The sequence below is a fragment of the Microvirga sp. CF3016 genome, assembly GCF_036314085.1.
In the GTDB taxonomy this organism is placed as follows: Bacteria; Pseudomonadota; Alphaproteobacteria; order Rhizobiales; family Beijerinckiaceae; genus Microvirga.
In genome coordinates this window covers 1-56,408 of record NZ_JAYGGM010000017.1, presented here as the reverse complement: position 1 = coordinate 56,408, position 56,408 = coordinate 1, and the positions used below count along the sequence as shown (strand labels likewise).

Below are 56,408 nucleotides of genomic sequence, written 5' to 3'. Positions count from 1 at the left end.
AGCCTTCCATCTGGCGGATGAAGTCCTTGGATACCATGCGAACTCCTTCTCTCAAGCTCCAGCTAGCCTTACCGACAGGTGTCCGCCCCGATGGCACAGGCGGGTTTCCTGCCCTATGCTCAAGGCTAAATCTTGAGTGCACTTTGAAGTTCCAGCAAGGGGATCGGCTTGCACATCCACGCGATCTTGCATGGATGACGGGAGCATCGTCGATGCGGAAGGCCAGTCGCCTTCCCGGCAGGATGCGCTAGAAGAGAGCCTGCGCGGAAACATCGGATAAGGAGATCACCGGGAATGCGCTTTGCCTTCGCCGGAATTGATTTTCTCGGAGATGTTTTCGAGACGTTGCTCGCCCAGGGCTGGGAGCCGGTCAAACTCTTCAGCCGGCCCTGCGATGGCATCTACGATTTCAACGATGCGACGGTCGCCCGCGCCCGCGCCATGAAGCTGCCCATCCAGATGTCGCGGATCCTGCCTGCCGACTTGGCGGGGCTGAGAGCCTCCCGTTGCGAGGCCCTGGTGGTGGCGGGGTATCCTTGGCTGATCACGGGTTGGGAGCGCCACCTGTCCTATGCCATCAATTTCCACCCGTCCCCTCTGCCCATAGGACGGGGGCCCTACCCGCTCTTCCAGGCCATCCTCGACGGTTTTCCCGAATGGGGCGTGACCGCCCACATGCTCGAGCCTGCCTTCGATACGGGCGCGATCGTGGCCCAGAAGCGGTTTCCCTTAAGCGGCACGGACACGCACGATACCCTGCTCGCCAAGTGCCAGATCGCGGCCAAGGAAATAGCCCTGCAACTGGCCGACGATCTCCCCAGGCTCTGCGCCGAGGCAACACCCCAGGGGGCTGGGACCTACTGGCCCCGCATCACGCAGGCCCAGCGGACCGTCGACTGGACAGGAGGGATCCGGGACGTGCTGCGCACCATCCGGGCCTTCGGCTCGATCGAAGCCTTCGCCCAAATCGATTCCCGCTACGTCTATGTGTGGGAAGCCGCCGGCTGGGAGGAGCCGCACCGCTACCGGCCGGGAACTCTCGTCCACAGGCACCGCAGGCACATGGTCGTTGCCGCACGCGACGGCTTCGTCCAGGTCACGGGCTGGAGCCCCTATGCTCCTGGGCCGGCAAGAGGAAAGTAAATCCCTCCCCGGGGCAACGGCTTTAGCGTCGGCGCTTCACCATCTTCCAGGCCTGGCGAAGGATGAGGAGGTTTCTGATCAGCTTGAACATAGGGATCTCCTTGAAAGGGCTCTTACCTTTCAAGGATGGTCGCCGCCCAAGGGTTCCAACCGGACGGGCTCGGCCGAGCAACCGACGCTTGGCTCAGGCCAGGGGAGCATCCACGGTGCAGACGATGCCAGTGGGACGAAACGCGATGCGAGCATTCCCATTGAGTTCCTGGGACAGGCTCCGCTCGATCAGCCGGGAGCCGAAGCCCCGACGGCTCGGCGCCTGAACCGGCGGGCCTCCGCTCTCCTCCCAGCGCAGATGAAGGCGGGAAACGGGTGGGGCGGCTTCGACGTCCCAGGTGATCCTGATCTCCCCCGTGGGGTTCGCGAGCGCGCCGTATTTCACGGCGTTGGTGGCAAGCTCCTGAAGGGCCATGGCAAGCGCCAGCGCCATGCGCGGCGGCAAGCGGATCTCGGGCCCGCTCAGATGCAGGCGATTCTCGCCTTGGCTCGCGTAAGGAGCAACCGCCTGGGCGACGATCTCCCTGAGTTCGGCACCTTCCCAGCTCTCTCGCGTCAGCACGTCGTGAGCACGAGCCAAAGCGATCAAGCGTCCTTCCAGGGCATCCTTGGCTTCACGCGTGCTGGGAGCATTGCGAAGGGTCTGAGAAGCGATTGATTGAACGGTGGCCAGGGTGTTCTTGACCCGGTGGTTCAGCTCGTGGATCAGCAGGGTGCGTTGCTCTTCCGCCTGCCTGCGGTCCGTGATGTCGCGCTGGATCCCCCAGAGCCGCTTCAGCTGACCGTCTTCGACGATCCCGGTCATGCTGTTCTCGAAGTACTTCTGGCTCCCGGCGGCGTCCCGCTCGACGGATTCGACGCCTGCCATGCTGTAGCCTGAGCGAATGACCTCAGTGAGGAACGCCCGTGCCTCCGGACTGGCGGACGGCAGCGGGAACTCGAGCGTCCTGCCGATCAGATCCTCGGCCCGTGCGAGACCGTACATTGCTGCCATCGCATCATTGCACTCGACGAAGCGCCCGTTGCGGTAAGCGAGCTCAACCTGCTCCTCCACCGGCAGGGAGATGTCGAGGGGAGGATCGAACTCCAGAAGCCAGATGCCCTCCGAACTGTGTGCGATGAAGGTGCGATAGCGCTCCTCGCTCTGGCGCAGGGCTGCCTCCGCGTCTTTTTCTGCCGTCACATCCCATTGTGCGCCCAGAGAACGAACGAAACGCCCGTTGGCGTCACGGATGAGCTTCGTCCGGGCGGTGATCCAGCGCATCCCGCCCGTGTCGGCGCGGAAGATCCGGAATTCATAGTCGAGCTGGCGACGGGCAGGATCGGCGACGGCGATCCGCGTTTCCGCCTCGATCCGGGGTCGGTCCTCCGGATGCACGAGGGCCAGCCAATCCTCATACGAGAAGAAGCCTGAGAGATTTTCAGGCAATCCGTACAGTTCCAGGTACTCCGGCGACGCAATGGCCTTGTTGGTTCTCCGGTCGAACTCGAAGCTGCCGATCCTCGCAGCCTCCTGAACCTGCCGGAGACGCTCCTCGCTCTCGCCGCGCGCCACCTCGGCCGACTTACGTTCTGTGATGTCGTCGAAGAGAACCGCGACGTGACGATGCTCCGGATCGCCGATCCGATAGGCGAAAACCTCGTACCAGCGACCCAGGGGGCCCGCCTCATGCTCGAAGCGCACCGGCTCCCCGGTCAGGGCGACGCGACCGTAGATCTCGAACCAGTAATCCTCATGCTGCGGGCGGAGGGAGCGCATGCTTTTGCCCACGACGTCATGCAGGCTGGTCTGTGTCGCGAAAACAGGATTGGTCTCGACGAAGATGTAATCCACCGGGCGGTTCTGCTCATCGAAGATCATTTCGACGATGCAGAAGCCCTGGTCGAGGGCCTCGAAGAGAGCGCGATAGCGCATCCCGGTCTCGCGGAGCGTCGCCTCCTTGCTGTCGCGCAGGGCGCCCTCGGTGAGGATCTGGTTCGTCGTTTCCGTCGCGGCGCAATAGAAACCGGCGATGCCGCCCGTCTCGTTCCGGATCGGCGTCCAGGAGAAGGTGAACCAGCTCATGGGCCGACCGGCGCGGCCTGCCAAGGCAATCGGGCGGTCGACAAAATGCTGCGCCTCGCCGGCCATCGTGGCGGCGATGATCGGTTGGTATTCGTCCCAGATTTCGGGCCACACCCTTTCGTAGGGCTTCCCCAGGGCCGCCGGGTGCTTGGTGCCGAGGATCGGCACATAACTGTCGTTGTAGAGCGACGTACACTCTGCTCCCCAGCCGATATAGGCCGGCTGCTGGGAGGCGAGCATGAGATCGACAAGGGTCCGGAGGCTTTGCGGCCAAATCTCGATCGGCCCCAGGGGCGTGGCAGCCCAGTCGTAGGTTCGAATGCGCTCTCCCATCTCACCATCGATCGACGGCCAGTGGGAGCGTTCAGAAACCTGAGGGGCGACCGCCTCTCGGCGCTTTGAATGCTGGGGAGGCATCCCTTCCAAAGCGCCTTCGGTCATGGGATCGGTGCCTCAAGGCGAATGCCCGGTATGGTGCCGATTGGACAGGAGCGCACCCGATGAGCCATCCCTGAGGCCAAGAAAAAGGCTGATCTGGTCGGGCTTGCAGACATCCCCTGCCTCGTGGCTCGCCGCGGTTGGTCGCGATGCAATCCGGCAAATAAGGCCGATGGGAATGTGATCAAGGGACAGACGGATTCCTTGTCGGACAAGCGTTGCTGCAGCGGCAATCCTGTTGCAGGACAAGAGTTCCAGCCGTACAGGGAACCAATCTTCCTCTGCGGCATTGTTCCATCACGAAGGCCAATGCCCCCAGGTCTTCGAGACCCTCAAAGCCCTTCACCGCCCCCGTGAAGGGCTTTTTCTTTGACCTAACGGAAATCCCGCGGCCCAGCTGAAACCGTCTGCTGTCCGGATCATTGCCTATCCGGAGGCTACCTGTTGGCCTTCAGGACCGGGAGGCCTCCTCATCTGTCGGCGACGGCGGGTGGGGAGGCCTTTCTGCGCTGTCCACAGGTTTTCAAAGCGTGTGGTAATGCCGCTCCTGATAAACCAAGGCCGGCTTCTGCTCGCCGAGGCGGATGCGGACGACTTCACCGATGATGACATGGTGGGTCGCGACCACCCGCGCGTCGCTGATGCGGCAGTCGAAGGATACGAGGCTCGTTCCCAGGACAGGTGAGCCCGTCGCGAGCGTCTCCCAGTCCCCATAAGCGAAGCGGTCTTGGCCCTGGATCCCGGTGCGCCCCGAGAACACGGCCGCCAGATCGCGGTCGGCGGCGCTCAGGACGTTCACGCAGAAGACCCGGTTGGCCAAAAGCGCCTGGGCGGAGCGGGCCGCCGTGTTGACGCAGACCAGCAGCGACGCCGGGCTGTCGGTGACGGTGGTGACCGCCGTCGCCGTAAAGCCGGCGCGCCCGGCCGCGCCGTCGGTGGTGACCACGTGAACGGCGCCGGCAACGCGGCTCATCCCCTCGCGAAAGAGAACGGGATCGAGACCGGGGGCACCCTTGGCGGCTGGATTGGGAGTGGCTTGAGACTTCAACATTCTGATCCGGACGAGCCTCTTCCACTCTTTCAGGCAGAGCACAAGGCTGTACAGACCCATATGGCCCCTGGCCTTATCCTTTGGAAGCGGTAGGCAGAACGGGACTTGCCCAGTATTGCATCGACCCTTGCCGCTTATTCCATCATAAGGGGTAATAGGAAACTTAACAGAAAGTTGTCGAACGGAAATCCGTTTGCTAGAGACACCAGCATCTTACGTCAGGCTTGGCGTTGCTTAGGCATCGTGCTTTCCTGCGGTGTTTCCCAAGAATGACCCCGTTCCAGAGGGGCAAGGGTAGGACATGGAAATCTTTGTGCAGCAGCTCATCAATGGGCTGACTCTGGGGTCGATCTACGGCCTCATCGCCATCGGCTATACGATGGTCTTCGGTATCATCGGCATGGTGAACTTCGCCCACGGCGACGTCTTCATGCTCTCCGCTTTCATTTCGCTCATTTTCTTCCTGATCCTGACCACATGGCTCGGGATCTCGTCCGTCGCGCTGGCGCTCCTGATCGTGCTCGTGGTCGCGATGGCGCTCACCTCCCTGTGGGGCTGGGCCATCGAGCGGATCGCCTACCGCCCCCTGCGCGGCTCGTTCCGCCTGGCGCCGCTGATCTCGGCCATCGGCGTCTCGATCTTCCTGTCCAACTTCGTCCAGGTGGCGCAAGGAGCGCGCAACAAGCCGACCCCGCCGATGGTCCAGGACGTGATCGTCCTGTTCCAGGGGGCCAGCGGCTACAACGTCGCCCTCTCCTACAAGCAGGTCATCATCATGGTGGTGACCGCGGTGCTGCTGACGATCTTCTGGTATCTCGTCCAGAAGACCTCCCTGGGCCGTGCCCAGCGCGCCTGCGAGCAGGACCGCAAGATGGCCGCGCTGCTCGGCATCAACGTGGACCGGACGATTTCCCTGACCTTCGTCATCGGCGCCGCCCTCGCGTCGGTCGCCGGCACCATGTATCTGCTGTATTATGGCGTGGTGAGCTTCAACGACGGTTTCGTGCCTGGCGTGAAGGCCTTCACGGCAGCGGTCCTTGGCGGCATCGGCTCGCTCCCGGGAGCCGTTCTGGGCGGGCTGATCATCGGCCTCATCGAGACCTTCTGGTCGGCCTATTTCTCGATCGAGTACAAGGATGTGGCCGCGTTCTCGATCCTTGCCATCGTCCTGATCTTCATGCCCTCCGGTATCCTCGGACGGCCTGAGGTCGAGAAGGTCTAAGGAGCCTTAGCAGCCATGAACGCTCCTTCCATCACCACCGCGGGCCAAACCCAGGCCGTGACGCGGAAATTCGACCTGGGCGCGGCCCTCAAGGACTCCGTCAAAACCGCGCTCATCACCCTGGGTCTCTCGATCCCGATCCTGTCCTACAGGACCGATCAGGCCGGGGCCGATCTGTTCCTCACCCCGCGCTGGGGTCTGGTGGCGATCGTCTGCGCCATCGTGTTCGGCCTGCGCATGGTTCTCCACGCCTTCACGGCGTCGAAGGCCTATCGCCAGGCCACGCCCAGCGCGCACCAGGCGACGGAGGCGGTCCACGCGGAACCAAGCGCGTTCCAGCATGTTTCGAAGTTCGCCATTCCGTTCTTCCTCGGGGTGGCGGTCGCCTTCCCGTTCCTGATCTACCTGATCCAGGGCGGATTGAACGAGTCCCGCTACTGGGTCGATCTCGGCATCCTGATCCTCACCTACGTGATGCTCGGATGGGGCCTGAACATCGTGGTGGGCCTCGCCGGCCTGCTCGATCTGGGCTACGTGGCCTTCTACGCGGTCGGAGCCTATTCCTACGCCCTGCTCTCGACCACCTTCGGCCTGTCGTTCTGGATCTGCCTGCCGCTCGCCGGCATCCTGGCTGCCTTCTGGGGCATGATCCTCGGCTTCCCGGTGCTGCGCCTGCGCGGCGACTATCTGGCCATCGTGACGCTGGCCTTCGGTGAGATCATCCGCCTCGTCCTCATCAACTGGGTGGACCTGACCAATGGCGGCGCCGGCATCTCGTCGATCCCGCGCGCGACCTTCTTCGGCCTGCCCTTCACGGCGGGCGAAGGCGGGTTCGCGGCGACCTTCGGGCTCGAATTCAACGGCATGCACCGGATGATCTTCCTCTATTACCTGATCCTGGTGCTGGCGCTGATCACCAACTTCGTGACCATGCGCCTGCGCAAGCTGCCCGTGGGCCGCGCCTGGGAGGCCCTTCGCGAAGACGAGATCGCCTGTCGGTCGCTCGGCATCAACACCACCAACACTAAGCTGACGGCCTTTGCCATCGGGGCCATGTTCGGCGGCTTCGCCGGCTCGTTCTTCGCGGTCCGCCAGGGCTTCGTCTCCCCGGAGAGCTTCAACTTCCTGGAATCGGCGATCATCCTGGCCATCGTGGTGCTCGGCGGCATGGGCTCGCAGATCGGCGTGGCGATTGCCGCCATCGTGCTGGTCGGCGGCCCCGAGATCCTGCGCAACCTGACCTTCCTCCAATCGATCTTCGGTTCGGGATTCGACCCGAACGAGTACCGCCTGCTCCTCTTCGGCGTGGGCATGGTGGCCATGATGGTGTGGCGTCCGCGCGGCCTGATCTCGGAACGTGAACCCTCGGTGATCTTGAAAGAGCGCAAGGCCATTTCCGGCTCGCTCGTGAAGGAAGGACACGGCTAATGCGCTGGCTGCAGGATCCCATCCTCGACGTACAGCATCTCACGATGCGCTTCGGCGGCCTCGTGGCCGTCAACGACCTCTCCTTCAAGGCCGGGCGCGGCGACATCACCGCCCTCATCGGCCCCAACGGCGCAGGCAAGACCACGGTCTTCAACTGCATCACCGGCTTCTACAAGCCGACGGAAGGCATGGTCGCCCTGCGCAAGCCCGACGGCTCGCACCTGCTCCTGGAGCGGCTGCCGGGTTACGACATCAACTGGAAGGGCAAGGTCGCCCGTACCTTCCAGAACATCCGCCTGTTCTCCGGTATGACCGTGCTGGAGAACCTGTTGGTGGCCCAGCACAACCCGCTGATGATCGCCTCGGGCTTCACCTTCCTCGGTGTCCTCGGCATCGGCGGCTACCGCAAGGCCGAGAAGGAGGCAATCGAGAAGGCCAAGTTCTGGCTGGAGAAGGCTCGCCTGATCCACCGGGCCGACGACCCGGCCGGCGACCTGCCCTACGGTGATCAGCGCCGCCTGGAGATCGCCCGGGCCATGTGCACCGACCCGCTGCTGCTCTGCCTCGACGAGCCGGCGGCCGGCCTCAACCCGCGCGAGTCCCACGAACTCAACGAACTCCTCCTGTCGATCCGCAGGGATCAGGGCACCTCGATCCTGCTGATCGAGCACGACATGTCGGTGGTGATGGAGATTTCGGACCACGTGGTGGTGCTGGATTACGGCGTCAAGATTTCGGACGGCTCGCCTTCCGAGGTCAGGAACGACCCCAAGGTCATCGCCGCCTATCTCGGCGTGGCTGACGATGAGATCGAGAAGGTTGAAGCGGAGATCGGCGCATGAGCACCGCTGGAACGAACATCGCGATGCAAGGCCAGGCCTCACCTGCCCGCCAGCCGCTTCTGAGCGTCCGGGGCGTGAAGACCTTTTATGGCAATATCATCGCCCTCAAAGGCGTGGACATGGACGTCCATGAGGGCGAGATCGTCACCCTGATCGGCGCCAACGGGGCCGGCAAGTCGACCCTGATGATGACGATTTTCGGCAATCCGCGGGCTCGCGAAGGCAAGATCACCTATGCGGGTCAGGACATCACCAAGATGCCGACCCACGAGATCGCCCGCCTGTCGATCGCCCAGTCCCCCGAAGGCCGGCGCATCTTCCCGCGCATGACGGTGTTCGAGAACCTTCAGATGGGTGCGTCCATGAACAACATGGCGTATTTCGACCAGGATCTCGAACGGGTCTGCACCCTGTTCCCGCGCCTGAAGGAGCGCCTGCAGCAGCGCGGCGGCACCCTGTCGGGCGGCGAGCAGCAGATGCTGGCCATCGCCCGGGCGCTCATGAGCCGGCCGAAGCTCCTCCTCCTGGACGAGCCGTCGCTGGGCCTGGCGCCCCTGATCGTGAAGCAGATCTTCCAGATCATCAAAGAGCTGAACGAGAAGGACGGCATGACCGTCTTCCTCGTGGAGCAGAACGCCTACCACGCCCTCAAGCTGGCCCATCGCGGATATGTGATGGTGACGGGAAACATCACCATGAGCGGCTCGGGCAAGGAACTTCTCGAAAATCCGCAGGTTCGGGCAGCCTATCTCGAAGGGGGGCATCACTGATGCAGGGCATCCTCTACGAAGAGCCGTCGTTCTGGCTCTTCCTTCTCATCACCGTGATCATGGGCGGCTGGGCCGCCTGGATGACCGGGCGGGCCATCGCGCTGACCTGGCGGCCGTTCTGGACCCTGATCCTCTATCTGTTCATCCTCGGCGCGGCGGTGCGGTTCATCCACTTCGCCCTGTTCGAGGGGACGCTGCTGTCGGTCCACTACTATGCGATCGACACCATCGTGCTGCTGATCATCGGAGCACTGGGTTTCCAGTACCGCCGGGCCCGGATGATGACCACGCAATATCGCTGGCTCTACGAGCGGACCGGCCCGTTCTCCTGGCGGGAAAAGCCGTCTGCCGCCAAGGGCTAGCGCATCGTGCGGAAAGCTGGTTCCGGCTTTCCGTACCAAACGATGCGCTGCTTTAAAAAGGCGAAGCATCGGATTGATCCCAAAAGTGGTTTCCACTTTTGGGTCCGATGCTCCGGCTCAAAAGATTCCCAGGTGACATCCGCTCAAAAACCAGCATGATGTAACCTTGGATGACGGGTCTACCGTCAAACCGGCCCCACGAGGAAGAGGGGCCTATAAAACCACCCAGAGGAGTGACCTCATGAAAAAAATGCTGTTGACCGGCGTGGCGCTTGGTCTTGGCCTCGCCTTCTCCAGCGCTGCCAGCGCCCAGATCAAGATCGGCGTTGCTGGCCCCATCACCGGCCCGAACGCGGCTTTCGGCGCCCAGCTGAAGAACGGCGTCGAGCAGGCCGTCGAGGACATCAACGCGGCCGGTGGCATCAATGGCCAGAAGCTGCAGATCGTCGTCGGCGACGACGTGTCCGACCCCAAGCAGGGCGTGTCCGTGGCGAACAAGTTCGCCGCTGAAGGCGTGAAGTTCGTCGTCGGCCACTTCAACTCCGGCGTTTCGATCCCGGCCTCTCAGGTCTACGAGGAAGCCGGAATCGTCCAGATCACCCCGGCCTCGACAAACCCGCAGTTCACCGAGCGCGGCATGTGGAACACCTTCCGCACCTGCGGTCGCGACGACCAGCAGGGCGCCGTTGCCGGCGCCTACCTCGCCGACAAGTTCAAGGGCAAGAAGGTCGCCGTCGTCCACGACAAGACCCCCTACGGCAAGGGCCTCGCCGACGAGACCCAGAAGGCCATGAACTCCAAGGGCCTGAAGGAGGTCGTCTATGAAGGCGTGAACCCGGGCGAGAAGGACTACTCCGCTCTCGTGTCCAAGCTGAAGCAGGCCGGCGTCGACGTGGTCTACTTCGGCGGCCTCCACACGGAAGCCGGCCTCATCATCCGCCAGATGCGCGACCAGGGCCTCCAGGCTCCGATGATGTCGGGTGACGGCATCGTGTCGGCCGAGTTCGTCTCGATCGCCGGCCCCGGCGCCGACGGCACCCTGATGACCTTCTCGCCGGATCCGCGCAAGAACCCGAACGCGAAGGACGTGGTGGCCAAGTTCAAGGCCAAGAACTACGAGCCGGAAGCCTACACGCTCTACAGCTACGCGGCCGCCCAGATCCTGGCCGAAGCTGCCAAGCAGTCCGGCGGCACTGACGGCAAGAAGATTGCCGACGTGATGAAGTCGGGCAAGCCGTTCAAGACCGTCATCGGCGATATCTCCTACGACAAGAAGGGCGATATCACCCGTCCGGACTACATCATGTATGTCTGGAAGAAGGGTGCCGACGGCAAGATCGACTACACCGGCAACGAACTCGCCATGTAATCGACCGGCCTGAGAGCCGAACGATCAGACCCGCCCTGGCGACAGGGCGGGTTTTCTTATGGAAATCCTTGCCCGGGCTCCAGCCAAAATATACCCAGGGCCTTCGGCCTTCCATGGGTACAACTTGGACGTCATGGCCGGGCTTGTCCCGGCCATCTCGATCAGAAAAGAGCTGAGCCTCAAGTAATCGGGATCACCGGCACAAGGCCGGTGATGACTAAGGACGTGAGTTTCCGGCCAGCTTCTCAGGAGGTCCTTGACCATGCTCGCTCTCACCCTGTCCCTGCTCCAGGACACCTACGCCGTCTGCCGCTTCCCGTCCGGCACGCCGGTTGCGGCTCCCTCGTCGGGATCGTTTTCGCTTCTCGTCCAAGCGGCCGAGGAGACGACTCTCGTCTGCCCTCTCGCTCAAGCCCCGATCGGGGCCGAAATCGATGCGGGCTGGCGCTGCTTTCGCATCCTGCAGACGTTCGACTTCAGCATTCCGGGGATCCTGGCCTCCGTCCTGACCCCGCTGGCTCAGGCCGGCATCGGCATCTTCGCTACGTCCACGTTCAGTACCGACTACGTGCTGGTGAAGGCAGGCGACACGGAAAAGGCCGTGGCGGCGCTCCGGGCTGCGGGGCATGCGGTCGGGGATGAGGCCTGATCAGGCTCTTTCGATCCGGGCCGCGAAGCAGCCCCGCCGGGCGAAATGGGCGTCGATATGCGCCACCTGGGGATCGGCGAGGAACCGCTCGATCACCTGCAGCACCTCCGCGCCCTCGGCCACTTCGGCATCGACGATGAAGGCCTCGCCATCGTAGGCGCGCAGGGACAGGAGCCTGTCCCGCAGCATGGGTGCCAGTTCGCCCTGGTAGGTTCCGGTCTTTGCCGAACGGCTGACGAAGATCGGCCCGGCCGCGCGATAGGGCGACGTGAGGGTCGTCTGATGAGCGTGGTTGAGCAGCAGAAGCTCCTCGCCGACGGCGACCCGGGTCAGCGAGATCCGGCAGGGATAGGCATCGGCCTCGTCGGAATAGACGCGCTTGGCACCGATCGCCTCAAGGTCGCCATCGGCCATCTGAAACAAGGGTGCGAAGGGTTCGGGGTTCAGGCCGCGAATTTGGAAGGACATGAACGGTCTCCGTGTGAGACCTCCAGAATGGCAAGCCCTGCTCCGCTGAACGACCCGATTCCTGTGGGACTACCCCAAACGCCCGAGCACCGGGAACGTCTCGAGCAGCCAGAACGACATGGTGGTGATCCAGCCGGTGAGGAAGGCGATGCCGGTGAGGACGAGGAGCACGCCCATGATCTTCTCGACCATGGCGAAGCGGGAGTGCATGCGCTTCAGGAGCGCCACGAAGGGCTTCATGGCGAAGGCTGCGAGCAGGAAGGGAATGCCCAGTCCCGCCGAATAGGCGGCGAGCAGCAGCGCCCCATGGGAGACGCTGTCCTCCGATCCGGCCACGGTCAGGATCGCGGCCAGGACCGGGCCGATGCAGGGCGTCCAGCCGAACGCGAAGGCGAGGCCCATCACATAGGCGCCCCAGAGCCCCACAGGCTTGGCGACGTTGAACCGGGCCTCCCGGTAGAACAGCCCGATGCGGAACAGCCCGAGGAAATGCAGGCCCATGACGATGATGGCGATGCCCGCCACCGTGCTCAGGACATCGAGATACTGCCGGATGACCTGCCCCAGGGCCGAGGCCGTCGCACCGAGCAGCACGAAAACGGTCGAGAAGCCAGCCACGAACAGCAAGGCTGCCAGAACCGCGCGCTGACGCACGGCCCGGTCGTCGCCCGCGCTCAGGCGGTCGAAGGTGGTGCCTGCGAGGAACGACAGATAAGGCGGCACCAGCGGCAGGACGCAGGGACTTAAGAAACTGATGAGACCGCCGAGCGCCGCGGCCGGATAGGAAACACTGAGCATGGAAGCCTTCTATCCTGTCGCGCTCCCACGAGAAAGGCGGTGAAGGGCCCGTTCTCCAGCTTGTGAAGGCCGGTGATTTCCGGTTTGCTTCCTTCATGACACAGCGCCGCAATCTGATCACCGACATCGCCGGCCTCCGCATCGGCAATGCGCACGATGCGACTCTTGGGTCGGGCGTCACCGTCGCCCTTTTCGACGAGCCGACCGTCGTCTCGTGCGAGGTGATGGGCGGTGCACCCGGCACCCGGGAGACGGACCTGCTCCAGCCTGACAAGATGGTACCGGGCATTCACGGCGTGGTCCTCTCCGGCGGCTCGGCCTTCGGCCTCGATGCCGCGAGCGGTGTCCAGGCTTATCTGCGCCAGCAGGGAATCGGCTTCCCCGTCGGTCCCGCCAGGGTGCCCCTGGTGTCTCAGGCGGTCTGCTTCGACCTCAACAACGGCGGCAACAAGGATTGGGGTCTCTATCCGCCCTATCGCGAGCTGGGCTTCCAGGCCGCCGAGCAGGCCGGCCTGACATTCGACCTCGGCACCTCCGGGGGCGGTTATGGCGCCACGACCGCGAACCTGAAAGGTGGGCTTGGCTCCGCCAGTGCCACGACCTCCTCCGGTCACATGGTCGGCGCGCTTGTCATCGTGAACGCCATCGCCTCCGCGGTGATCGGAGACGGTCCACATTTCTGGGCCGGTGCCCTCGAAGAAGGCAATGAGTTCGGCGGGCACGGGCACCCTGGGCGCGTCGACCCGAAGCAGCGCCGGCTTATCTGGAAAGGCGGACCGCAGCCGGCCACCACCATCGCGCTCGTAGCGACGGATGCCGTTCTGACGAAGGCCCAGGCCAAGCGCCTGGCCATCGCATCCCATGCGGGCCTCGCCCGGGGCCTGCGTTTCTCGCACGCCCTGTTCGACGGCGACACGATCTTCGCCGCCGCCACGGGCCGCAAGCCCCTCCGGGACGAGGCGGCGGAGTTCACGGAGTTGACGGCGCTCGCCGCCGACTGCCTGACCCGCGCCATCGCGCGCGGCGTCTACGAGGCGACGGCCCTGCCCTATCCGGGCGCGCAGCCGGCTTGGCGGGACAGGTTCTCGCCCGCTTAGAACCGCTCCGCCCGATACGGCTTCGGATCGACCACCGGCGTCTCGCCCGTGATCATTTCGGCCAAGAGGCGGCCCGTGATTGGGCCGAGGGTCAGGCCGTGATGGGCGTGGCCGAAACCGAACCAGAGGTTCTTGTGCTTGGGTGCCGGGCCGATGATGGGCATCATGTCCGGCGTGCACGGGCGCATGCCCATCCAGGGCTCGGGATCGACCCGCTCGCCCAGAGGGAAGAACTCCCGGGCGATCGGCTCGGCGCGCTGCAGCTGGACCGGAGTCTTCGGCGCGTCGCGATTGGCGAACTCGGCGCCCGTAGTGAGGCGGACGCCCTTCGACATGGGCGCGAGGAAATAGCCGCGGTCGAAGTCCAGAGTCGGGCGGTTGAGCACCGCATTGCCCTCGGGCTTGTAATGCATGTGATAGCCGCGCTTGACCGCGAGCGGCAGATTGTACCCGAGCTTCGTCGTCACCACGTCCGCCCAGGCGCCGAGGGCGATGACGACGGCACCGGCCTCGACCGGCCCCTTCTCCGTCTGGACACGCCAGCCGGTCGGCGTTTCCTCGAGCGTCCTGGCATCGCCTGCTGCCAATTCGCCGCCCAGGCGCTCGAACAACCCGACATAACCCATGGTCAGCATGTGCGGGTCGGAAACCGAGGTCGGATCGGTCCAATGGATGCCACCCTTCGTCTCCACCTTGAGGTGCGGCTCGCGCTCCGCAACGGCCCTGGTGTCGAGCGCATCGAAGTTGACGCCGAAATCGCGCCGGACGTCCTCCGCATCCTTGAACTGCTCGTCCCGGCTCTTCTCGTCGCGGAAGACCTTCATCCAGCCCGTCGGGCGGATCAGTTGCGTGGAGCCGGATTCCTCCGCGAGCGCCATGTGCTCGGTGACGCTGCGCTCGATGAGGGGCGCATACATCCGGGCGATCGCCTTGTGCTGGGCGGGACGGGAATGCATCCAGTACTGCCACAGGAAGGGCGCGAGCTTCGGGATCGCCGCCCAATGGTAATGAGCGTCGATGGTGTTGTTCAGGGCATAGCGCAGCAGGGCGCCGAAATCGTGCGGGAAGCCGTAAGGGTAGACGCCTTCGCGCTGAATCAGGCCCGCATTGCCGAAGGAGGTCTCCTCGCCCGGCTTGCGCCTGTCGATCAGCAGGACCGAGCGTCCACGCTTCTGCAGATGGACGGCAATCGACACGCCGACGATGCCGGCCCCAAGAACAACCACATCCTTACGCATGAAGGCTCTGCCCCATTCAAAATCGCTCCCGCACTCGGGAAGCGAGTTCGTATCCTTGTGACGAGGCCATCATTACTCCCGTTGGCTCAAGGCCGTCCACGGATTTCCTGTCGCAAACGGACCTCTCCCCAGGCAAGTGGTCTTAGACTGGTTGATACCGGACGTTCGTGGCGCAATGCCCCGTTGCGACAGCGCATGGCTCGTGCTACCGCGCCGCCATGACACGCCCGCTTCTCATCGCCCCTTCCATCCTCGCCTCCGACTTCTCCAAGCTCGGAGAGGAAATCCGCGCCATCGACGCCGCCGGCGCCGACTGGATCCACATCGACGTGATGGACGGGCATTTCGTGCCCAACATCACCATCGGCCCCGATGTGGTGAAGGCGCTGCGTCCGCATACCTCGAAGCCCTTCGACGTCCATCTGATGATCGCTCCGGTCGATCCCTATCTCGAAGCCTTCGCCAAGGCCGGCGCGGACATCATCAGCATCCACGCCGAGGCGGGACCGCACCTGCACCGCTCGCTCCAGACGATCCGCAAGCTCGGCAAGAAGGCCGGCATCGTTCTCAATCCTGGCACCCATGAGGGCTCCATCGAGCCGGTGATCGACGAGGTCGACCTGATCCTGCTGATGACGGTCAATCCGGGCTTCGGCGGGCAGGCCTTCATCCCGTCCGTGTGCACCAAGCTGCGCCGCATCAAGGAGATGGTCGGGGACCGGAACATCGATATCGAGATGGACGGCGGCGTGACGGCCGAGACCGCGCCGCTGGTCGCCGAAGCCGGAGCCAACGTGTTGGTGGCCGGCTCCGCCACCTTCAAGGGCGGCCCCTCGGCCTATGGGACCAACATCGCGGACATTCGCGAGGCAGCCGCAAAGGTGCGGTAAATCCAGGAGCAATGGCAATGACACGAGGTTCAAAACGCTTCTCAACTGCCATTGGGCTTTTGCTGCTCCTGTCGCTCCCCACTCCACTTCAGGCGAAAGACCTGACCGAGGCCGATTGCAAATCCGAGTCCATGCAAGCGGATGTCCTGGCCGCAATGAATCAGAAGCCGGTCCTTAACCCTCCTTTGAAGGTTCAGACCATCAAGCTCGCTTATCTTGAAACGGGGCGGAAGCCTTATTTCTGCGCTTATTTTGCCTACGCAGACAATCCGGACGGCTACCTGTTTGCTGTCACTCCCTTGGCCCCACGCTCAGGTAAGCGACGCTTCCAATTTGAATTTCTCGATTGAATGGTTTGATTGGCAGACACCGCTCTTTTGGATAAGGAACGGGCACCAACAGGGGCCCCATCCTGGTCTTGGGGAGACCTGATCACTGCCTTTTGCCCCTAGGAGACATGTCGTGATCCCCCGTTACAGCCGTCCCGAGATGGTGGCCATCTGGTCGCCCGAAACCAAGTTCCGCATCTGGTTCGAGATCGAGGCCCATGCCACCACGGCGCTCGCCAATCTCGGCGTCGTGCCGAAGGAGGCGGCGGAAAAGGTCTGGGAGAAGGGCTCCAAGGCCACTTTCGACGTAGAGCGGATCGACGCCATCGAGCGTGAGGTCAAGCACGACGTCATCGCCTTTCTCACGCATCTCGCCGAGATCGTCGGTCCCGAGGCCCGCTTCGTGCACCAGGGCATGACCTCGTCCGACGTGCTCGACACCACCTTCAACGTGCAGCTCGCTCGCGCCACGGATCTGTTGCTGCGCGATCTCGACGAGCTCCTCGGCGCCATCAAGCGCCGAGCCCTCGAGCACAAGATGACGCCGACCATCGGCCGCTCCCACGGCATCCATGCGGAGCCCACCACGTTCGGGCTCAAGCTCGCCCAGGCCTATGCGGAATTCGAGCGCTGCAAGGTCCGGCTGATCGAGGCCCAGCGGGAGATTTCCACCTGCGCCATCTCCGGCGCCGTCGGTACCTTCGCCAATATCGACCCGAGCGTCGAGGAGTACGTGGCCGAGCAAATGGGGCTGCAGGTCGAGCCGGTCTCGACCCAGGTCATCCCGCGCGACCGGCACGCCATGTACTTCGCAACGCTCGGGGTCATTGCGTCATCCATCGAGCGGCTGGCCACGGAAGTCCGGCACCTGCAGAGAAGCGAGGTCCTGGAGGCGGAGGAGTTCTTCTCGGCGGGTCAGAAGGGCTCGTCCGCCATGCCGCACAAGCGCAATCCGGTTCTGACCGAGAACCTGACGGGCCTTGCCCGCATGGTCCGTGCCTATGCCATGCCGGCCATGGAGAACGTGGCTCTCTGGCACGAGCGGGACATCTCGCATTCCTCCGTCGAGCGCATGATCGGCCCTGACGCCACCGTGACCCTGGACTTCGCCCTGGCGCGGCTCACCAGCGTCATCGACAAGCTCGTGGTCTATCCGGAGAACATGCAGAAGAACCTGGACCGCCTCGGCGGCCTCGTCCACTCGCAACGGGTTCTCCTGGCCCTGACCCAGAAGGGCGCGTCCCGCGAGGACGCCTATCGGCTCGTGCAACGCAACGCCATGCCCGTGTGGCGCGGCGAAGGCGACTTCCTGACCCTCCTGAAGGCCGATGCCGACGTGACGAAGTATCTGTCAGGGGACGAGATCGAGACCTGCTTCGACCTCGGCTACCACTTCAAGCATGTGGATACGATCTTCACGCGGGTCTTCGGCGCAAGCGGCGCATAGCTTGGGGACTGGAAATATTTCCGCAATGAGCAAGAATCCCCAGTAGGGCATCGGACCCAAAAGTGGAATGCACTTTTGGGCTTGATTCCGATGCCTCTCTTGAAGAGCGCATCGTCCTGTGCGGAAAACCGGGGCCACTTTTCCGCCCGATGCGCCGGGAGATCAACGGCGCGGGGGGTCTTGCCATGCTGTCGGAGAAGCTTCTCGATCTTGCATTCACGCGGGCCGTAAAACACGGCACCCTGGAGATGACAACGGCCGGAGGACACCATTTCACCTTCGGCGATGGAACCGCCCCTCAGGTTTCGATCCGCTTCATGGACGCCGCGGCTCAAATGGCCATCTGCCTTCATCCGGAGCTGAAGCTCGGTGAATTGTTTGTGGATGGCCGCCTGATCATCGAGCAGGGCACCATCCTGGATCTGCTACAGCTCCTTCTCCAGGACACGCATGGGGAACTCGACGAGCTCCCTCTCCATCGCCTGCGCCGGATCCGCGCCAGGATGATGCGCAGGGCCGAGAACAATGCGGCCCGGTCCAAGCGCAACGTCGCCCACCATTACGACCTCGACGGCCGGCTCTATTCCCTCTTCCTCGACAGCGACCGCCAATACTCCTGCGCCTATTTCGACCATCCCGACATGAGCCTCGACGAGGCGCAGACGGCGAAGAAACGGCACATCGCGGCGAAGCTGATGGTCGATCCGGGCCATAGCGTCCTCGATATCGGCTCCGGCTGGGGTGGCATGGGGCTCTACCTGGCCCAGGTTGCCGGAGCAGGCCTGGTCAAGGGCATCACGCTCTCGGGGGAGCAGCTCGAGGTCTCACGCAAACGATCGGCCACAGCCTGCCTTCAGGACCGGGTGCAGTTCGAGCTTCAGGACTACCGCACCGCGTCGGGTTCGTTCGACCGGATTGTCTCAGTCGGCATGTTCGAGCATGTGGGCCTGCCTTCCTACGACGCTTATTTTCAGACCTGCCGGAGGCTCCTGAAGGAGGATGGGGTCATGCTCCTCCACACCATCGGACGCTCGGGCATGCCCTATCCGACCAATCCCTGGATCACCAAGTACATCTTCCCTGGCGGTCACCTGCCCGTCCTGTCGGAGGTGATGCCGGCAATCGAGCGCGCAGGGCTGGTGGTGACGGATGTCGAGATCCTGCGCCTGCACTACGCCTACACGCTCAAGGCCTGGCGCGAGCGTTTCATGGCCCACCGCGAGGAGGTCCTGCGCCTGTACGATGAGCGCTTCTGCCGGATGTGGGAATGCTACCTCGCCATGTCCGAGTCCGCCTTCCGGTGGCAGGATGCGGTGGTGTTTCAAATCCAGCTCGCCCGACGAAACGATGTGGTGCCCGTGACGCGCGACTACATCGCGGAGCGAGAGGCCGCCCTGAAGCAGGCGGAGCAGAACAGGGAGTTCAAGCGCAGCGCTTGAACCGGCCTGTGCGGGCCTTTATCTCGGAGGCATGAAAACCTCCGATTGCGACATCCTCATCGTTCCTGGCTACACGAATTCCGGCGAAGACCATTGGCAGAGCCGATGGGAGCGTCAGCTCTCGACCGCTTGGCGCGTCGAGCAGGAGAACTGGGACGCTCCCAACAGGGACGCCTGGGTGGAGCGGATCGTCCGCGACGTGCAACGGGCCGAGAAGCCCGTCGTGCTCGTCGGCCACAGCCTCGGCGTTCTCGCTGTTGCTCATGCGGCGCCGCAGCTCGCAGGCGGGAAGGCTCGCGGCGCCTTCCTGGTCAGCGTGCCGGATGTGGAGAGGCCCGACTTCATCCCGGCCATCGACCGTGCCTTCGCGCCGATCCCACGCGAGCCCTTCCCCTTCCCCTCCGTACTTGTCGCCAGTCGGACCGACCCGCATTGCGACTACGCGAAGGCGGAGGACATCGCCTATGCCTGGGGTGCAGCCATCGTCGATGCGGGAGATGCCGGCCATATCAACACAGAGAGCGGGCACGGCCCCTGGCCCGAGGGCCTGATGCGCTTCGCCGGATTCCTGAAGAGACTGTGAACACCTAGACGTTTCTACATGACGAAAAGTTCATGCGGCGGTCACCTGAGCGAGAGCGGGAGCGGAGCAATCTAGTCCTATCGCCATTACGGAGGATATCCGCATGAAGACCGTTGCCACTATCGCTCTTGCCGCTCTCCTGGCCGGCACAGGCACCTACGCCGTCGCGCAGCAGACGCCCGCTCCGAATGCGCCGGCGGCTTCGCAGGATCAGGGCCGGCAGGACCGCCGTCCCCGGATGAGCCAGGACGATTTCAACCGGCTCGTGGATGCCCGCGTCGCCTCGATCAAGGCCGGCCTGAAGCTCTCCGCCGATCAGGAGCGCCTCTGGGCTCCCGTCGAGACCACCATCCGCACCACGGCGGCCGATCGCTTCGCCCGCTTCGAGCAGCGTCCGACCCGGGAGCAGCGCCAGTCCCTGGACTTCATGCAGCGCCTCGAGCGGCGCAGCACCATGAGGACCGACGGTGCGCAACGCTCGGCTGCCGTTACCACGGCCCTGCGTCCTCTCTGGGACAGCTTCAGCGAAGACCAGAAGCGGATCGCACCGCGCCTCCTGCGTGAAGCGGTCGATGTGGACGGCCCACGCTGGAATGATCGCGGCGGGCGCCGCGGCCATGGACGGGATCATCACCGCATGGGCATGCACCAGGGTGGTCCCCACGGCCCCGTGCAGCAACAGTAACGCGAGACAGCAAAAAGGCCGCCCACTGGGCGGCCTTTTCGTTTTCCGGGATCGAATATTCGCGGATTAGCGCGAATAGAACTCGATCACCAGGTTCGGCTCCATCTGCACCGGGTACGGCACTTCCGACAGGGTCGGGATGCGCGTCACGCGGGCCGTCATCTTGGAGTGATCGACCTCGATGTAGTCCGGAACGTCACGCTCGGCGAGCTGGCTTGCCACGACGACGACCTCGAGCTGCTTCGACTTCTCGCGCACCTCGATCACATCGCCGGCCTTCACCTGATAGCTCGGGATGTTCACGCGACGGCCGTTGACCTTCACGTGACCGTGGTTGACGAACTGACGGGCGGCGAAGGGGGTCGCAACGAACTTGGCGCGGTACACGACCGCGTCGAGACGGCGCTCGAGCAGGCCGACCAGGTTCTCACCGGAATCGCCCTTCTGGCGGATCGCCTCCGCATAGTAGCGGCGGAACTGCTTCTCGGTGATGTTGGCGTAGTAGCCCTTGAGCTTCTGCTTGGCGCGCAGCTGCGTGCCGAAGTCAGACATCTTGCCCTTGCGGCGCTGGCCGTGCTGGCCGGGACCATATTCGCGGCGGTTCACAGGGCTCTTCGGGCGGCCCCAGATATTCTGACCCATACGGCGGTCAAGCTTGTGCTTGGCCTGAATGCGCTTCGACATCGCTGTTCCTCTTTGTTGTCGAATTTGCGAGGAACGCGCCCTCCTCTTCCCTTCATTCCCGAGAAGACCCAAGGGGCCGCCTCGAGGGACGGGACGACAGGCCGACCGAAGCCGGGCCACGGGAGCGTAAAAAGTTACGCGGCCCGTGAGGACCGCGTGAACGGACTGCTCATATGAGGACGGGGCGCAAAAGTCAAGAACGATCGCCGGTTCGAAAGCGAGCACGTGAAGGTTTAACCGCCTGCGGCTTCTCGTCCTAATCCAACATGACCCAGAGTTACATTTAATGTTATAAAATGACACAGTCTGAACATATTCATCCTCCTATTGAGAATGCGGTTCCACGCAGAAGCTAAACAATAAAGAGGACTACATGGCTTTCTCTCTTGAAGCTCAGATGGCAGAATTCTTCGACAATAGCGGTGGCGGTGGCATTTGGTACGGAGGGACTCAACCATCTACTGGCCCGATAACTGGCGGCAACAACGGGAATACTTCATCGGACAGCCCGAGAGCCGGGCGCGGAGGGTCCGAAGGATCGAGCGGAAACGCCAGTGGGCCGAATCCAGGCACCGGCACCGGTGGCAGCGGAGGATCCGACCAGCCGAGCGATGACTTCGATTGGACCTTCCTACCAGAGGGTTCCTGGGACATCATCGGTGACGGGCTTCCTGCTCCGTGGGCGCCGTGGACTTACGCGCACCGGGAACTTCCCTGCGTCAACATCAACGGCACCTGGTATCTGGTCACCGTCGACGGAGGTTACGAGCCCATCGATGCCCGCCTCCCTCTTGATGTCTTCGACGGCATTCAGATCATCAACCAGTCTCCGCTGCCGGGCAGCCCGGAACATGATGGCTCCGATCTGATCGTCCCTCTTCCGCCATATGGGGAAGAGACGGGCGAGACGGGAAGCCAAGGCAATCAGAAGGGCCATACCTCCCTCCAGGCCGAGTCGGCACCGTCGGCAGGCTCGGTGACGGTCAAAGACACGGGCAGCGGATCACCCCAGAACGGCGGAGTCGCGGCTGGCGACAAGCCCGTCAAGACCCAAGTCCTCGAGGGCACTCACCAGAACGACACGCTTAAGACCACCATCGGCGCCGACGGACAAGGTGCCGAACTGAAGGGCCTCGGCGGCAACGATTACCTCCATGGCACGGAGGGCGCAGACCGCATGGATGGCGGAGCCGGTGATGACTGGCTCAGTGGCGATTTCGGTCACGACATCCTGTCAGGCGGAGCCGGCCACGATACATTCCGGTTCAGCGCCAAGCTGAAAGCCAGCTCGAACGTGGATCAGATCCTAGACTTCAACACGTCGGAAGACACGGTTGAGCTCAGTCACGCCATCTTCAAAGCTCTGCCTCGTGTTGGGACACTCTCGTCCGACGCATTCGTAATCGGATCGGCAGCGCAGGACAAAAGCGACCGGGTTATCTACAGCCCCGGCACTGGCGAGCTGACCTATGATCCCGATGGAACCGGCACGCAGGCCGCCACCAAATTCGCAGTCCTCTCAGCACATCTGTCCTTGAGCGCGAGTGATTTCGTGGTGATTTGATCGCCGGAACGGTCTCAGATTTTGGTGCCCGCTGCGGTGAGTTCGCAGCAGCGGGCACCGACGTTCTCCCGATAAGTCTTGAGATTGAGCCAATCACCTGGCGAGGTCGCCGGAAGGTTCAGCCCACAAGCATCGGCATGTTCTCGATCGTCACCGCCGGCAGGCCCTTGTTCTGCAAGGCCTTGCGCAAGGCCACGCTCATCCCCGCACCGCTCGTGAACACGGCCACGGTTTCGTTCTCGTCGGCCTCGTGACCGGGAACAGGCTGGCCGATCAGCTGGGTCACCCGGCGGGCAATGGCCGGAGCCGGGTCGATCCAGGTCACGGGCCAGGGCGCCAAGGCGTGGAAGCGCGGGAGCAGCAGAGGGTAATGGGTGCAGCTTAAAGCCACCACGTCGGTTCTGCCGCCCGCATCCTCGACGAAGCAGGGCCGAAGCTCGTCCAGCAGGTCTTCGTCCGGGACGGGGCTGCCGGCAAGCTCGGCCTCGGCAATGCCCGCGAGGCGGCGCGAACCGACGAGGTTGACCTTGCATCCCGTCGCGTAGGTCTCGATGAGGTCGCGGGTATAGTCGCGCGCCACGGTGGCAGGGGTGGCGAGGACGGAGACATATCCCGTCCGCGTGGTCTGGGCTGCCGGCTTGATCGCCGGAACGGTACCGACGAAGGGGATGGAGAACCGTTCGCGCAGGTGGGGCAGCACCACGGTCGATGCCGTGTTGCAGGCCACTACCACAATGTCGGGGCTATGAAGAGCGATGAGCCGCCCCATCACGGCCACGACGCGCGCGACAATCGCTTCCTCGCCTAGGCGCCCGTAAGGAAATCCTGCATCGTCCGCTGCATAGACGTAGCGTGCATCGGGACGGGCCTTCAGCACCTCGGAGAAGACAGTGAGGCCGCCGAGGCCGGAATCGAAGATGAGGATGGTGGGAACAGGAGACGGCATGACAGCCGAGTTATAGGACGCCCCGGCCAGAAGATCGACACGCATGATTGACCCTTACGAACGCGACTTGGCGAGAAATTCTGACAATCCCTGCTTGGTTTCCGAAGGCGCCATGTTCAGCCTGCGGCGCGGACCCCGCTCCTCCTTGGTCTCCGGTCCCTCGCCTTTCGGCATCTGCGCCGAGAGGCGCTTGACGGGCCAGCCGTCGCTCCAGGTGCTCATGTCGACGAATTTCGGATCGCGCATGAGCGCGGCCGCGTCCTTGCCGGCGAAGGCCGCTTCGGACGCGATGTCGAAGGTCTTCCAGAAAGCGAGGAAATCGAGCGTGTCGGTTCCGTTGTTGCCGAGCTGCTGGGTCAGGATGGTCTGCGGCCCGCTGAGCGCCATGTCGGCGCTCCAGCGCCAGGTGTTCCTCTGCTTGGGATCGCGCGGCGGATCCGGCGGCAGCTTGATGGCGGAGGCATCGTAGTCGGCCTTGGGGGACCCAGGCGACGCAAGGGTCGCCGTCAGGGCCGGAAAGCCGTGATCGTCGGAGGAAGCCCGCATAAACAGCTTGCGGGTGGACGGAACGGCGCTGGCCTGCTGGAGGATCAGGCGGGAGGCGCGATCGCTCGGCAGGTAGTCCCTGTCGCCGCTCATGGCGATGATCAGGGTTGCCGGATCGATGGCGGAAAGATCCCGCAGGAGAATGCCCCGTTCCTTCTCGTTGGACGCGATGCCGCCCGGCATCAGGCCGAAGATCAGCTTCGGCGCCGGAACCTTGCCGGATGCCACCCCGGCCGCCAGGTTGAGAGCGATCGGCATGCCCGCCGAATGGCCGATGAAGGCGACCCGTTCCTTGTCGGGCTTGGCATTCGGATCGTCCGCCAGGGCCGCGAGTGCACCCTGGATCAGGTCTTCGGCGAGGTTCGAGGCATCGGCCGGACGGGAGCGGTTCACGTCTTGGAATCGGGGAAAGAGCACGAGGTGTCCCTTGCGGGCCAGATGCTCGATCCAGCCGCCGTAGAGGCCCGGATTCACCGCTCCCCAGGAATGCAGGAACACCACGACGGGACGCGGCCTCGCAGGCGCGTCGTTCCCATGAAAAACGAAGGTTCCGCTGCTCGCCGTGCCGACCGCCCTCTTCACGACTTCGCTCGTCTTGTAATCGCGCCCGCCAGGGCCCTGCGCAGGCTGCTGGGGCGGCGTAGCCGCAAGCGCCGATGATGCGGCCAACGAAGCACCAAGGAGCAGGACAGGCAGCGGTGAGCAGCGCATCGTCGTCTCGAACTCTTGTACGATCGGGCAGATAGCGCCCGATCGTTATAAAGCCACGATTTGCTTAAGGTTTTCTCAATCGTCTTCCTTCCGCAAGGGCACGAATCGCCCCACGCAGGGTCCGCACCTCCTGCTCGGTCATCTCAAGGCGGTGGAAGATGTCCCGCATATTGCGGGTCATGGTCGGCTTCTTGTCCTCGGGATAGAAGTTCACCGCATCGAGCTCGGCCTCGATGTAGTCGAAGAACGACGTCACCATGTCCCGCGGAGCCGGCGGCGATTGCCGGCCGCCCTCGAAGGGCAGCGCGCCGCCGGTGGCGAGCTTGTACCATTCATAAGAGACGAGAAGGACCGCCTGCGCGAGGTTGAGCGAGGAGAATTTCGGATCGACCGGGAAGGTGATGATGGCGTCCGCCAGGGACACCTCGTCGTTCTCGAGCCCCGTGCGCTCCCGTCCGAACAGGATGCCGACGCCCTGCCCGGCCCCGAGACGCCTTTGCGCTTCCGGCATGGCCGCGTCCGGCGCGAAGACCCGCTTCATCTGCCCCCGCTCGCGGGCCGTGGTGGCGAACACGAAATTCAGGTCCGCAATGGCCTCGCGGACCGTGTCGTAGAGCCTCGCCCCCTCCAGCACATGGGTCGCGCCGGAAGCGGCCGAATGCGCGCCCTTCTTGGGCCAGCCGTTGCGCGGCGACACGAGGCGCAGTTCCGACAGCCCGAAATTGGCCATGGCCCGGGCCACCATGCCGATGTTTTCGGCGAGTTGCGGTTCCACGAGGATGATGACAGGCTTTTGCGAACGATCGGTCATGGATGGGGCCACGTATCGGATCAGTTGGGAATTTTGTGGGTGAGAGCCGCCTTCAGGCCGACCTGGAACATGGATCCGTGGTTCTCGCCGGGATAAGCGCGCTGCGTCAGAGCGATATCGGGTCGGGCGGCAAGCCGCTCGAGCATATCCTTCAGCATCGCCCGCCCCTGCACCATCCGTGCCCTGCGGCGCTCGTCGCCCCGAGGATCCTCCGTGACTTCGTAGAGGAGCAAGAGATCGGACTGTCCTGCCGCGCGACGCCTCGAAGCGCCCTCCATATGCAGCGTCAGCGGCGCATGCCACCACAGGGACGGGCTGACGGCGCAGTAGGATCGGAAGAGGTCGGGCTGCTTGAACAGGGCGTTGAGCACGAAGAGACCGCCATAGGAATGCCCCCATAGCATCCGACGCGCAGGATCGAGGGAAAACTCCTTGGTCAACTCGGGGAGCACACGCTCGGCCAGAAGAGCAAGGAAGACGTCCCCGCCGCCTTCCTTCTCGGACGCGGAATCGCTTGGAGGAGCAGCGTCCGGGGAAACAGGCGGAGTGTAGTCCTGCGCCCGGGCGTTCACATCATGGCGTCCCTCGGTCTCGTAGCCGATCCCGATCAGGGCGTATCCCGGCACAAGGTCGAGATCCGCCTGCCGGAGGTCGTCGAAAGCGGCATTGCCATCGAGCATGGAGATCGCCGGCCAGCCGTCGACCGGCCGATCGCCAGCCGGAACCGCGACGAAGACACGATAGCCGCGCAGGCCGTCGGCGGAATCGAAACGCCTCTGCGCGAAGCGATGCGTCGGAGACTGGGATTGCCAGAGCGCATTCTTGGACCGCAGCCGCATATCCGGCTGCGCTCGAAGGGCTGACAATCCGGCAATGAAGGAGGTGAAAGCGAGGAAGCTTCGTCGATGCATGGTCAGACCGGCAGGCGCGAGGAGAGGCGCCTGTCGCTTTAGGGCAACCCGAGCGGTTTGTCTGCACGACAAGAACTGAATCGGGACGATGCAGGGGCGGTCCTGCGGCACCCTTATCCTCTCGACCTGCCAGGATGACCGCCCTGTCGCATCAAGGCCTCCCCGAGAACGCCCGGGGAGGCCCTTCTGTATCAAACCGATGGTTCGACCAGCGTCTTACCAGCAGCCGCCCCAGCCGCAATAATAGCCCGGACGGGCAGCCGCGGCCCCGATGGCCGCGCCGCCGACGACACCGACGGCCGTGCCCACGGCCACCTGGCTCGCGGCCGCGTTCGACTGCGCGACGTTGTTACGGTAATTCGCATTCCGACACCGCTCGTAGGCCCGGGTTCCGGGCTTCAGGCCCGATTCCATGCAGACGGAATCGGCATTGGCCATGGATTGTTCGGCGGTCTGGCAGCCGGCCAGAACCAGGGCTGCCGTTCCAAGAATGATAGCAAGACGCATGTCAGCTCCCTTTTGTGTTCAACAAAGTCCCTCCGGCGGCGCCCTCGATCCCAATGGTTCGGATCTGATGCCTCTGAGGAAACCGCCGGAACGAAGGGATCTGAACTACGGATAAGCTTGGCTTTCCGTGCGACAGCACACGTGGCGTGGTGAATAATCCCAAACAGGGAACTCAGGCACGTACATATCCCTTAATTCCTGCGGTTTGACGTCATAGTATCACTGTTATCACCTAACGTCACGGAGTTCATGTGATTTTGTTGCGTATGTCTGTGGCTGTTCTCTGTCTCGCAATGGGATCCACGCTTCCCGCTCTCGCTGCTCCGCCGACAGGTGGCTCGGCTGAGGTGGCAGCGCCTCTCTTTCATGGGAATTGGTGCGGCGCGGGCGATGCGAACCGGGCCTCGCCTGTCGACGCCTTGGATGCGGCCTGCCAAGCGCACGATCTCTGCTACGAAAGAGTGGGCCGAGGGGCCTGCCCGTGCGACCGCGCCATCCTCAGGGCCACGGCTGCACTTGTGAGAAGCTCCACGGTTCCGGAGACGATCCGGAGCAAGGCGGCGACCGTCAACTCGCTCTTCAGCGCAGCCTTGTGCACGGAAAGCCCGAAATCGCCGCGGCAAGCGGGAAAGCGCTGAATTCCTGCCCTGCCCCCACCTTCCCCCCTGGCCACAACCGCGCTATAGCCCCCGCAACCATCCTGCCGCACGGCAGGCATGTTCCAGCTCCTCCAGCGCAAGGTGAGATCATGGCGAAGATCAAGGTTGCCAATCCGGTCGTCGAACTCGACGGCGACGAGATGACCCGCATTATCTGGCAGTCCATCAAAGACAAGCTGATCCATCCCTATCTCGACATCGACCTGAAGTACTACGATCTGGGCGTCGAGCACCGCGACGCCACCAACGACAAGGTCACCGTCGAGGCCGCCGAGGCCATCAAGAAGTACGGCGTCGGCGTGAAATGCGCCACCATCACGCCGGACGAGGCCCGCGTGAAGGAATTCAACCTCAAGGAAATGTGGAAGTCGCCCAACGGCACGATCCGCAACATCCTCGGCGGCGTGATCTTCCGCGAGCCCATCATCTGCAAGAACGTTCCGCGTCTCGTCCCCGGCTGGACCCAACCGATCATCGTCGGCCGCCACGCCTTTGGTGACCAGTACCGCGCCACGGACTTCAAGGTGCCCGGCAAGGGCCGCCTAACCATCAAGTTCGAAGGTGAGGACGGCACGGTCATTGAGAAGGAAGTCTTCAAGTTCCCGGAGGCCGGCGTCGCCATGGCGATGTACAACCTGGACGAATCGATCCGCGACTTCGCCCGCGCCTCGTTCAACTACGGCCTGAACCGCAAGTACCCGGTCTATCTCTCGACGAAGAACACGATCCTCAAGGCCTATGACGGCCGCTTCAAAGACATTTTCGAGGAGATCTACCTCAACGAGTTCAAGGCGAAGTTCGACGCCGCCGGCATCCATTACGAGCACCGCCTCATCGACGACATGGTGGCATCAGCCCTCAAGTGGTCCGGCGGCTATGTGTGGGCCTGTAAGAACTACGACGGCGACGTGCAGTCCGACACGGTGGCCCAAGGCTTCGGCTCCCTCGGCCTCATGACCTCCGTGCTGATGACGCCGGACGGCCAGACGGTGGAGGCGGAAGCCGCCCACGGCACCGTGACCCGCCACTACCGCGAGCACCAGAAGGGCAAGGAAACCTCGACGAACTCCATCGCGTCGATCTTCGCCTGGACCCGCGGCCTCGCGCACCGCGCCAAGCTCGACAACAACGAGGAGCTCGCCCGCTTCGCCCAGACGCTCGAGAAGGTCTGCGTGGACACGGTCGAGGCCGGCTACATGACCAAGGACCTCGCTCTCCTCGTCGGCGCCGAGCAGAAGTGGCTCTCCACCACGGGCTTCCTCGACAAGATCGACGAGAACCTCAAGAAGGCCATGGCGGCTTAATCAGAGCGCCATCTCCGACTAAGATGAGAGCCCGGCGTCAAAGCCGGGCTTTTTCTGTTTGGGAGGAAGAATGGCCGAGAAGCGAGAAATCACGATGTCCGGCGGCTGCCAGTGCGGCGCAGTCCGTTACGCGCTCATGTCCGAGCCGACCCATGCCAGCATCTGCCACTGCCGCATGTGCCAGAAGGCCTTCGGCAACTACTTCGCGTCGCTCACCGGCGTGCCGCGGAAGGATCTGGTCTGGACGAAAGGGCAGCCCGGCATCTTCAGGAGTTCGGAGGCCGTGGAGCGGGGATTCTGCCGCGATTGCGGCACGCCGCTGTTCTATTCCTACCTTGAGGACGATCGCATCAGCGTCTCGATCGGCAGCCTCGACGAGCCGGGCCGCGTCACGCCGGAAATCCAATACGGCCTCGAGAACAGGCTCCCTGCCTTCCAGATGCTGCACACCCTGCCCGGCCAGCGGACGGACGATTATGCAACGCCGGCGCAGCTGGAGAAGATGGCCTCGCGGCAGCACCCAGATCACGATTGAGGCGCAGCCTCCTTCACGTCATCACCGGCCTTGTGCCGGTGATCCCGATCGGAGAAGCGCAGCGCCGTTCTGAAACGAGGTGGCCGTCCTCGGAAAAAATCCGGGACGGCCTGACGCAAGCGCGTTTTGCGGTTGATCCGGATCGGCTTTCGCCCTCCAGGATGCTCCTCGTTCTTTAGGCGGCCGCCAACGCCGCTTCGATCGCCGCCAGTGCAGCCTCGGCCTGAGCACCGTCGGGACCGCCGGCCTGGGCCATGTCGCGGCGGCCGCCGCCGCCTTTGCCGCCGAGTTTTTCCGAGCCGACGCGCACGAGGGCGACGGCATCGACCTTCGCCGTCAGATCTTCCGTGACACCGACGACAATGCCGGCCTTGCCGTCCTCGGCGACGCCCACGATGGCCACGACGCCGGAGCCGAGCCGCTTCTTGCCCTCGTCGGCGAGGCTCTTGAGGTCCTTCATCTCGACGCCGGTGACCGCGCGAGCCATGAGCTTGATGCCCGCCACGTCCTTGACCGGGTCCTCACCGCCGCCACCCCCACCCATGGCGAGCTTGCGGCGCGCCTCGGCCAGGTCGCGCTCCAGCTTGCGGCGCTCTTCCAGAAGAGCCGCGAGGCGCGAGGAGACCTCGTCGACCGGCGTCTTGAGGAGACCCGCGACCTCACGCAGCTTGCGGCTCTCCTCCGCGAGGTGACGACGGGCGGCGTCGCCCGTCATGGCCTCGACGCGGCGGACGCCGGCCGCAACCGCATTCTCGCCCACGATGGTGATGACGCCGATGTCGCCGGTGCGGTTTACATGCGTGCCGCCGCAGAGCTCCACCGAGAACGTCTTGTTGGCCTCGCCCTTGCCCATGGAGACGACGCGAACCTCGTCGCCGTACTTCTCGCCGAAGAGCGCACGGGCGCCCGATTCGATGGCCTCGTCCACGGCCATGAGCTTGGTGACGACCGGCTCGTTCTGGAGCAGCACCCTGTTGGCGATCTCCTCGACCCTGGCGAGCTCCGCGTCCTCGATGGGCTTGGGATGGCTGAAGTCGAAGCGCAGGCGGTCGGGCGCCACCAGCGAGCCCTTCTGGGCCACGTGGTCGCCGAGCACCTGACGCAGGGCCTCGTGCAGGAGATGGGTCGCCGAGTGGTTGGAGCGCACGGCAAAGCGGCGCTCGTGATCGACAATCAATTCCAGGGACTGATTGAGCTTCAGGGACCCGTGTTCCACGGTGACATGGTGCACGAAAAGATCGCCGAGCTTCTTCTCGGTGCCGGTCACGTAGACCCGAGCCCCTTCGCCCTGCATCACGCCGGTATCACCGACTTGGCCGCCGGATTCGCCGAAGAACGGCGTCTGGTTGAGCACCACGAGGCCGGTCTCTCCGGCCTTGAGCTCCACCACCTCCTGGCCATCCTTGAGGAGCGCCAGGACGATGCCTTCAGCCGTTTCCGTATCGTAGCCCAGGAACTCGGTCGCGCCGGTGCGCTCCTTGACCGAGAACCACACGGTTTCCGTCGCCGCCTCGCCCGAGCCGGACCAGGCTGCGCGCGCCTTCTCGCGCTGGCGCTGCATGGCGGCGTTGAAGGCCTCCATGTCGACCCCGATGCCGCGGGGCTTGAGCGCATCCTGCGTGAGATCGAGCGGGAAGCCATAAGTGTCGTAGAGCGTGAAGGCCGTATCGCCCGACAGGTTCTGCCCCTTGGCGAGGGTGCGGCTTTCCTCGTCGAGGATCGACAAGCCGCGCTCCAGGGTCTTTCGGAAGCGGGTCTCTTCCAGCTTCAGGGTCTCGGTGATCAGCGCCTCGGCGCGGACGAGTTCCGGATAGGCCTGACCCATCTCGCGCACGAGAGCCGGCACGAGGCGATACATGAGCGGGTCCTTGGCGCCCAGAAGCTGCGCATGGCGCATGGCGCGGCGCATGATGCGGCGGAGCACGTAGCCGCGGCCCTCGTTCGACGGCAGCACGCCGTCGGCCACCAGGAAGGACGAGGCGCGCAGGTGATCGGCGATCACCCGGTGCGAGGCCTTGCGGTCGCCCTCGGGTGCCACGCCGGTGGCATGGGCCACCGCCTCGATGAGGGTGCGGAACAGGTCCGTGTCGTAGTTCGAGTACACCCCCTGCATGATCGCGGAAATGCGCTCCAGCCCCATGCCGGTGTCGATGGACGGCTTGGGAAGGCCGATGCGGTTGCCGGGCTCGATCTGCTCATACTGCATGAAGACGAGATTCCAGAACTCCAGGAACCGGTCGCCGTCTTCATCGGGGCTGCCGGGCGGACCGCCCCAGAGTTTGTCGCCCTGGTCGATGAAGATCTCCGAGCACGGGCCGCAGGGGCCGGTATCGCCCATCTGCCAGAAATTGTCGGAGGTCGGGATGCGGATAATCTTGGAATCCGAGAAGCCCGCGATCTTCTTCCAGAGGTTCGCCGCCTCGTCGTCATCGTGATAGACCGTGACGAGGAGCCTGTCCTTCGGCAGGTTGAATTCCTTCGTGATCAGGCCCCAGGCAAGCTCGATGGCGCGTTCCTTGAAGTAATCCCCGAACGAGAAGTTGCCGAGCATCTCGAAGAAGGTGTGGTGGCGCGCGGTGTAGCCCACGTTGTCGAGATCGTTGTGCTTGCCGCCGGCGCGCACGCATTTCTGCGAGGTTGTGGCGGTGCTGTAAGGCCGCTTCTCGACGCCGGTGAACACGTTCTTGAACTGCACCATGCCGGCATTCGTGAACATCAGGGTCGGGTCGTTGCGCGGCACGAGGGGGCTCGAGGCCACGACCTCATGGCCGTTCTTGGCGAAGTATTCGAGAAAGGCCGACCGGATTTCGTTGACGCCGTTCATGTTCATGGGTTTTCAAACTTAAGGTAGGGGCCTGAAGGCCCGTCAAGATCTTGGTGGTGGCCGGTTTTAGCCGCCCGCGCCCGCGCTGTCGAGGCGGCGTTTCGGCGAGGCGAGCGAATAGGCCCGCAAGGGGAACTTGGGGCCGGGCCCCGTGCTCACAACCTCGAAGCCGATCCCCTCGAGAAGGCGGTGAGAGCGGACATTGCGCTCATCGACCAGCGCCACAATACCGCCGTGTCGCAGATCAAGAAAAGCATAGTCGGCGGTGCGCCTGAGCGCCTCCTCTGCATAGCCCCTGCCCCATGCCTCCGGTCGGAGCGCGACCACGGGCTCCACTGCGTCTGCAAAATCGGCAAAGGCGCGCGGCCTCCCCGGAAACCGGCTGGAGGCCGATGATCCCGATCCAAGGACCCTGCGCTTCGTAACCTGCAGCCTCCTGTCGGAGGCGCTCGACCTGGGCACGGTCCAGGACGGCGTCGTCGCAGAGATAGCGCCGGACATCGGGCCGTGTCAGCAGATCGTGCATGCGGTCGAGGTGCGCCTCCGTCAGGGGAACCAGCCGCAGGCGTTCGGTGACGAGTTTAGGCAGCATGCCCGGATCGTGGCGCCCTGCTCCCTTCGCGGCAACCGGCGAAGGATCGTCGCGACCGCCGCCTTCCGTGGCAACCGTCAGGAGCGGGCGAAGAATAGCCCAAGTCCTTCTTCGGCCTTAATTTGTTGATGCTAATCTTACCTTCGTCCGTTGCAAGTTGTTCCAGTCGTATTTCATATGTTTCTTTTCCCAGCAGGCGTTAGCGCGCCAACACAAAAGAAGTCATTTCTCGACTCTTCTTGGACGCGTGTTGGCCGAACGGCCGGGGCCGGCCTATGTGCCCTGACCCTGTTCGGTGACCCGGCTGCGGCCCAAACGGCCGAGCGGACCTGGCATCTGTCGGTCTACGGCAGCCGATGGGTCAATGCCGATCTGCTCGAGATCCCGGAGCGGACGTTCACCGGCGAACTGACGGCCGAGGACGCCTATTTCGTCGGCGCCGGCCTTTCGCGGGTGATCGTCCCATCCTTCGCCATCCCGCTGCCGGGCACGGATTTCGCGTTTCGGGGCAACCGGATCGAGCTCGAAGGACAGGTCCTGCGCCATTTCGGCGATCAGAGCCACTGGGAGGGGACGATCGCGCTCATGTTCCGGACGGGACAGATCCCGCTGTTCGGGGGCTTGAGCGTCAATCTGGCCTTCGGCGAAGGCCTGTCCTACGCATCGGAGCGCCCCCGGCTCGAAGGCAGCTTCCGGGTCGAGCCGAGCCGCTTTCTCAATTATCTCGCCTTCGAGGCGGAGTTCTCCCATGCCTCGCTGCCGGGCGTGTACTTCGTCCCGCGGATCCACCACCGCTCCGGGATCTTCGGGCTCGTCGCGGAACGGGAATCCGGCTCGAACTTCATCGGGGCTGGGATCCGCATGGATCTGCGATAAGTGCGAGAGCGACTCGGCGCGGTCCTGACAGGCCGGCACCAACGAAAAGACCGCCGCGATCTCTCGCGACGGCCTCTCTTTGCCCTTGAAGGAGAGCAAACCTCTTCTGTGCATGGCCTTATCGGATAACCGGATCCCACTTATCCGGACCATGCATCACTCAGCGGAGCCTTCGTCCAGGTCGTCGGCAGTCGGGGTCGCCTGCTCCAGGATGCGGTCGGCGAGCAAGCCGGCATTCTGGCGGATGAGGCCTTCGATCTTGTCGGCAACCTCGGGATTGTCGCGCAGGAACTGCTTCGAGTTCTCGCGGCCCTGTCCGAGGCGCTGGCTGTCGTAGGAGAACCAGGCGCCGGACTTCTCGACGATGCCGGCCTTGACGCCGAGATCGATGAGCTCGCCCACCTTGGACACGCCCTCGCCGAACATGATGTCGAACTCGACCTGCTTGAAGGGCGGAGCGACCTTGTTCTTGACGACCTTGACGCGGACCGAGTTGCCGATCGGATCGTCGCGATCCTTCAGGGTCGAGACGCGGCGGATGTCCAGGCGCACGGAGGCGTAGAACTTCAGCGCGTTGCCGCCCGTGGTGGTCTCCGGCGAGCCGTACATGACGCCGATCTTCATGCGGATCTGGTTGATGAAGACCACCATGGTCTTCGACCGGGAAATCGAGCCGGTGAGCTTGCGCAGGGCCTGGCTCATGAGACGGGCTTGGAGACCCGGCTGCACGTCGCCCATTTCACCGTCGAGCTCGGCCTTCGGCGTCAGCGCCGCCACGGAGTCGATGACGAGCACGTCAATGGCGCCGGAGCGCACGAGCGTGTCGCAGATCTCGAGCGCCTGCTCGCCCGTGTCGGGCTGCGAGATCAGGAGATCGTCCAGGTTGACGCCGAGCTTGCGGGCATAGACCGGGTCGAGCGCATGTTCGGCGTCGACGAAGGCGCAGACGCCGCCCTTCTTCTGGGCTTCAGCAATGGTGTGCAGCGCCAGAGTCGTCTTGCCGGACGATTCCGGACCATAGATCTCGATGATGCGGCCGCGAGGCAGACCGCCCACGCCCAGCGCGATATCGAGGCCTAGGGAACCTGTCGAGACGGTTTCAATCTCCACGGGCTGCTGGCCCTTGCCGAGCCGCATGATCGAGCCCTTGCCGAAGGCACGCTCGATCTGGGAGAGCGCCGCGTCGAGAGCTTTCGTTTTTTCTTTATCCATTGATGAGCTTTCCACCAGTCTCAATGAGGACTGTGACATGACCTAACATCCTTATGGCATGGAGGAGGAGTGAATCTCAACGCGGTGTTGAGAGAATATATGTACTCACTTTGTTCCCCCTTACAAGTTCTTTCTTCGTTCTCATTCGAGAATTCACAGCTCTCGTCCAGGTCACGATGACGCAGGGTTAATAAGGAGTTAAAACAACGGCTTAGCGCGCCATTACCTGCTTCACGATCTCGACCAGCTGACGCAGGCTGAAGGGCTTGGGCAGGAAGTTGAACTCCTCCCCTTCCGGCAGGTTCTTGCGGAAGGCTTCCTCGGCGTAGCCGGAGACGAAGATCACCTTCAGGTCGGGGTAGAGCTTGCGCAGTTCGCCGAGCAGGGTCGGGCCGTCCATTTCGGGCATGACCACGTCGGAGACCACGAGATCGACCGGGGCTCCCCGCTCCTGGATGATCTCCAGCGCCTCGATCCCGGAAGCCGCCTCCAGCACCGTATAGCCGCGGGCGGAGAGCGCCCGGGCGTTGACGGCACGGACCGGATCCTCGTCCTCCACGAGGAGGATGGTGCCCTGGCCGGTCATGTCGGCCGCCGGCTTCTTGGGCGCATCGGCCTTCGCTTCCTCGGGAACCTCCTGCACGTCCGGGACGTGGCGTGGCAGATAGATGCGGAAAGTCGTGCCCTCGCCGGGCTTCGAATCCACGTCGATATAGCCGCCGGACTGCTTCACGATGCCGAAGACCGTGGAGAGGCCGAGGCCCGTGCCCTTGCCCACCTCCTTGGTGGTGAAGAACGGCTCGAAGATCTTCTCCACGATGTCAGGCGTCATGCCCAAGCCCGTATCGGAGACCTCGATCACCACGTAATCGGCCGGCGGCATCGCACTGACATTCAGGCGGGCCGCCTCGGTCGCCGAAACATTCGCCGTGCGGATCGCGAGCTTGCCGCCGTTGGGCATGGCATCGCGCGCATTGACCGCGAGGTTCACCACAACCTGCTCGAACTGGTTCACGTCCGCCTTGACGAACCAGAGATCGCGGCCATGGCTGAGATCCAGTTCCACGCGCTCGCCCAGCAGGCGCTTCAGCAGCATGGAGAGATCGTAGAGCCGGTCGTTGAGGTTCAGCACCTCCGGGCGCAGGGTCTGTCGACGGGAGAAGGCGAGCAGCTGGCGCACCAGGCTCGCGGCCCGGTTCGCGTTCTGCTTGATCTGCATGATGTCCTGGAAGGACGGATCGGTCGGCCTGTGGTTGGCCAGCAGCAGGTCGCTATAGCCGATGATCGCCTGCAACACGTTGTTGAAGTCGTGCGCCACGCCACCGGCGAGCTGACCCACCGCATTCATCTTCTGCGACTGGGCGAGCTGCTCCTCCACCTTCCGGAAGTCGGTGGTGTCGAGAGCGTAAAGAATCGCCGTCTCGCCGTCCGCCCCCGTGTCCCCGACCGGCGTCACCCAAACGCGCACGGAGCCGCCGTTGTCTCCCGCCGTTTGAAGCTCCAGGGGCGGAATGTCCCCCTTGTTCTCCGCCGCCGCTTTGAGGGCGGCTTCGATGGGTCCGCGCTCGCGGAACGTGTCGAGGATCGATGCTCCGCCGGCACCGCTCTCACCTGCACGGGCCAAGGTGCCGAACAGTTTGGAGAAGGGCGCATTGGAATGGACGATCCGGCCGGCCTGGTTGACCGTTGCGATGGCGATCGGCGTGTTGTTGAAGAACCGGGCGAAGCGCACTTCCGCGGCGCGCTGTCCCTCGTCGACCTCTCCTCCCGCCGAGCGGTTGAGGACGAGCGTCCGGGACGCGCCCATCCGGCCGTCCTGCCCGAAGGCGATTCGGTGATACAGGCGCACCGGAAGGAACTGGCCGTTGCGGCGGCGCAGGTCGAGATCGAACGTCTCCGTGCGCACGCTGCCCGGCTCGCCGGAGAACGACGTCATCAAGGACACCACGTCGCGAGGCACGATATCGGTGAGGTTCAGCCCGCCGGAGCCGACCTGCGCGAGATCGTAATCGAGCCACGAGGCTAGGGTCGCGTTCAGGTAGATGATCGAACCGTCGGGATCGACGGAGAGAAAGCCCGCGGGAGCGTGATCGAGATAGTCGATGGCGTGCTGGAGCTCCTGGAAGACGTTCTCCTGTCGCTCGCGCTCGTGCGTCACCTCGCCGATGGTCCAGAGCGCCGCCTGGCGTCCATTGGGGCGCGGAACGGGACGCACGCGCACGCGGTACCAGCCGAATTCCTGAGTCCCGTTCAACGAAGGCGAGAGGCGGATTTCCTCCGCGCCCGTGCGATGCTCGCGGGCGGCCTGGGCCAGCCGATAGATCGCCTCCGAGACCTCGGGCGCTCCCATGAAAAGGCGCTCAACGGGCCGCACTTCACCGCCCTGCAATCCCGCGATGGAAAGATAGGCCTCATTGGCATATGTGACGCGTCCGTCGTCCTCTATCACCACCAGGCCGTCCGTCGACGTGTCGGCCATGAGCTTGGTGATATCGTTGCGGACTGTCTGACCTGAAAACTGCACGACGCCGATCGACATGGCGAAAAGGAAAAACACGCCGGCCATGGCGAAGAAGGCAAGAAGGCCGAGGATGAGAGGCTGAGCCTGCTCCATGCCGAGGAAGCGCAGGCTCAAGGTCGCGCCGACAAGGACGCCGGCCAGAAGCAGGACCCATCCGATATGGCCGTGACGGTCAGAACGGTCGATGGCCGAGACTTTTGGCGTGTCGCCCTCGTAAGCCATGAATTGTCAACATCCTCAAGGGAGGCGGATGTGCCTCAATGCGCAGGCTGCAACATTGCAGTCCGCCGCTCGAACTTGCCGCTCATCTTACACACTAATTGTTGATCGACCTCTAAGGCGGAGCCATGAGCCGATGCAAGGGCTCATGGTTCGGGCGAAGCCGCTGCAGGAGGATTTCGCCATAGGAAATCCCAATTTTCCTTGATGAAAGAGGGAACAGACCCATTTTGGTCCCATCGTTGAGGACCGATCCTCACCCACATGCCCGCTCGCTGGAGCCAGCATCCGTTAACCATCTGTTAACCTTGCCGCTGGCTTTGACGGTCGATGTGGTACAACCACCACGGAACTGGCCTGCATAGGCCTTCAAACACTTGAGAGTACATCGTGTCATCTCTTTTCGGTATCGAAGCGTCACGGGCAGTCCAATTCGCGATTGCATTCGCGATCATTCTGATCCTGCTCGTGCTCTTCGGTGTGGTCTTCCGCAAGCTGACAGGCGCCCGGCTGATGATGCCGGGCAGCGATCGCGGGCGCGGCAGCCGTCAGCCGCGGCTCGGCATAGTCGATGTGTACGATCTCGACCGGCAGCGACAGCTTCTTCTTCTGCGCCGCGACAACGTCGAGCACCTGCTTCTCATCGGCGGACCCAACGATGTGGTGATCGAGACCAATATCGTTCGCGTTGCCGGTGCCCGCATTCCCGCCCCGTCCAACGACACGGGTGTGGAGCGCTTCGAGCCGACGCTGGATCAGGCTCCCCGTCCCCCCCAGGTCGAGCCCAACAGCCGCCCCTCCATCGAAAGCCAGCTCGCGGCCCAGCTCGGCTCCTTCGTGCGCCGCCCTTCGGAAGAATCCGACATCGACCAGGAACTCGCACCAGTGGCCACGGTGAGCGCCCCGATCCCGGCCCATCCGGAGCCCGTGCTGAAGCCCGATGCCGTGGCGGTCTCGGCTGCCCCTGTCATTCAGGGCCTGCGCTCCGAGGCGAGGACGGGCCCGGGCCAGAATCCTCCATCCGCCCCGGCTCCGGTCGTGGACCGCCCTGAGCCGCGTCCGGCCTTCACGCCTCCGCCGTTCCAGTCACGGCCGACGCCGGTTCCCCCTGCTCCTCCGGTTGCGCCGGAGCCGGTCCGCGCTCCTGAGCCGGCACCCGCCGAAAGACCGGCAGCAGCGGAGCGGCCCGGACCTGGTGCGGGTCTTCTGTCGGACATGGCAAAGCAACTCGAAGAGGCATTGAAGCGCCCGGCGAGCCCGGTCCCCCCTCCTCCGACAACTCCAGCACCCGTGGCAGCCCCGGCTGAGCCCGAGGGAGCCGAGGACGAAGAGGAGGCCCATGAGCCGACACCACCCGATGCTGGGCGTGTCGCTGTTTACGTCGAACGTCAGGGCGAAGAGGATCTCGCCGACGAGCCGGAACCTGCCCCGCCGGTCAGGCCCGCTCCGGCTCCTGAGCCGCCCCGCCCGGTGCCGCCTCCCCCGCCCGTGACGGCCCCTCTCCCGCCTCAGGCTAAAGAGCCGCCGGCAGCTCCGCAGAAGCCCACGGACCCATTCTCCGTCGAGGACATCGAGGCGGAATTCGCCCGGCTTCTCGGACGCCCGCTCGATCCCTCCAAGAAGGGCTGAGACGTCTCGAACCTATCGCGCGAAAGAAAAAGGGCTCCGCTTGCGGAGCCCTTTTGATTGAGTGGCGGAGGATCTCAGTCGTCCCGATAGACCCGTTCGTTCCGCTCGTGACGCTCCTGCGCCTCGAGCGAAAGCGTTGCGATGGGGCGCGCCTCCAGGCGCTTCAAGGAGATCGGGTCCCCGGTCTCCTCGCAGTAGCCATAGGAACCGTCCTCGATCCGCGCGAGCGCGGCATCGATCTTGGCAATGAGCTTGCGCTGGCGATCCCTGGCACGAAGCTCGATGGCGCGATCCGTTTCCGAGGAGGCGCGATCCGCAAGGTCAGGATGATTCTCGTTCTCGCTCTGCAAGGTGGCGAGGGTTTCCTGGGCCTCTTTGAGGATGTCGTGCTTCCAACGGATCAGCTTGCGCCTGAAATACTCCTTTTGCCGTTCATTCATGAAGGGCTCGTCTTCTGTCGGACGGTAACCCTCATCAATCACGATATCTGTCATGTTCAGCCGTTCTTCCCCGATGAACCGTGGCGCCCCTATATAGGCAAGCGGGGGCCGCGACAACGAGATTAAGTGTCATCGATTTGTCTAAGAGGCGCGGCACCTCTTTTGCACCGTTGAAAGATCGGACCTGCACGATTTGCCGCACCGTTCAGGTGGCTGCGGCCTCAGCCCGGCTGATCAGCTCACCCGCCACGTCGCCGATCTTCGGCGCCTCCTCGCGGATGAAGGGAAGCGGGCGGCAGACGGAGAGCGCGGCAAGGCCGAAGCGGGCGGTCATGAGCCCGTTCAGCACCCCCTCCCCGAGCTTGGCCGAGATCCGCGCCGCGAGGCCCAATCCGAGCACCTGCTGCATGAGACTGTCGCCCACTGCCACGCCTCCTGTCACCGCCAGGTGGTTGAAGGCGGCCTTGGCGAGCCGAAGGAACCCAAGGAACCCGGGCCGCCCGCCGTAGATGCGCGAGAGCGTCCGCAGGAGCCGAACCGCCGCGAAGATCACGAAGGCCACGTCGACGATGGCCCGGGGGCTCACCGCGGTGACGAGAGAGACCTGCTTCGCGGCACCGGCGATCGCCCGCTTGGCCTGGATATCGAGGGGAGCCAGCAGCTCGCGCTCGGCGATGGCGAGCCGGTCGTCCGCATCGATGATCTCGTCGGTGAGACCGCGCAGGCGGGCGCTGCCATGAGCGGCCGAGGCCCGGCCGCCATAGAGGTTCAGGAGATCGGACACGATGCCCTTGGCGGCCTTGTGATCCTTGACTGCAAGGGCATCGATGGCGGCCTCCCGCAGGCTCTCGATCTTCTGCTCGCGCCAGATCCCCACCGCTTCGCGGCCGATGATGGCCAGAAATGCCAGAACTGCCAGGATGGCGAGCCCCAGCGCCACCCAGCCGAGCCAGGGCGCAATGGCGAAGAGATCGACGATCAGGTTCTCGACCGCGAGGCCCAGCCCCAGCAGGAGGAGGCCCGACAATGCGGAGATCAGGATGGCGACCCAGGGTGCGCGCCGCTTCTCGCCCATGGGGACCACGACGCCGTCGGCGGCCTCGATGGCGTCGAAGGGCTCCTCCGTCACCTGCACGGCGCCGGCCGTGACGTTCGGATCGTCGAGACGATAGGCGCGAGGTTGGCGGCTCATGCGAAGCGATCCCCCAGCAGGAATTCAAGGGCCCGGTCGAGGCGGATATGGGGCATCTTCGCCGTGCGGCCCGCCGCATCGACCGGCAGTTTGGGCGGGCGGAAGCGCGGGAACCGGAAGGAGCCCGGCGGAATGGCGCCCTGGAACACGGCCTCCGGCGTCTCCGGCAGCTCGCCCGGGAAGATCGCGGCCTCCGTCTCGCCATCGAAGATGTCGCCCCCGACCCGCTCGCCGGCCTCCGGAATGCCGGCGACGGCGCGCAGGGTCTCGCGGCCCTCGCGGATCGTCGTCTCGCGGGTGGCGCGCACGGAGGCGAGCGCCACGGTCCCGACCCTGGCACCGGCAGCCTCGGTCCGGCGGGAGGCACGGTTCACGAGCAGGCGCAGGATCGCATCCAGCCGGTCGTGATCCGTATGGTGGATGTGATCCGCCTTGGTGGCTGCGAACAACACCCGATCGGCCCGCGGGGAGAACAGGCGGGACAGGAGCGTGTTGCGCCCGGTCCGGAAGGCCATGAGCACCTGATCGAGCGCCTCCTCCAGCTCCGCGAGGGCCACCGGCCCGGCGTCGATGGCGGCCAGCACGTCGACGAGCACGATCTGACGGTCGATGCGCTGAAAGTGGTCGCGAAAGAAGGGCCGGACCACATGGGTCTTGTAGGCCTCGAAGCGCCGTTCCATGAGCGCCGCGAAGCTGCCCGGCGCGATCGGCTGCCCCTGGGCCAGATCGAGCGGCGCGAAGGTGAGCGCGGGCGAGCCCGCAAGATCGCCCGGCATGAGAAAGCGGCCCGGCGGCGTGGTCGCGACGGCCTCGGAGCCGGCGCGCAGGGCAACGAGATAATCCTTGAAAGCTTCGCTCGCCTTCGATGCAAGCATCTCATCGGAAGCACCTGCGGCGTCGAGCGTTTTCAAGGTCTCGTGCCATGGCCCGGCCGCTGCCACTCGATCCCGTTTGCGGCTTGCCTCGATCGTCTGGCGGGACCATTCCGCATAGCCGGCATCGAGGAGCGCCAAGTCGAGCAGCCATTCGCCGGGGTAATCCACGATATCGAGGGCAAGCGAGGCCGGTCCCGTGCGCCAGCCGGACTTGCGTTCATATTCCACATCCACCCGCAACTCGCTGATCCGGTTGGTGGATTGCGGCCAGCGGCGGCTCTCGATGAGCGCCGCCATATGCTCCTCGTAGGGAAAGCGCGGCACCGCGTCGTCGGGCTGATGCGTCAGATGTGCCCGCCGGATGCGTCCCTCGGACGAGGCGCGGAAGGCGGGCAGGCTGGTGCCGCGCACGAGGTGATGCACGAGAGCGGAGGTGAAGACGGTCTTGCCGGAGCGGGCGAGCCCCGTGACTCCGAGGCGGAGGGAGGGCTGGATCAGCTGCCCGGAGGCCTCCCAGAGCGATTGCGCGGCGGATCCGGCGCGGGAGGCGAGATCGGTGATGACGGACACGAAGATGAACCTAATGCTCTCAAGCCAAGCTTGAAGGTGGGGCTTGAAGTCCTAACGTGCAAGGCGGCGTCAGCGCTCCACGCTCGGCGCAGGCATCCCGGAGACGTTCGCCTTCCGCTCTTCGGTCTTCACCCCCTCCTTTAATCGGGCGGCGGCCCGCTCGATAGCCTCCTCCACAAGACCAGGGCTGGCCCGCAAAGCCCCAAGCTCGAAGGCCGACATGGCCAACATCACATGGGTCAGGTTCGGCTGGGGTGTTCCATCCTCGGCGAACAGCTTCAGGTCGTCGGTTGGCTTCAACCCCAAACCTTCGACCATCCGGCCCGCATAATTGCGGTGGCGCTGCTCCTCGGACGGACAGGCGGCGGCCACTTGAACCTTCGGAGCAGGCTTGGCGGCCGCCGAGGCGGTGACCGCCGGTTCCTTCACCGGCTTCCTGCGCACGACAGCCGGCGGCGAGGACGGCTTCGGCTTCTCGCCAAGGCCCTCGGCGATGCTCGGCACCCGGTATTGCGGCGTCCTCGGCGCCATCGGGATCACCATGGAAACCCGCCCCGGCCGGCCGCCAGGGCCGGCCTTGGCCGTATACCGCACCGCACCGCCCTTCTTCCGGCGCGAGGCGAGATACTGCGCCCGCACGGTGCCGCCGATGCCCCTCACCGCCAGCATGGCGATCCCGCCAATGCCTGTCGCGACGTTGCATTCGGCCGGAGCCCAGCGGCGGACGATATCGAGGGCGGACTTGCGGTTGAAGTCGAGGTAATAGCGACGCAGCAGGGTGGCGGCAGCATCGGCCCCATGATCGGCGGAGGCAAAGCCCACATGGCCTTCGCTGTCGGTGGCGAGCTCCCCGTTCCAGCGAGCGCTCTTGATGCACCAGTAATTGTTGAGCTTCACGCAGCGGGTGACGAAAGGACGCTCGGCCTTGAGCAGGGCCGCCATCGCGACCACAGACTTCGGCTCCAGGGCCTCCATGGCCTCTCGCCGCCAGTTCGTGACCTCCCGGCTTTCAGGCTCATAGCGCGCCTGCAGGGAAGGTGCCTGCTGGGCAGGCTGCGTTGAAGCTTCGCCCGCCTCGTGACCATCACCCGGCAGGAGAGCGCGCACCGCAAGGGCGATCATGAAAATCGTCTGAGGCGTCATGATGAGGAACGGCCCCCGCTTCGGACGAAAACAATGGAAAAGCTTTCAGGCAGAACGATGGTAGGGCCGTGAGGTTCAGTCTCAATGCCTGGCGCTTGGCACTCGTGCGGGAATCGAAGTCTAATGTTTGGAACTCTTTTTGAACCGCCGTGAACGGCTCACACACGATCGCCCCGCCGGAACCCATGTCAGCCAATCTCTCAATCCGACTTCTGCACCCGTCCGACGCACAGGCCTATCGAGATCTCAGGCTCGAGGCGCTGAAGAGCAGCCCGGCGGCCTTCGGCTCCAGCTATGAGGAGGAATCGCCGCTTCCGATCCAGACGATCAAGGCCCGCATTCCGGTGTCCGGCCCGAATGCGATCTTCGGTGCCTTCTCGGACAAGGCTCTCGTCGGCATGGCGGGATTTGCCGTCTATGAGCGGATGAAGGCGCGCCACAAGGGCGTCATGTGGGGCGTCTTCGTGAAACCGGACTGGCGCAAGCAGGCGGTCGGAAAGGCCCTGGTCCAGCAGGTGATCGACCACGCCTCCCGGCACGTGATCATGCTCGAAGCGGCCGTCGGCCTCGCGAACGAGAGCGCGCGGCGCACGTATCATAGCCTCGGATTCAGGCCCTACGGGATCGAGCGCAAAGCGATCAGGATCGGCGACACCTTCTACGACGAGGAGTTGCTGTACCTGGATCTTGCGCGACTCGCGGGCGCCTAATCGTCTTCCCCATTTCCTAGGGATTTCGGCGTCACGAAGCGCTCGAGCGTACCGGATTTCTGCTTGATCTCGCTCCAGCTCTTCAGCGGGAAATCGATGACGGCGAGACCGGCCGTCGGATATTTCTGGCCGAGCCGCAGGATCCCGTCGATGTCGCCCTCGCCGATGAGAAGCTTAGCGAGTTCCTCGGAGCCTGGGTTGTGGCCGATCAGCATCAGAGTCCTGACCTCGGATTCCACCTCGCGCACGACATCCAGGAGCCGCCCGACGGGCGCTTCGTAGATCCGCCCGTCCCGGCGTGTCTCGATGTCTCCGAGAATGGGCTGGATCCGCTCCCAGGTTTCCTGAGTCCGCCGTGCGGGCGAGATGATGACGAGATCGGGCTCGAGCCGTTCCCGCTTGAGATAGGTGCCCATGACGGGAGCCGCCTCCTGCCCGCGCTTGGCGAGAGGACGGTCGAGATCGAGCACGCCGGAAGGCCAAGCGGCCTTGGCATGGCGAAGAAGCAGGAGGCGAAGCATCAGCGTCCGTCCCTTCTGGCGATGAAGGCGAGCTTCTCGAAGAGGCTCACATCCTGCTCGTTCTTCAACAGCGCCCCGTGCAGCGGCGGAATGAGCTTGCGGGTGTCGCGCTCGCGGAGCTGCTCAGGGCCTATATCCTCGGAGAGCAGGAGCTTGAGCCAATCGAGCAGCTCCGACGTCGAGGGCTTTTTGCGAAGGCCCGGCACCTCGCGCACGTCGAAGAAGATCTTCAGAGCCTCCTCGACCAGACGGTGCTTGATGCCCGGATAATGCACCTCGACGATCCTGGCCATGGTGTGGGCATCCGGGAACTTGATGTAATGGAAGAAGCAACGGCGCAGGAAGGCGTCCGGCAGCTCCTTCTCGTTGTTGGACGTGATGATGACGATCGGGCGCTGAGCCGCCTTCACCGTCTCGCCCGTCTCGTAGACGAAGAACTCCATACGGTCGAGTTCGAGCAGCAGGTCGTTGGGGAACTCGATATCGGCCTTGTCGATCTCGTCGATCAGCAGCACAGGCCGCACCTCGGAGGCGAAGGCGTCCCACAGCTTGCCGCGCTTGATGTAGTTGCGGATGTCGGACACCCGTGGGTCGCCGAGCTGGCTGTCCCGCAGGCGGGAGACGGCATCGTATTCGTAAAGGCCCTGCTGGGCCTTGGTGGTCGATTTGATGTGCCAGGTCAGGAGCGGGGCATTCAGGCTCCTGGCGATCTCCTCAGCCAGGACCGACTTGCCGGTTCCCGGCTCGCCCTTCACCAGGAGCGGGCGCTCCAGGGTGATGGCGGCGTTGACGGCCACAGTCAGATCCTCGGTCGCCACATAGGATTCAGTACCGGCAAAGCGCGCCATTCTCACCCTTCCTCGGATTCATCTCGACCCTAAGTCGTGCCCCCGCCTTTCGGCAACCGCCTTCATAGGGTAAGGCCAGAGGCCAAGGCGACAACAATCCAACCGGGAGGATCATGATCTATGGCCTACAACCGCTACCACAAGGACCGAATCGGCAATCACAAGCTGAAGCCAGAGACCCTGATGTTGGGCTACGGCTATGACCCGACCCTGTCGGAAGGTGCGGTGAAGCCTCCGGTCTTCCTCACCTCGACCTTCGTGTTCAACAGCGCCGAGCACGGCAAGGAATTCTTCGACTACGTGGCAGGCCGCCGGGAGCCGCCGCAAGGCGAGGCAGCGGGCCTCGTCTATTCCCGCTTCAACCACCCTAATTCCGAGATTGTCGAAGACCGGCTCGCCATCTTCGAGGAGGCGGAAGCCGGCCTTCTCTTTTCCTCCGGCATGTCGGCCATCGCCACCACGATCTTGGCCTTCGCCCGGCCCGGCGACGTGATTCTGCATTCGCAACCCCTTTACGGCGGCACCGAAACCCTGATCGCCAAGACCCTCGCCAACATGAATATCGGGGCCGTGGGCTTCGGCGACAGCGTCGACGAGGCGGGCATCCGGGCCGCCGCCAAGGAGGCGCAATCCAAGGGTCGCGTCTCGGTGATCAAGATCGAGACGCCCTCGAACCCGCTCAACACCCTCGTCGACATCGCCCTCATCCGGACCGTCGCGGACGAGATCGGGGCGGCCCAGGGACACCGCCCGGTGATCGTGTGCGACAACACCCTGCTCGGGCCCGTCTTCCAGAAGCCCCTGAAGAACGGTGCCGACATTTCGGTCTATTCGCTGACGAAATATGTGGGCGGCCATTCGGACCTGATCGCCGGCGCGGCGCTCGGCTCCAAGGAACTGATGAAGACGGTGCGCCTGCTGCGCTCCTCCATCGGCACCCAGCTCGATCCGCATTCCTGCTGGATGCTCGGTCGCTCGCTCGAGACGCTTGCCCTGCGCATGAACGCGGCGAACCGCAATGCGGAGATCGTGGCTCAATTCCTGCACGAGCACCCGAGCGTGGTGAAGGTGCATCACCTCGCCTACCTGCCGGAGGGCTCCCGGGCCAGGCAGGTCTATGAGGACCAATGCGACGCCCCCGGCTCCACCTTCTCCTTCGACGTGAAAGGCGGCGAAGCGGAGGCTTTCCGGGTGCTCAACGCGCTCCAGGTCTTCAAGCTGGCGGTGAGCCTGGGCGGCACCGAGTCGCTGATCTCGCACCCGGCTTCCACCACCCATTCCGGCGTGCCCAAAGCGACCCGCGACCGCCTCGGTGTCAGCGATGCCACCATCCGCGTCTCCATCGGCATCGAGCACCCGGACGATCTCGTGGCCGATCTGGCGCAGGCGCTGGCGACGCTGGGATAAAACATCGAGCCGCTCGGTATCATTCCCGGACGCAGATCCGGGAATGACATCTGTGCTCGTCCCATGCGTTCATGTCGCGCCCACCATGCCACCTTGAGCGCCATTAACCCCTTGCGCATCACTTGTCCGTAGAAGGACAATATCTGTGACCGGAAGGAAGCAATGGCCGCTGCGATAGACCTGCACGCCTATCAGGAACCCATTCTTTTTCTGGCAACGGCAGGCATCGTCGTCCCTCTGTTTCACCGGCTCAAAATCAGCCCGGTGCTGGGGTTCCTGGCAGCAGGCGCGTTGCTGGGCCCCTACGGGCTTGGGCGGCTTATGCCGAGCTATCCTTGGGTCGACTGGCTGACCTTCACGGATCCCGAGGGAACATCCCGCCTGGCCGAGTTCGGCGTGGTCTTTCTTCTCTTCACCATCGGCATCGAGCTCTCCTGGCAGCGCCTGCGCCTTCTGCGTCGGATGGTCTTCGGCTTCGGGACGCTCCAGGTGGTGCTCTGCACCCTCGCCCTGAGCCTGTTCGCCTACAAGGCGGTGGATACGGTCGCAGCCGCCGTCCTCATCGGCATCGCCCTGGCCCTGTCCTCCACGGCCATCGTCCTGCCTGTCCTTGCGGAACAGAAGCGTCTCAACACGTCGCCGGGGCGCGCCAGCTTTTCCGCCCTGCTCTTCCAGGATCTCGCTGTCGCCCCGATCCTGCTCACCATCGCGGTTCTGGACATCCGGCAGCCGGAGGTGACCACCCTGACCCTGGTCACATCGCTCCTTCAGGCCGCATTGGCACTGGCGGTTATCGTCGTGCTCGGGCGCATCGTCCTGCGACCGTTCTTCCAAATGGTTTCGACGACCAAGAGCCCCGAACTGTTCATGGCCGCCTGCCTGCTCGTGGTGATGGTCACGAGCCTGGCCGCCGCGGCGAGCGGCCTGTCCATGGCGCTCGGCGCCTTCATTGCCGGCATCCTCCTGTCGGAAACCGAATACCGCCGCGCCGTCGACACGACGATCCAGCCCTTCAAGGGGCTGCTGCTGGGCGTCTTCTTCGTCTCGGTCGGCATGAGCCTGGACGTCGTGCGCTTCCTGGAAGCGCCGCTCACGATCCTGGCGGTCGCCACCCTCGTGATCGCCATCAAGAGCGTGATCATCTATTGGCTGAGCCGCCCCTTCGGGCTCAATGCGGCCGAGGCCGCCGAGACGGGGCTGCTGCTCGGCCCCGGCGGCGAGTTTGCGCTGGTCATCCTCGGCAGCGCCATGGCGGCCGGCCTCGTTCCCGGCGAAACGGGCCAGAACCTCCTGCTCGTGACGACCCTCACCATGGTGGCGATTCCCTTTTTCGCCCGCCTGGGACGGCGCCTGAGCCGGCAGCTGGAGAAGAAACGCTCCCTCGACCCCGCCATCATCCTTCCCCCGCCCCCGGAGGAAGCCGGGCGCGTCATCGTCGCCGGCTACGGGCGCGTGGGACAGCTCGTCGGCGACATGCTGCAGCGGCACAAGGTGCCTTACCTCGCCATCGACATGGATCCGGCCCGCGTCGCCGAGCAACGCAGGGCCGGCAAGCCGGTCTATTTCGGCGACGGGTCCTATCCCGAGTTCCTGCGCGCCTGCGGCATCGAGCAGGCCCGCGCCCTCGTCATCACCCTCGATACGCCGAGCTCCATCGGAGCCGTGGTGGCGGCGGCCCGCCAGGAGCGCTCGGACATCACCATCGTGTCCCGGGCCCGCGACGACAAGCATGCGGCCCAGCTCTACGATCTCGGCGTGGACGACGCGGTGCCGGAGACCATCGAAGCCTCCCTGCAGCTGAGCGAGGCCGTTCTGGCCGATATCGGCGTTCCCATGGGTCTCGTCATCGCGTCCATTCATGAACGGCGCGACGAGTTCCGGGAGGTTCTCAAGAAGAGCAACCGCAAGCCGGAACGCGCCGAGTTCCGAGCGCGGCGGACGGTCGGGAAGTAACGCGGCCATCTTGCGCTGCCGGATTGGCGCTTGACCTTCCGCCCCGTTGCCGGACACTGGCGCGATGTTCCTCACCTTCTTCACAGAGCTGCGCGCGGCCAAGGTGCCGGTCTCCTTCCGGGAGTATCTGTCCCTGCTCGAGGCGCTCGACCGGGATCTAGCCGACAAGAGCGTCGAGGAATTCTACTATCTCTCCCGCACCTGCCTGGTGAAGGACGAGCGGCATTTCGACCGGTTCGACCAGGTCTTCGCCCATGTGTTCAAGGGGATCGAGAGCATGGGCCATGCTCTCGACGAGACCGGGATCCCGGAGGAATGGCTGCGCAAGCTCGCTGAGCGCTATCTCACGGACGAGGAGAAGAAGCAGATCGAGGCCATGGGCTGGGAGAAGCTCTGGGAAAACCTGAAGGAACGCCTCAAGGAGCAGAAGGGCCGCCATCAGGGCGGCAACAAATGGATCGGCACCGCCGGCACCTCGCCCTATGGCGCCTACGGCTACAATCCGGAAGGCATTCGCATCGGCCAGGACAGGAACCGCAATTTCCGTGCCGTGAAGGTGTGGGACAAGCGCGAGTTCAAGGATTTCGACGACAGCGTCGAGCTCGGCGTGCGCAACATGCGCATTGCTCTCAGGCGCCTGCGCCGGTTCGCCCGGACCGGCTCGGCGGAGGAACTCGATCTCGACGAGACGATCCACGAGACCGCCCACAAGGGCTATCTCGACGTGCGCCTGCGCCCCGAGCGCCGCAATGCCGTGAAGGTGCTGCTCTTCCTCGACGTCGGCGGCTCCATGGATTGGCACGTCGAGATCGCCGAGGAGCTTTTCTCGGCGGCGCGGCTCGAGTTCAAGCATTTCGAGCACTTCTACTTCCACAACTGCGTCTACGAGAACCTGTGGAAGGAGAACCGCCGCCGCTTCGACGAGGTGATCCCCACCCTCGACGTGATCCGCACCTATCCGTCCGATTACCGGGTGGTCTTCGTGGGCGATGCCTCCATGAGCCCCTACGAGGTCACCCATCCCGGCGGCTCGGTGGAGCACTGGAACGAGGAGCCCGGCCAGGCCTGGCTCCGGCGCATCCTCGACCATTTCCCAAAAGCCGTGTGGCTGAACCCGGTGCCGCAGCCGCATTGGGGCTATACCCAGTCGATCTCCCTGATCCGGCAGCTTTTCGGGGAGCGGATGTATCCGCTCAGCATCGAAGGCATCGACCATGCGATGCGTGAGTTGGTGCGCTAGAGCGCCATTACGCAAAGTGGCGGCCAGTTTGCCGAACGGGTGACGTCCGGATAAGAAGCCCTATGTCCCAAACCTACACCCACAGCCCCAAGCCCTTCGGCGGACCTATCTCCTTCATCCTCAAGGGCGACAAGCTCACCGTGGATTCCGGCCGCAAGGTGCACGAGGTTCAGCTCGGCGCCGTCAGCACCGTGCGCATGACCTTCGAACCCGGCCGGCTGGCGCAAAGATCGTTTCGGACGAAGGTGGTCATGACGGACGGAAAGTCCTTCACGTTCACCTCGCTTGATTGGAAGAGTCTGGTCGAGGCCCAGGAGCTGACCCAGGAATACCGCGCCTTCACCCATGCGCTCTGCGACGCCATCGCACGGGCCAATCCGCAGGCGAGGTTCGTGGCCGGGAAGCCCCTGGGGCTCTGGCTGCCCTCCTCGGCGCTCGCCGTCGCATCGCTGCTGGCGATGGCCTACCTGATCTGGCAGGCCCTCCAGATGGGAGCGACGGGCGTCGCCCTTCTGGGCGCGCTGCTCGCCGTGGTGGGCGTCTGGCAGATCGAGCCGATGATCAGGCTCAACAAGCCGCGGCCGTTCCGGGCCGGAGACCTGCCGGCGGAGCTTCTGCCGAAGGCGTCTTGAGGAACAAAGCCCTCTTATCCTCTATCCTCACCTGCCCGGATCGGATGCGGGGACGGCCCTTCCACCCTCGCCGTCATCACCGGCCTTGTGCCGGTGATCCCACTTGTTTGAAGCAGTGTGCTCTAAGGATTGGGATGGCCGGGACGAGCCCGGCCATGACGAGGCGGGCTGGAGCAGGGTTAGAGCTGGCTGGAGCCGGGGCTTTGATCCCCGGATCACGTCCGGAGCAGCCACGACCGGGTGAAGCCTAAGCCCGCACCACCAGCACCGAGCACTTGGCGTGACGCACGATGGTGGCGGCGTTGGAGCCGAGGAGATAGGTCGCCATGGTCGGCCGGTGCGAGCCGATGACGACGAGATCGGTGCCGGTCTGCTCCGCCTCGTCCAGCACCTCGTTGTAGACCGACCCGAGCCGGACCACGGCGGAGACGCGCTCTGCGGGAAGCGTCACCTTGGCGGCCAGTTCCGCCAGCCGCTTCTCGGCCTCGCCCTGCTGGTCTTCGTCGAAGGCCGGCGGCATGAACTCCATGTAGGTGACCGGCACGATCGCGCGCACATAAATCAGGCGCAGGGAGCCGCCTGAGGTGGTGGCGAGTTCCACGGCCTTGTCGATGGCGGGCTGCGCCGCCTCCGCTTCCCCGAGGTCGACGGGCACCAGGATCGTCTTGAACATCATCGTATCTCCGGATCAGCCTTGGCGTGTAGGAGTGTGAACGACCAAGCCGTCAAGCTCGGGCCTGACGCGGATCTGGCAGGAGAGCCGCGAATTGGGGCGCACGTCATAGGCGAAGTCGAGCATGTCCTCTTCCATGGGCTGAGGCTGGCCGGTCGCGGCTTCCCATTCTTCCGCGACATAGACGTGACAGGTGGCGCAGGAGCAGGCTCCCCCGCATTCCGCCTCGATGCCCGGAACGCCGTTGCGGATGGCAGTCTCCATGACGGTTGCGCCCTCCTCCGCCTCGACGGTGCGGGCCGTGCCCTCGGCATCGATGAACGTAATATTGATCATTGCGGACCTCTGCTTGTCGGCGCATACTTATGACAGACTGCGCCGGAAGACGAGAGACGCATACAAAACCTGCCGTCTTTTCGCCGCAATTTTCCCCGGTAGAGCAGGTTACTAAGCCGTTAACGACGTTCATAAATGGCAGGGGACATCGGGTTTCCTTGTTTCAGATCGGCCGCTAGACTTGCTTGGTAAATGACAGATTACCGTGCGGAAATCCTTGAACGGGGATCCGTACCGGCTGGAGCCAGGCATTCACCTCGTCGTTAAGGAGTGAGGCGGCTTCAACCATCATCAGTTGCGTCACGAGGGCGGATCATGGCGACCGAGAACAAGAAAATGAAGGACCCGGCTGAGGCAGCCTTGTCGGCTGTCGAGCAGGCGCTCAATCTTGAAGAGACATTCGTGATCCATACCCCGGAGCGCTCGGGCAGCAAGCCTTACGAAGAGCCCAAGCTGCCGGATATCGACGATCACGACTTCACGAAGGGTCCTTTCGGTCTTGGCTCCGATTCCCTGTCCGCCCAGGCAGACGACCACGACCCCAGGCTCGACGACATGGCCCGCTCAGGCTTTGTCGCCCCGGATCGCAGCTCCGTCGCCAACGATGACCGCCAGAATGTCGGCGTGATGCTGCAGGCCCTTCAGGTCCGCCCGTCCCGCCGCGCCTACTGGTTCGCCGCCCTCGCATCCCTGCTCTGGCTCGGCGGCGTCGGAGCCCTGGTCTATACGCAGGGCATCACCACCCCCGAACAATTGCTCGCCACCTTCTCGACCTCACAGCTTGCCCTCGGCGCTGTCGGGCTCGTAGGGCCCGTGTTCCTGTTCTTCATCGCGGCGATGCTCACCGTCCGCTCGCATGAGATGAAGCTGGTGGCCCGCGCCATCGGCGATGTCGCCATGCGTCTCGCTCAGCCGGAAAACTTCTCCACCGACGCGGTTCTGTCCGTCTCGCAGGCCGTGCGCCGTGAGGTCGCCGCCGTCGGCGACGGCGTCGAACGCGCGCTGGCCCGAGCCGGTGAGCTCGAAACCCTCGTGCGCAGCGAGATCTCGACCCTGGAGCGCGCCTATTCCGACAACGAGATCCGCATCCGTTCGCTGATCGACGAGTTGGTGGCCCAGCGCGAGGCCATCGTGTCGAACGCGGAGCGCGTGCGCGGCTCCATCACCGGCGTGCATCAGAACCTGATCCAGGATCTCGACGGCGCCAGCGAGCGCGTCGTCGCCGCCGTCAGCGGCGCGGGCGACAAGGTCACCGCTTCGCTTGAGCAGCAGGGCGATCACATCACCCAGGCTCTCGGCCGCGCCGGCGAGCGGGTCGTCGAGGAAATGGCGAGCCGCGGCGTCGAGCTGGTGGAGCGCCTCTCGGGCTCCAGCGAAGAGATCAAGAACGGCATCTCCGAGGTGGGCACCATCATCACGAGCGCTCTCGAGAGCAAGGCGCAGGACATCACCGGCGCCTTCGAGCGCACCGGCGATCTCCTCACGCGCCACCTGCAGGAAGGCGCAAGCCAGGTCACCCGCACGCTTGCCGAGACCGGCCGCGGCGTCATCGACGCCCTCGCCCAGCAGGGCAACGACGTGCGCGAGGCCTTCGAGCAGACGGCCCGCACCCTTGAGGACAGCTTCGCCCAGCGCGGCAGCGAGATCACCGAGAAGCTGGCAGCCACCGGCGGCGTGATTGCCGACGATATCTCGGCCCGCACCGCCGAGATGCGCGACCAGATCACCGCCGCAGGCTCGGCCGTCGGCGATGAGATCGTGAGCCGCGGCGCCGAGGTGCGCGAGCAGCTCGCCACCACCGGCGGCACCGTGGTGGAAGAGATCGTTCTGCGCGGCAACGAATTCCGCGAGCGCTTGGCCACGACGGCTGCCGACGTCACCCGCGAGATCGACCAGCGCGGCGCCGAGGTGCGCGAGCAGCTCGAGAGCGCCGTACGCCTCGCCGATGAATCCATCGGCACCCGTGTCGAGGATCTGGCGACACGCCTGGAAACGGCGAGCCAGCGCGTCAGCGAATCCGTCACCGTCCAGGGTCAGGCCCTGGAGACCAGCCTCGCACAGGCCGGCGAACGCGTGTCGCTGCTCATGGGCAATCAGGTCGAGGAGTTCCGCACCGCGTTCGAATCGCGCGGCCAGGAATTCTCGGAGACCCTCGCCCGCCACACGGACGAAGCGCATACCCGTCTGGCCACCACGGCCAAGGACATCGTCCTCGCCATCGCGGCCCAAGGCTCGCGCGTCAACGAAGTGCTCAACCGGACTGCGGAAACGCTTTCCACGACTGTCGATACCCGCACCCGCGAGATGGAAGAGACGCTCGGCTCGCGCCTCACGGCCTTCGAGGGCGTCATGGCCCGCGGCGGCGAGATGGCCGAGCGCATGTCCCGTGACGTCGGCAACCTGACCGAGACGATCAGCGGCCGCTTCGAGGAGATGGACCGCCTGATCACCGTGCAGGGCCGCACCGTGGCCGAGACCTTCGCCGAGCGCGCCCGCGAGGCCACCACGGCCATCGAGACCCAGCTGGCCGCCCTCGAGGAGCACGCCACACGCCGCACCTCGGAGATCGCGGTCAATTTCGACACCATCGTCGAGCGGGTCGACAGCGTTCTCGGCGCCCGGTCCACGGCCCTCAACGAGGCTCTCGTGATCCGTACCGGCGAGATGGCCCGCGTCATGGCCGAGGGTGGGCGCGACGTGGCGACCGCCCTCCAGGCGCGCGTCGACGAGATCAGCCAGGCGATCACCGCCAAGACCAACGCGATCGCCGACACCCTGTCCGCCAGGGCCGAGCAGATCGGCGAATCTCTGGACGGGCGCATCGCAACGATCGACGAGGTTCTCGGCAGTCGCGCCGACGCGATCACGGAAACCCTCGGCACCCGGGCTTTCGAGATCAACCAGACCTTGGGAAGTCGTGCGGAGGAGATCGCCAACGCCCTCAACCAGAGCGTCACGATGCTCGAGGACCGGGTCGTCAACCGTCTCAGCGGCGTTGCCGAGACCATCGACGAGCGCGGACAGGCCGTTCTCGGCTCGCTCACCAGCCGCATCGGCGAGATCCGCTCGATCTTCGACACGCAAGGTGCATCCCTCGTCGAGAATCTCGGCACCCGCGGTGACGTCATCGGTCGTGAGGTCGCAGCCATCAGCGACGCCACCCTGCGCAACCTGGAAGAGCGCAGCAGCACCCTGCTCTCCTCTCTCCAGGAGCGAGCGATGGAACTGACCGCCTCCTACATGCAGTCGACGCAAGCCATGCGCAACGCCATCGACGAAGGCACGCAGCAGACCGTCGAAACCCTCACGGGCGCCAACGATCGCCTGCGGGGTGAACTCACGGAGGTGCTCGGCCGCCTCCAGGATGCCAACCGCCTGCTCCAGCAGGTTGCGGCCTCGGCCAGCAGCAATCTCGGTGCCGTCGAGGACGGTCTGGCCGGACGGGTCCAGCACATCGAGGGGCTTCTTTCAGAGATCGCCACGCAGACGGGCCGCGCCTCCGATCAGGTGGCCGATCAAGTCGACGCACTGCGCAGCGTCTCGACCGGCGCCATCCAGCAGGCGCTGGACCTGGCCCAGAGCCTCGAGGAGCGCGGCCGTGCGCTCACCGACACCACCCATGAGCAGATGCGCACCCTCACCGAGGCCACGACCGCCCTGGAGCGTGTCGAGGCCCGCATGAGCGAAGCCCTGTCGAGCCGCCAGCAGGCGCTGGACGAGCTTCTCAGCCGCATCAACGAGCGTTCGCAGGATCTGGACGCCGTCACCCGCTCCTTTACGACCCTGTTGGAAGGGTCGCTCGAAAACGCCGACGTCAAGGCACGCCAGCTCGGCTCGGTCCTCGCCGCGGCCGCCGAGGCCACCACGAACGCCATCGGCGAGCAGTTCGAGCGCATCCGCTCCACCACGGGCGAGGAGAGCATGCGTACGGCGGCTGCCCTGCGCGGCAGCTACGAGCAGGCTGCGGCCGAGATGGCGGAAGCCCTGAGCAACGCGACCGCGAGGTTCCGCGACACCATGGGCGAGCTGCGCGGCATGACCGGCCAGATCCAGCAGGAGCTCGAAGCCACCCGGGCGGAACTCCGCCGCGGTGTCGTAGAGCTGCCGCAGGAGACGCAGGAGGCAAGCGCCAATATGCGCCGCGTCGTGGCCGACCAGATCAAGGCCCTCAACGAGCTGTCCGCTTTGGTGTCCCGCTCCAACCGCCTGGTCGATGCCGCACCGGCTGCCCAGCCGCGCAAGACCGCGGTCAACGAGGCTCCGGTCGCGGCCACCATGGCTGCCGTCGCGGCCGCCGTGGAGCAACGCATCGCGCAGACGCCGCCTCCCGCTCCCGCCCCGACGGTCGCCCGCCAGGCAGAGCCCAAGCCCTGTCTCTTATAAACAACTGACGCTGCCGACGAGCCAATACATGTGTAGATCTCGGTGGTCGCCGTTTCATTAAAAACCGGGG

51 protein-coding genes (1 of these 51 running past the window's edge) are annotated in these 56,408 nt (G+C 64.5%); 27 read left to right on the top strand and 24 right to left on the bottom strand.

Annotated features, from left to right (window positions below):
• Positions 1 to 37, bottom strand: the 5' portion of a protein-coding gene (locus VB672_RS21240) for an usg protein (protein WP_329786212.1). Its footprint begins 233 nt before the window's first position; the window shows 37 of its 270 coding nt (coding positions 1-37); its start codon is at positions 35 to 37; its stop codon lies beyond the left edge, outside the window.
• A gap of 257 nt (positions 38 to 294) precedes the next feature.
• Here VB672_RS21240 and VB672_RS21235 point away from each other — a divergent pair, with 257 nt between their 5' ends.
• Positions 295 to 1,143: a methionyl-tRNA formyltransferase gene (locus tag VB672_RS21235; protein ID WP_329786211.1), complete on the top strand. Its 849-nt coding sequence runs from the start codon at positions 295 to 297 to the stop codon at positions 1,141 to 1,143.
• 184 nt (positions 1,144 to 1,327) lie between these two features.
• On the opposite strand, the gene VB672_RS21230 is transcribed toward VB672_RS21235, so the two are convergent.
• Both VB672_RS21230 and VB672_RS21225 read right to left on the bottom strand, forming a co-directional pair.
• On the bottom strand, positions 1,328 to 3,592 hold the full coding sequence (locus VB672_RS21230; RefSeq protein ID WP_329786210.1) for a PAS domain-containing sensor histidine kinase: 2,265 nt from the start codon (positions 3,590 to 3,592) through the stop codon (positions 1,328 to 1,330).
• Positions 3,593 to 4,220: 628 nt separating this feature from the next.
• Positions 4,221 to 4,748, bottom strand: a complete 528-nt coding sequence (locus VB672_RS21225; RefSeq protein ID WP_329786209.1) for a flavin reductase family protein — start codon at positions 4,746 to 4,748, stop codon at positions 4,221 to 4,223.
• A 301-nt stretch (positions 4,749 to 5,049) separates the two neighbouring features.
• On the opposite strand from VB672_RS21225, the gene VB672_RS21220 reads away from it, so the two are divergent.
• From VB672_RS21220 to VB672_RS21190, 7 genes are all read left to right on the top strand, one after another.
• Complete coding sequence (locus VB672_RS21220) at positions 5,050 to 5,970, top strand: branched-chain amino acid ABC transporter permease (protein WP_329786208.1); 921 nt, start codon at positions 5,050 to 5,052, stop codon at positions 5,968 to 5,970.
• A 15-nt stretch (positions 5,971 to 5,985) separates the two neighbouring features.
• Entirely contained in the window at positions 5,986 to 7,398 is a 1,413-nt protein-coding gene (livM, locus tag VB672_RS21215) for a high-affinity branched-chain amino acid ABC transporter permease LivM (RefSeq protein ID WP_329786207.1), read from the top strand.
• On the top strand, positions 7,398 to 8,240 hold the full coding sequence (locus VB672_RS21210; protein ID WP_329786206.1) for an ABC transporter ATP-binding protein: 843 nt from the start codon (positions 7,398 to 7,400) through the stop codon (positions 8,238 to 8,240). Before livM ends, VB672_RS21210 begins: the two co-directional genes overlap by 1 nt.
• Positions 8,237 to 9,010 (top strand): ABC transporter ATP-binding protein, encoded by a 774-nt coding sequence (locus tag VB672_RS21205; protein WP_329786205.1) that lies wholly within the window; start codon positions 8,237 to 8,239, stop codon positions 9,008 to 9,010. The genes VB672_RS21210 and VB672_RS21205 overlap by 4 nt, the downstream gene beginning before the upstream one ends.
• On the top strand, positions 9,010 to 9,372 hold the full coding sequence (locus VB672_RS21200) for a DUF6867 family protein (protein WP_329786204.1): 363 nt from the start codon (positions 9,010 to 9,012) through the stop codon (positions 9,370 to 9,372). The genes VB672_RS21205 and VB672_RS21200 overlap by 1 nt, the downstream gene beginning before the upstream one ends.
• A 241-nt stretch (positions 9,373 to 9,613) precedes the next feature.
• A complete protein-coding gene (locus tag VB672_RS21195; protein WP_329786203.1) occupies positions 9,614 to 10,741 on the top strand; it encodes a branched-chain amino acid ABC transporter substrate-binding protein in 1,128 nt (375 codons plus the stop codon).
• Positions 10,742 to 11,003: 262 nt separating this feature from the next.
• A complete protein-coding gene (locus tag VB672_RS21190) occupies positions 11,004 to 11,390 on the top strand; it encodes an ACT domain-containing protein (protein WP_329786202.1) in 387 nt (128 codons plus the stop codon).
• Here VB672_RS21190 and VB672_RS21185 read toward each other — a convergent pair whose 3' ends face one another.
• Complete coding sequence (locus tag VB672_RS21185) at positions 11,391 to 11,858, bottom strand: DUF1203 domain-containing protein (protein ID WP_329786201.1); 468 nt, start codon at positions 11,856 to 11,858, stop codon at positions 11,391 to 11,393. It abuts the gene before it with no gap.
• Between the two features lie 69 nt (positions 11,859 to 11,927).
• Positions 11,928 to 12,656, bottom strand: coding sequence for a cytochrome c biogenesis CcdA family protein (locus VB672_RS21180; RefSeq protein WP_329786200.1), 729 nt, complete (start codon positions 12,654 to 12,656; stop codon positions 11,928 to 11,930).
• A 95-nt stretch (positions 12,657 to 12,751) separates the two neighbouring features.
• On the opposite strand from VB672_RS21180, the gene VB672_RS21175 reads away from it, so the two are divergent.
• On the top strand, positions 12,752 to 13,753 hold the full coding sequence (locus tag VB672_RS21175; RefSeq protein WP_329786199.1) for a P1 family peptidase: 1,002 nt from the start codon (positions 12,752 to 12,754) through the stop codon (positions 13,751 to 13,753).
• On the opposite strand, the gene VB672_RS21170 is transcribed toward VB672_RS21175, so the two are convergent.
• Positions 13,750 to 14,991, bottom strand: coding sequence for an NAD(P)/FAD-dependent oxidoreductase (locus tag VB672_RS21170; protein ID WP_329786198.1), 1,242 nt, complete (start codon positions 14,989 to 14,991; stop codon positions 13,750 to 13,752). The genes VB672_RS21175 and VB672_RS21170 overlap by 4 nt on opposite strands.
• A 218-nt stretch (positions 14,992 to 15,209) precedes the next feature.
• On the opposite strand from VB672_RS21170, the gene rpe reads away from it, so the two are divergent.
• The 6 genes from rpe (at position 15,210) to VB672_RS21140 (ending at position 20,364) form a co-directional block, all read left to right on the top strand.
• The gene (rpe, locus tag VB672_RS21165) at positions 15,210 to 15,881 is read left to right on the top strand and encodes a ribulose-phosphate 3-epimerase (protein ID WP_329786197.1); all 672 of its coding nucleotides are present in this window, start codon (positions 15,210 to 15,212) and stop codon (positions 15,879 to 15,881) included.
• Positions 15,882 to 15,898: 17 nt separating this feature from the next.
• The gene (locus VB672_RS21160) at positions 15,899 to 16,231 is read left to right on the top strand and encodes a hypothetical protein (protein ID WP_329786196.1); all 333 of its coding nucleotides are present in this window, start codon (positions 15,899 to 15,901) and stop codon (positions 16,229 to 16,231) included.
• 112 nt (positions 16,232 to 16,343) lie between these two features.
• On the top strand, positions 16,344 to 17,657 hold the full coding sequence (gene purB / locus VB672_RS21155) for an adenylosuccinate lyase (RefSeq protein WP_329786195.1): 1,314 nt from the start codon (positions 16,344 to 16,346) through the stop codon (positions 17,655 to 17,657).
• 185 nt (positions 17,658 to 17,842) lie between these two features.
• Complete coding sequence (locus VB672_RS21150; protein WP_329786267.1) at positions 17,843 to 19,096, top strand: cyclopropane-fatty-acyl-phospholipid synthase family protein; 1,254 nt, start codon at positions 17,843 to 17,845, stop codon at positions 19,094 to 19,096.
• A gap of 31 nt (positions 19,097 to 19,127) precedes the next feature.
• A complete protein-coding gene (locus VB672_RS21145) occupies positions 19,128 to 19,679 on the top strand; it encodes an RBBP9/YdeN family alpha/beta hydrolase (RefSeq protein WP_329786194.1) in 552 nt (183 codons plus the stop codon).
• Between the two features lie 103 nt (positions 19,680 to 19,782).
• Positions 19,783 to 20,364, top strand: a complete 582-nt coding sequence (locus tag VB672_RS21140; protein WP_329786193.1) for a Spy/CpxP family protein refolding chaperone — start codon at positions 19,783 to 19,785, stop codon at positions 20,362 to 20,364.
• A gap of 66 nt (positions 20,365 to 20,430) precedes the next feature.
• On the opposite strand, the gene rpsD is transcribed toward VB672_RS21140, so the two are convergent.
• Positions 20,431 to 21,048: a 30S ribosomal protein S4 gene (gene rpsD, locus VB672_RS21135; RefSeq protein ID WP_329786192.1), complete on the bottom strand. Its 618-nt coding sequence runs from the start codon at positions 21,046 to 21,048 to the stop codon at positions 20,431 to 20,433.
• A 373-nt stretch (positions 21,049 to 21,421) separates the two neighbouring features.
• Here rpsD and VB672_RS21130 point away from each other — a divergent pair, with 373 nt between their 5' ends.
• Entirely contained in the window at positions 21,422 to 22,612 is a 1,191-nt protein-coding gene (locus tag VB672_RS21130; protein WP_329786191.1) for a calcium-binding protein, read from the top strand.
• Between the two features lie 118 nt (positions 22,613 to 22,730).
• Here the strand turns inward: VB672_RS21130 and murI are convergent, their stop codons facing one another.
• The 5 genes from murI to VB672_RS21105 all read right to left on the bottom strand — a co-directional run bounded on the left by murI (position 22,731) and on the right by VB672_RS21105 (position 27,044).
• Positions 22,731 to 23,603 carry a glutamate racemase gene (gene murI / locus VB672_RS21125; protein WP_329786190.1) on the bottom strand — a complete coding sequence of 291 codons (873 nt, stop codon included), beginning with the start codon at positions 23,601 to 23,603 and terminating at the stop codon, positions 22,731 to 22,733.
• Positions 23,604 to 23,612: 9 nt separating this feature from the next.
• Positions 23,613 to 24,815 (bottom strand): dienelactone hydrolase family protein, encoded by a 1,203-nt coding sequence (locus VB672_RS21120; RefSeq protein ID WP_442932150.1) that lies wholly within the window; start codon positions 24,813 to 24,815, stop codon positions 23,613 to 23,615.
• 64 nt (positions 24,816 to 24,879) lie between these two features.
• Positions 24,880 to 25,626, bottom strand: coding sequence for an RNA methyltransferase (locus tag VB672_RS21115; protein ID WP_329786188.1), 747 nt, complete (start codon positions 25,624 to 25,626; stop codon positions 24,880 to 24,882).
• Positions 25,627 to 25,646: 20 nt separating this feature from the next.
• Positions 25,647 to 26,465, bottom strand: a complete 819-nt coding sequence (locus tag VB672_RS21110) for an alpha/beta hydrolase (protein ID WP_329786187.1) — start codon at positions 26,463 to 26,465, stop codon at positions 25,647 to 25,649.
• A 288-nt stretch (positions 26,466 to 26,753) separates the two neighbouring features.
• Positions 26,754 to 27,044, bottom strand: a complete 291-nt coding sequence (locus VB672_RS21105; RefSeq protein ID WP_329786186.1) for a hypothetical protein — start codon at positions 27,042 to 27,044, stop codon at positions 26,754 to 26,756.
• 266 nt (positions 27,045 to 27,310) lie between these two features.
• Between VB672_RS21105 and VB672_RS22685 the strand changes: the two genes are divergently transcribed.
• The 3 genes from VB672_RS22685 to VB672_RS21095 all read left to right on the top strand — a co-directional run bounded on the left by VB672_RS22685 (position 27,311) and on the right by VB672_RS21095 (position 29,542).
• Complete coding sequence (locus VB672_RS22685) at positions 27,311 to 27,682, top strand: phospholipase A2 family protein (RefSeq protein ID WP_442932149.1); 372 nt, start codon at positions 27,311 to 27,313, stop codon at positions 27,680 to 27,682.
• 110 nt (positions 27,683 to 27,792) lie between these two features.
• On the top strand, positions 27,793 to 29,007 hold the full coding sequence (locus tag VB672_RS21100) for an NADP-dependent isocitrate dehydrogenase (protein ID WP_329786185.1): 1,215 nt from the start codon (positions 27,793 to 27,795) through the stop codon (positions 29,005 to 29,007).
• Positions 29,008 to 29,077: 70 nt separating this feature from the next.
• Positions 29,078 to 29,542, top strand: a complete 465-nt coding sequence (locus tag VB672_RS21095) for a GFA family protein (RefSeq protein WP_329786184.1) — start codon at positions 29,078 to 29,080, stop codon at positions 29,540 to 29,542.
• A gap of 175 nt (positions 29,543 to 29,717) precedes the next feature.
• On the opposite strand, the gene alaS is transcribed toward VB672_RS21095, so the two are convergent.
• Together alaS and VB672_RS21085 are read right to left on the bottom strand one after the other, a co-directional pair.
• Positions 29,718 to 32,366, bottom strand: coding sequence for an alanine--tRNA ligase (gene alaS, locus VB672_RS21090; RefSeq protein ID WP_329786266.1), 2,649 nt, complete (start codon positions 32,364 to 32,366; stop codon positions 29,718 to 29,720).
• Positions 32,367 to 32,432: 66 nt separating this feature from the next.
• On the bottom strand, positions 32,433 to 32,693 hold the full coding sequence (locus VB672_RS21085; RefSeq protein WP_329786183.1) for a GNAT family N-acetyltransferase: 261 nt from the start codon (positions 32,691 to 32,693) through the stop codon (positions 32,433 to 32,435).
• Between the two features lie 442 nt (positions 32,694 to 33,135).
• Here VB672_RS21085 and VB672_RS21080 point away from each other — a divergent pair, with 442 nt between their 5' ends.
• Entirely contained in the window at positions 33,136 to 33,834 is a 699-nt protein-coding gene (locus VB672_RS21080) for a hypothetical protein (protein ID WP_329786182.1), read from the top strand.
• A 156-nt stretch (positions 33,835 to 33,990) separates the two neighbouring features.
• On the opposite strand, the gene recA is transcribed toward VB672_RS21080, so the two are convergent.
• Positions 33,991 to 35,085 (bottom strand): recombinase RecA, encoded by a 1,095-nt coding sequence (gene recA / locus VB672_RS21075; protein WP_329786181.1) that lies wholly within the window; start codon positions 35,083 to 35,085, stop codon positions 33,991 to 33,993.
• A gap of 172 nt (positions 35,086 to 35,257) precedes the next feature.
• Positions 35,258 to 37,789, bottom strand: coding sequence for a cell cycle histidine kinase CckA (cckA, locus tag VB672_RS21070; RefSeq protein ID WP_329786180.1), 2,532 nt, complete (start codon positions 37,787 to 37,789; stop codon positions 35,258 to 35,260).
• Positions 37,790 to 38,176: 387 nt separating this feature from the next.
• Between cckA and VB672_RS21065 the strand changes: the two genes are divergently transcribed.
• Positions 38,177 to 39,415 (top strand): hypothetical protein, encoded by a 1,239-nt coding sequence (locus VB672_RS21065; protein WP_329786179.1) that lies wholly within the window; start codon positions 38,177 to 38,179, stop codon positions 39,413 to 39,415.
• A gap of 74 nt (positions 39,416 to 39,489) precedes the next feature.
• On the opposite strand, the gene dksA is transcribed toward VB672_RS21065, so the two are convergent.
• The 4 genes from dksA to VB672_RS21045 form a co-directional block, all read right to left on the bottom strand.
• On the bottom strand, positions 39,490 to 39,909 hold the full coding sequence (gene dksA / locus VB672_RS21060) for an RNA polymerase-binding protein DksA (protein ID WP_114945722.1): 420 nt from the start codon (positions 39,907 to 39,909) through the stop codon (positions 39,490 to 39,492).
• A 151-nt stretch (positions 39,910 to 40,060) separates the two neighbouring features.
• Entirely contained in the window at positions 40,061 to 41,047 is a 987-nt protein-coding gene (locus tag VB672_RS21055) for a YcjF family protein (protein WP_329786178.1), read from the bottom strand.
• Positions 41,044 to 42,492, bottom strand: a complete 1,449-nt coding sequence (locus VB672_RS21050; RefSeq protein WP_329786177.1) for a YcjX family protein — start codon at positions 42,490 to 42,492, stop codon at positions 41,044 to 41,046. The genes VB672_RS21055 and VB672_RS21050 overlap by 4 nt, the downstream gene beginning before the upstream one ends.
• A gap of 69 nt (positions 42,493 to 42,561) precedes the next feature.
• Positions 42,562 to 43,635: a hypothetical protein gene (locus VB672_RS21045; protein WP_329786176.1), complete on the bottom strand. Its 1,074-nt coding sequence runs from the start codon at positions 43,633 to 43,635 to the stop codon at positions 42,562 to 42,564.
• Between the two features lie 185 nt (positions 43,636 to 43,820).
• Between VB672_RS21045 and VB672_RS21040 the strand changes: the two genes are divergently transcribed.
• Positions 43,821 to 44,345 carry a GNAT family N-acetyltransferase gene (locus VB672_RS21040; protein ID WP_329786175.1) on the top strand — a complete coding sequence of 175 codons (525 nt, stop codon included), beginning with the start codon at positions 43,821 to 43,823 and terminating at the stop codon, positions 44,343 to 44,345.
• Here VB672_RS21040 and VB672_RS21035 read toward each other — a convergent pair.
• Entirely contained in the window at positions 44,342 to 44,866 is a 525-nt protein-coding gene (locus VB672_RS21035) for a SixA phosphatase family protein (protein ID WP_329786174.1), read from the bottom strand. The genes VB672_RS21040 and VB672_RS21035 overlap by 4 nt on opposite strands.
• Positions 44,866 to 45,714: an AAA family ATPase gene (locus tag VB672_RS21030; RefSeq protein WP_329786173.1), complete on the bottom strand. Its 849-nt coding sequence runs from the start codon at positions 45,712 to 45,714 to the stop codon at positions 44,866 to 44,868. The genes VB672_RS21035 and VB672_RS21030 overlap by 1 nt, the downstream gene beginning before the upstream one ends.
• 120 nt (positions 45,715 to 45,834) lie before the next feature.
• On the opposite strand from VB672_RS21030, the gene VB672_RS21025 reads away from it, so the two are divergent.
• The 4 genes from VB672_RS21025 to VB672_RS21010 all read left to right on the top strand — a co-directional run bounded on the left by VB672_RS21025 (position 45,835) and on the right by VB672_RS21010 (position 50,946).
• Positions 45,835 to 47,121, top strand: coding sequence for a cystathionine gamma-synthase family protein (locus VB672_RS21025; protein ID WP_329786172.1), 1,287 nt, complete (start codon positions 45,835 to 45,837; stop codon positions 47,119 to 47,121).
• Positions 47,122 to 47,283: 162 nt separating this feature from the next.
• A complete protein-coding gene (locus VB672_RS21020; protein ID WP_329786171.1) occupies positions 47,284 to 49,074 on the top strand; it encodes a cation:proton antiporter domain-containing protein in 1,791 nt (596 codons plus the stop codon).
• Between the two features lie 64 nt (positions 49,075 to 49,138).
• Positions 49,139 to 50,314, top strand: coding sequence for a vWA domain-containing protein (locus VB672_RS21015; RefSeq protein WP_329786170.1), 1,176 nt, complete (start codon positions 49,139 to 49,141; stop codon positions 50,312 to 50,314).
• 62 nt (positions 50,315 to 50,376) lie between these two features.
• Entirely contained in the window at positions 50,377 to 50,946 is a 570-nt protein-coding gene (locus VB672_RS21010) for a hypothetical protein (RefSeq protein ID WP_329786169.1), read from the top strand.
• A gap of 247 nt (positions 50,947 to 51,193) precedes the next feature.
• Here the strand turns inward: VB672_RS21010 and VB672_RS21005 are convergent, their stop codons facing one another.
• Together VB672_RS21005 and VB672_RS21000 are read right to left on the bottom strand one after the other, a co-directional pair.
• Entirely contained in the window at positions 51,194 to 51,619 is a 426-nt protein-coding gene (locus VB672_RS21005; RefSeq protein ID WP_329786265.1) for a universal stress protein, read from the bottom strand.
• 15 nt (positions 51,620 to 51,634) lie between these two features.
• The gene (locus VB672_RS21000; RefSeq protein WP_203443275.1) at positions 51,635 to 51,955 is read right to left on the bottom strand and encodes a 2Fe-2S iron-sulfur cluster-binding protein; all 321 of its coding nucleotides are present in this window, start codon (positions 51,953 to 51,955) and stop codon (positions 51,635 to 51,637) included.
• Positions 51,956 to 52,270: 315 nt separating this feature from the next.
• On the opposite strand from VB672_RS21000, the gene VB672_RS20995 reads away from it, so the two are divergent.
• Positions 52,271 to 56,338, top strand: coding sequence for a hypothetical protein (locus VB672_RS20995; RefSeq protein ID WP_329786168.1), 4,068 nt, complete (start codon positions 52,271 to 52,273; stop codon positions 56,336 to 56,338).
• Positions 56,339 to 56,408: the final 70 nt, after the last annotated feature.

Bases quoted from the DNA above. Each gene is read 5' to 3' on its own strand.
- VB672_RS21230 (WP_329786210.1), bottom strand. From the start codon at position 3,592: ATGGGAGAGCGCATTCGAACCTACGACTGGGCTGCCACGCCCCTGGGG.
- VB672_RS21005 (WP_329786265.1), bottom strand. From the start codon at position 51,619: ATGTTCAAGACGATCCTGGTGCCCGTCGACCTCGGGGAAGCGGAGGCG.
- VB672_RS21150 (WP_329786267.1), top strand. From the start codon at position 17,843: ATGCTGTCGGAGAAGCTTCTCGATCTTGCATTCACGCGGGCCGTAAAA.
- livM (WP_329786207.1), top strand. From the start codon at position 5,986: ATGAACGCTCCTTCCATCACCACCGCGGGCCAAACCCAGGCCGTGACG.
- VB672_RS21080 (WP_329786182.1), top strand. From the start codon at position 33,136: ATGTTTCTTTTCCCAGCAGGCGTTAGCGCGCCAACACAAAAGAAGTCA.
- VB672_RS21190 (WP_329786202.1), top strand. From the start codon at position 11,004: ATGCTCGCTCTCACCCTGTCCCTGCTCCAGGACACCTACGCCGTCTGC.
- VB672_RS21140 (WP_329786193.1), top strand. From the start codon at position 19,783: ATGAAGACCGTTGCCACTATCGCTCTTGCCGCTCTCCTGGCCGGCACA.
- VB672_RS21200 (WP_329786204.1), top strand. From the start codon at position 9,010: ATGCAGGGCATCCTCTACGAAGAGCCGTCGTTCTGGCTCTTCCTTCTC.
- VB672_RS21195 (WP_329786203.1), top strand. From the start codon at position 9,614: ATGAAAAAAATGCTGTTGACCGGCGTGGCGCTTGGTCTTGGCCTCGCC.
- VB672_RS21110 (WP_329786187.1), bottom strand. From the start codon at position 26,465: ATGCGGCTGCGGTCCAAGAATGCGCTCTGGCAATCCCAGTCTCCGACG.
- VB672_RS21025 (WP_329786172.1), top strand. From the start codon at position 45,835: ATGGCCTACAACCGCTACCACAAGGACCGAATCGGCAATCACAAGCTG.
- VB672_RS21010 (WP_329786169.1), top strand. From the start codon at position 50,377: ATGTCCCAAACCTACACCCACAGCCCCAAGCCCTTCGGCGGACCTATC.
- VB672_RS21210 (WP_329786206.1), top strand. From the start codon at position 7,398: ATGCGCTGGCTGCAGGATCCCATCCTCGACGTACAGCATCTCACGATG.
- murI (WP_329786190.1), bottom strand. From the start codon at position 23,603: ATGCGTGTCGATCTTCTGGCCGGGGCGTCCTATAACTCGGCTGTCATG.
- rpsD (WP_329786192.1), bottom strand. From the start codon at position 21,048: ATGTCGAAGCGCATTCAGGCCAAGCACAAGCTTGACCGCCGTATGGGT.
- VB672_RS21095 (WP_329786184.1), top strand. From the start codon at position 29,078: ATGGCCGAGAAGCGAGAAATCACGATGTCCGGCGGCTGCCAGTGCGGC.
- VB672_RS21015 (WP_329786170.1), top strand. From the start codon at position 49,139: ATGTTCCTCACCTTCTTCACAGAGCTGCGCGCGGCCAAGGTGCCGGTC.
- VB672_RS22685 (WP_442932149.1), top strand. From the start codon at position 27,311: ATGTCTGTGGCTGTTCTCTGTCTCGCAATGGGATCCACGCTTCCCGCT.
- VB672_RS21055 (WP_329786178.1), bottom strand. From the start codon at position 41,047: ATGAGCCGCCAACCTCGCGCCTATCGTCTCGACGATCCGAACGTCACG.
- alaS (WP_329786266.1), bottom strand. From the start codon at position 32,366: ATGAACGGCGTCAACGAAATCCGGTCGGCCTTTCTCGAATACTTCGCC.
- VB672_RS21105 (WP_329786186.1), bottom strand. From the start codon at position 27,044: ATGCGTCTTGCTATCATTCTTGGAACGGCAGCCCTGGTTCTGGCCGGC.
- VB672_RS21115 (WP_329786188.1), bottom strand. From the start codon at position 25,626: ATGACCGATCGTTCGCAAAAGCCTGTCATCATCCTCGTGGAACCGCAA.
- VB672_RS21175 (WP_329786199.1), top strand. From the start codon at position 12,752: ATGACACAGCGCCGCAATCTGATCACCGACATCGCCGGCCTCCGCATC.
- VB672_RS21100 (WP_329786185.1), top strand. From the start codon at position 27,793: ATGGCGAAGATCAAGGTTGCCAATCCGGTCGTCGAACTCGACGGCGAC.
- dksA (WP_114945722.1), bottom strand. From the start codon at position 39,909: ATGACAGATATCGTGATTGATGAGGGTTACCGTCCGACAGAAGACGAG.
- VB672_RS21045 (WP_329786176.1), bottom strand. From the start codon at position 43,635: ATGACGCCTCAGACGATTTTCATGATCGCCCTTGCGGTGCGCGCTCTC.
- VB672_RS21145 (WP_329786194.1), top strand. From the start codon at position 19,128: ATGAAAACCTCCGATTGCGACATCCTCATCGTTCCTGGCTACACGAAT.
- VB672_RS21000 (WP_203443275.1), bottom strand. From the start codon at position 51,955: ATGATCAATATTACGTTCATCGATGCCGAGGGCACGGCCCGCACCGTC.
- VB672_RS21185 (WP_329786201.1), bottom strand. From the start codon at position 11,858: ATGTCCTTCCAAATTCGCGGCCTGAACCCCGAACCCTTCGCACCCTTG.
- VB672_RS21160 (WP_329786196.1), top strand. From the start codon at position 15,899: ATGACACGAGGTTCAAAACGCTTCTCAACTGCCATTGGGCTTTTGCTG.
- VB672_RS20995 (WP_329786168.1), top strand. From the start codon at position 52,271: ATGGCGACCGAGAACAAGAAAATGAAGGACCCGGCTGAGGCAGCCTTG.
- VB672_RS21180 (WP_329786200.1), bottom strand. From the start codon at position 12,656: ATGCTCAGTGTTTCCTATCCGGCCGCGGCGCTCGGCGGTCTCATCAGT.
- VB672_RS21130 (WP_329786191.1), top strand. From the start codon at position 21,422: ATGGCTTTCTCTCTTGAAGCTCAGATGGCAGAATTCTTCGACAATAGC.
- VB672_RS21235 (WP_329786211.1), top strand. From the start codon at position 295: ATGCGCTTTGCCTTCGCCGGAATTGATTTTCTCGGAGATGTTTTCGAG.
- recA (WP_329786181.1), bottom strand. From the start codon at position 35,085: ATGTCACAGTCCTCATTGAGACTGGTGGAAAGCTCATCAATGGATAAA.
- rpe (WP_329786197.1), top strand. From the start codon at position 15,210: ATGACACGCCCGCTTCTCATCGCCCCTTCCATCCTCGCCTCCGACTTC.
- VB672_RS21020 (WP_329786171.1), top strand. From the start codon at position 47,284: ATGGCCGCTGCGATAGACCTGCACGCCTATCAGGAACCCATTCTTTTT.
- VB672_RS21030 (WP_329786173.1), bottom strand. From the start codon at position 45,714: ATGGCGCGCTTTGCCGGTACTGAATCCTATGTGGCGACCGAGGATCTG.
- VB672_RS21205 (WP_329786205.1), top strand. From the start codon at position 8,237: ATGAGCACCGCTGGAACGAACATCGCGATGCAAGGCCAGGCCTCACCT.
- VB672_RS21040 (WP_329786175.1), top strand. From the start codon at position 43,821: ATGTCAGCCAATCTCTCAATCCGACTTCTGCACCCGTCCGACGCACAG.
- VB672_RS21225 (WP_329786209.1), bottom strand. From the start codon at position 4,748: ATGTTGAAGTCTCAAGCCACTCCCAATCCAGCCGCCAAGGGTGCCCCC.
- VB672_RS21035 (WP_329786174.1), bottom strand. From the start codon at position 44,866: ATGCTTCGCCTCCTGCTTCTTCGCCATGCCAAGGCCGCTTGGCCTTCC.
- cckA (WP_329786180.1), bottom strand. From the start codon at position 37,789: ATGGCTTACGAGGGCGACACGCCAAAAGTCTCGGCCATCGACCGTTCT.
- VB672_RS21170 (WP_329786198.1), bottom strand. From the start codon at position 14,991: ATGCGTAAGGATGTGGTTGTTCTTGGGGCCGGCATCGTCGGCGTGTCG.
- VB672_RS21220 (WP_329786208.1), top strand. From the start codon at position 5,050: ATGGAAATCTTTGTGCAGCAGCTCATCAATGGGCTGACTCTGGGGTCG.
- VB672_RS21120 (WP_442932150.1), bottom strand. From the start codon at position 24,815: ATGCGCTGCTCACCGCTGCCTGTCCTGCTCCTTGGTGCTTCGTTGGCC.